General features: G+C 69.6%; 65 protein-coding genes (1 of these 65 running past the window's edge). 44 read left to right on the forward strand and 21 right to left on the reverse strand.

Annotation, left to right across the window (positions count from 1 at the left end; genetic code table 11):
- Positions 1–32 precede the first annotated feature (32 nt).
- The 6 genes from E3N83_RS00005 to E3N83_RS00025 are packed head-to-tail and all read left to right on the forward strand — an operon-like array spanning position 33 to position 5,911.
- Positions 33–614, forward strand: a complete 582-nt coding sequence (locus E3N83_RS00005; RefSeq protein ID WP_151081399.1) for a nucleoside/nucleotide kinase family protein — start codon at positions 33–35, stop codon at positions 612–614.
- Entirely contained in the window at positions 611–1,573 is a 963-nt protein-coding gene (locus tag E3N83_RS00010; protein WP_191907879.1) for an NAD(P)-dependent oxidoreductase, read from the forward strand. The genes E3N83_RS00005 and E3N83_RS00010 overlap by 4 nt, the downstream gene beginning before the upstream one ends.
- Complete coding sequence (locus E3N83_RS00015; protein ID WP_191907880.1) at positions 1,554–2,483, forward strand: isocitrate lyase/phosphoenolpyruvate mutase family protein; 930 nt, start codon at positions 1,554–1,556, stop codon at positions 2,481–2,483. Before E3N83_RS00010 ends, E3N83_RS00015 begins: the two co-directional genes overlap by 20 nt.
- Complete coding sequence (locus tag E3N83_RS19355; protein WP_191907881.1) at positions 2,470–3,681, forward strand: carboxylate--amine ligase; 1,212 nt, start codon at positions 2,470–2,472, stop codon at positions 3,679–3,681. Before E3N83_RS00015 ends, E3N83_RS19355 begins: the two co-directional genes overlap by 14 nt.
- A complete protein-coding gene (locus E3N83_RS19360) occupies positions 3,678–4,778 on the forward strand; it encodes a DUF1565 domain-containing protein (RefSeq protein WP_191907882.1) in 1,101 nt (366 codons plus the stop codon). Before E3N83_RS19355 ends, E3N83_RS19360 begins: the two co-directional genes overlap by 4 nt.
- 59 nt (positions 4,779–4,837) lie before the next feature.
- Positions 4,838–5,911 carry a hypothetical protein gene (locus E3N83_RS00025; protein WP_151081402.1) on the forward strand — a complete coding sequence of 358 codons (1,074 nt, stop codon included), beginning with the start codon at positions 4,838–4,840 and terminating at the stop codon, positions 5,909–5,911.
- Positions 5,912–5,915: 4 nt separating this feature from the next.
- Here E3N83_RS00025 and E3N83_RS00030 read toward each other — a convergent pair whose 3' ends face one another.
- Positions 5,916–6,995 carry a hypothetical protein gene (locus E3N83_RS00030; protein ID WP_151081403.1) on the reverse strand — a complete coding sequence of 360 codons (1,080 nt, stop codon included), beginning with the start codon at positions 6,993–6,995 and terminating at the stop codon, positions 5,916–5,918.
- Positions 6,996–7,123: 128 nt separating this feature from the next.
- Here E3N83_RS00030 and E3N83_RS00035 point away from each other — a divergent pair, with 128 nt between their 5' ends.
- A complete protein-coding gene (locus E3N83_RS00035) occupies positions 7,124–8,419 on the forward strand; it encodes an O-antigen ligase family protein (protein WP_151081404.1) in 1,296 nt (431 codons plus the stop codon).
- Here E3N83_RS00035 and E3N83_RS00040 read toward each other — a convergent pair.
- Both E3N83_RS00040 and E3N83_RS00045 read right to left on the reverse strand, forming a co-directional pair.
- Positions 8,412–9,266, reverse strand: coding sequence for a sulfotransferase domain-containing protein (locus E3N83_RS00040; protein ID WP_151081405.1), 855 nt, complete (start codon positions 9,264–9,266; stop codon positions 8,412–8,414). The genes E3N83_RS00035 and E3N83_RS00040 overlap by 8 nt on opposite strands.
- Positions 9,256–10,296: a hypothetical protein gene (locus E3N83_RS00045; protein WP_191907883.1), complete on the reverse strand. Its 1,041-nt coding sequence runs from the start codon at positions 10,294–10,296 to the stop codon at positions 9,256–9,258. The genes E3N83_RS00040 and E3N83_RS00045 overlap by 11 nt, the downstream gene beginning before the upstream one ends.
- Before the next feature lie 437 nt (positions 10,297–10,733).
- Here E3N83_RS00045 and E3N83_RS00050 point away from each other — a divergent pair, with 437 nt between their 5' ends.
- Entirely contained in the window at positions 10,734–11,438 is a 705-nt protein-coding gene (locus E3N83_RS00050; RefSeq protein ID WP_151081407.1) for a sulfotransferase, read from the forward strand.
- A gap of 78 nt (positions 11,439–11,516) precedes the next feature.
- Positions 11,517–13,061 (forward strand): oligosaccharide flippase family protein, encoded by a 1,545-nt coding sequence (locus E3N83_RS00055; RefSeq protein ID WP_191907884.1) that lies wholly within the window; start codon positions 11,517–11,519, stop codon positions 13,059–13,061.
- A gap of 9 nt (positions 13,062–13,070) precedes the next feature.
- Here the strand turns inward: E3N83_RS00055 and E3N83_RS00060 are convergent, their stop codons facing one another.
- The 5 genes from E3N83_RS00060 to E3N83_RS00080 all read right to left on the reverse strand — a co-directional run bounded on the left by E3N83_RS00060 (position 13,071) and on the right by E3N83_RS00080 (position 17,904).
- The gene (locus E3N83_RS00060) at positions 13,071–14,189 is read right to left on the reverse strand and encodes an outer membrane protein assembly factor BamB family protein (RefSeq protein WP_191907885.1); all 1,119 of its coding nucleotides are present in this window, start codon (positions 14,187–14,189) and stop codon (positions 13,071–13,073) included.
- A 130-nt stretch (positions 14,190–14,319) separates the two neighbouring features.
- The gene (locus E3N83_RS00065; RefSeq protein ID WP_151081410.1) at positions 14,320–15,456 is read right to left on the reverse strand and encodes a PQQ-binding-like beta-propeller repeat protein; all 1,137 of its coding nucleotides are present in this window, start codon (positions 15,454–15,456) and stop codon (positions 14,320–14,322) included.
- A gap of 134 nt (positions 15,457–15,590) precedes the next feature.
- A complete protein-coding gene (locus E3N83_RS00070; protein WP_191907886.1) occupies positions 15,591–16,190 on the reverse strand; it encodes a polysaccharide deacetylase family protein in 600 nt (199 codons plus the stop codon).
- A gap of 226 nt (positions 16,191–16,416) precedes the next feature.
- The gene (gene ku, locus E3N83_RS00075) at positions 16,417–17,298 is read right to left on the reverse strand and encodes a non-homologous end joining protein Ku (RefSeq protein WP_151081412.1); all 882 of its coding nucleotides are present in this window, start codon (positions 17,296–17,298) and stop codon (positions 16,417–16,419) included.
- Positions 17,299–17,391: 93 nt separating this feature from the next.
- Positions 17,392–17,904 carry a hypothetical protein gene (locus E3N83_RS00080; protein ID WP_151081413.1) on the reverse strand — a complete coding sequence of 171 codons (513 nt, stop codon included), beginning with the start codon at positions 17,902–17,904 and terminating at the stop codon, positions 17,392–17,394.
- 103 nt (positions 17,905–18,007) lie between these two features.
- On the opposite strand from E3N83_RS00080, the gene E3N83_RS00085 reads away from it, so the two are divergent.
- Positions 18,008–18,697 carry a DUF4389 domain-containing protein gene (locus E3N83_RS00085; protein WP_151081414.1) on the forward strand — a complete coding sequence of 230 codons (690 nt, stop codon included), beginning with the start codon at positions 18,008–18,010 and terminating at the stop codon, positions 18,695–18,697.
- 26 nt (positions 18,698–18,723) lie between these two features.
- On the opposite strand, the gene E3N83_RS00090 is transcribed toward E3N83_RS00085, so the two are convergent.
- On the reverse strand, positions 18,724–19,098 hold the full coding sequence (locus tag E3N83_RS00090) for a nuclear transport factor 2 family protein (RefSeq protein WP_151081415.1): 375 nt from the start codon (positions 19,096–19,098) through the stop codon (positions 18,724–18,726).
- A gap of 85 nt (positions 19,099–19,183) precedes the next feature.
- Here E3N83_RS00090 and ligD (E3N83_RS00095) point away from each other — a divergent pair, with 85 nt between their 5' ends.
- The 5 genes from ligD (E3N83_RS00095) (at position 19,184) to E3N83_RS00115 (ending at position 23,574) form a co-directional block, all read left to right on the forward strand.
- Positions 19,184–20,101: a non-homologous end-joining DNA ligase gene (gene ligD, locus E3N83_RS00095; RefSeq protein ID WP_151081416.1), complete on the forward strand. Its 918-nt coding sequence runs from the start codon at positions 19,184–19,186 to the stop codon at positions 20,099–20,101.
- The gene (locus tag E3N83_RS00100; RefSeq protein ID WP_151081417.1) at positions 20,098–20,793 is read left to right on the forward strand and encodes a L,D-transpeptidase family protein; all 696 of its coding nucleotides are present in this window, start codon (positions 20,098–20,100) and stop codon (positions 20,791–20,793) included. Before ligD (E3N83_RS00095) ends, E3N83_RS00100 begins: the two co-directional genes overlap by 4 nt.
- On the forward strand, positions 20,790–21,698 hold the full coding sequence (gene ligD, locus E3N83_RS00105) for a non-homologous end-joining DNA ligase (protein ID WP_151081418.1): 909 nt from the start codon (positions 20,790–20,792) through the stop codon (positions 21,696–21,698). The genes E3N83_RS00100 and ligD (E3N83_RS00105) overlap by 4 nt, the downstream gene beginning before the upstream one ends.
- Positions 21,699–21,794: 96 nt before the next feature.
- Positions 21,795–22,481 (forward strand): ubiquitin carboxyl-terminal hydrolase, encoded by a 687-nt coding sequence (locus E3N83_RS00110; RefSeq protein ID WP_151081419.1) that lies wholly within the window; start codon positions 21,795–21,797, stop codon positions 22,479–22,481.
- A 406-nt stretch (positions 22,482–22,887) separates the two neighbouring features.
- Positions 22,888–23,574: a response regulator transcription factor gene (locus E3N83_RS00115; RefSeq protein WP_151081420.1), complete on the forward strand. Its 687-nt coding sequence runs from the start codon at positions 22,888–22,890 to the stop codon at positions 23,572–23,574.
- Between the two features lie 117 nt (positions 23,575–23,691).
- Here the strand turns inward: E3N83_RS00115 and E3N83_RS00120 are convergent, their stop codons facing one another.
- The 4 genes from E3N83_RS00120 to E3N83_RS00135 form a co-directional block, all read right to left on the reverse strand.
- Positions 23,692–24,771 carry a DEAD/DEAH box helicase family protein gene (locus E3N83_RS00120; RefSeq protein WP_151081421.1) on the reverse strand — a complete coding sequence of 360 codons (1,080 nt, stop codon included), beginning with the start codon at positions 24,769–24,771 and terminating at the stop codon, positions 23,692–23,694.
- Positions 24,772–24,813: 42 nt separating this feature from the next.
- Positions 24,814–25,410 (reverse strand): TetR/AcrR family transcriptional regulator, encoded by a 597-nt coding sequence (locus tag E3N83_RS00125; RefSeq protein ID WP_151081422.1) that lies wholly within the window; start codon positions 25,408–25,410, stop codon positions 24,814–24,816.
- Positions 25,407–25,835 carry an SRPBCC family protein gene (locus E3N83_RS00130; protein ID WP_151081423.1) on the reverse strand — a complete coding sequence of 143 codons (429 nt, stop codon included), beginning with the start codon at positions 25,833–25,835 and terminating at the stop codon, positions 25,407–25,409. The genes E3N83_RS00125 and E3N83_RS00130 overlap by 4 nt, the downstream gene beginning before the upstream one ends.
- A gap of 100 nt (positions 25,836–25,935) precedes the next feature.
- The gene (locus E3N83_RS00135; RefSeq protein WP_151081424.1) at positions 25,936–26,394 is read right to left on the reverse strand and encodes a hypothetical protein; all 459 of its coding nucleotides are present in this window, start codon (positions 26,392–26,394) and stop codon (positions 25,936–25,938) included.
- Positions 26,395–26,615: 221 nt separating this feature from the next.
- Here E3N83_RS00135 and E3N83_RS00140 point away from each other — a divergent pair, with 221 nt between their 5' ends.
- Positions 26,616–26,978, forward strand: coding sequence for a hypothetical protein (locus E3N83_RS00140; RefSeq protein WP_191907887.1), 363 nt, complete (start codon positions 26,616–26,618; stop codon positions 26,976–26,978).
- Here the strand turns inward: E3N83_RS00140 and E3N83_RS00145 are convergent.
- Complete coding sequence (locus E3N83_RS00145) at positions 26,937–28,046, reverse strand: tyrosine-type recombinase/integrase (protein WP_151081425.1); 1,110 nt, start codon at positions 28,044–28,046, stop codon at positions 26,937–26,939. The genes E3N83_RS00140 and E3N83_RS00145 overlap by 42 nt on opposite strands.
- Complete coding sequence (locus E3N83_RS20135; protein WP_272950274.1) at positions 28,046–28,762, reverse strand: excisionase family DNA-binding protein; 717 nt, start codon at positions 28,760–28,762, stop codon at positions 28,046–28,048. Before E3N83_RS20135 ends, E3N83_RS00145 begins: the two co-directional genes overlap by 1 nt.
- Before the next feature lie 91 nt (positions 28,763–28,853).
- Here E3N83_RS20135 and E3N83_RS00155 point away from each other — a divergent pair, with 91 nt between their 5' ends.
- The 7 genes from E3N83_RS00155 (at position 28,854) to E3N83_RS00185 (ending at position 33,978) form a co-directional block, all read left to right on the forward strand.
- Complete coding sequence (locus E3N83_RS00155; RefSeq protein ID WP_151081426.1) at positions 28,854–29,042, forward strand: helix-turn-helix transcriptional regulator; 189 nt, start codon at positions 28,854–28,856, stop codon at positions 29,040–29,042.
- 387 nt (positions 29,043–29,429) lie between these two features.
- Positions 29,430–30,035: a hypothetical protein gene (locus E3N83_RS00160; protein ID WP_151081427.1), complete on the forward strand. Its 606-nt coding sequence runs from the start codon at positions 29,430–29,432 to the stop codon at positions 30,033–30,035.
- A gap of 579 nt (positions 30,036–30,614) precedes the next feature.
- Complete coding sequence (locus tag E3N83_RS00165) at positions 30,615–31,448, forward strand: hypothetical protein (protein WP_151081428.1); 834 nt, start codon at positions 30,615–30,617, stop codon at positions 31,446–31,448.
- A gap of 436 nt (positions 31,449–31,884) precedes the next feature.
- Complete coding sequence (locus E3N83_RS20315; RefSeq protein ID WP_420371848.1) at positions 31,885–32,199, forward strand: DUF2510 domain-containing protein; 315 nt, start codon at positions 31,885–31,887, stop codon at positions 32,197–32,199.
- A gap of 93 nt (positions 32,200–32,292) precedes the next feature.
- Positions 32,293–32,934, forward strand: coding sequence for a potassium channel family protein (locus E3N83_RS00175; RefSeq protein ID WP_151081430.1), 642 nt, complete (start codon positions 32,293–32,295; stop codon positions 32,932–32,934).
- Between the two features lie 94 nt (positions 32,935–33,028).
- Positions 33,029–33,304 (forward strand): excalibur calcium-binding domain-containing protein, encoded by a 276-nt coding sequence (locus tag E3N83_RS00180; RefSeq protein ID WP_151081431.1) that lies wholly within the window; start codon positions 33,029–33,031, stop codon positions 33,302–33,304.
- On the forward strand, positions 33,301–33,978 hold the full coding sequence (locus tag E3N83_RS00185) for a GmrSD restriction endonuclease domain-containing protein (RefSeq protein ID WP_151081432.1): 678 nt from the start codon (positions 33,301–33,303) through the stop codon (positions 33,976–33,978). The genes E3N83_RS00180 and E3N83_RS00185 overlap by 4 nt, the downstream gene beginning before the upstream one ends.
- A 90-nt stretch (positions 33,979–34,068) precedes the next feature.
- Here the strand turns inward: E3N83_RS00185 and E3N83_RS00190 are convergent, their stop codons facing one another.
- Positions 34,069–34,416, reverse strand: coding sequence for a hypothetical protein (locus tag E3N83_RS00190; RefSeq protein ID WP_151081433.1), 348 nt, complete (start codon positions 34,414–34,416; stop codon positions 34,069–34,071).
- A gap of 139 nt (positions 34,417–34,555) precedes the next feature.
- Between E3N83_RS00190 and E3N83_RS00195 the strand changes: the two genes are divergently transcribed.
- The gene (locus E3N83_RS00195) at positions 34,556–35,299 is read left to right on the forward strand and encodes an SDR family NAD(P)-dependent oxidoreductase (protein ID WP_151081434.1); all 744 of its coding nucleotides are present in this window, start codon (positions 34,556–34,558) and stop codon (positions 35,297–35,299) included.
- Between the two features lie 88 nt (positions 35,300–35,387).
- Entirely contained in the window at positions 35,388–35,729 is a 342-nt protein-coding gene (locus E3N83_RS00200; RefSeq protein WP_151081435.1) for a hypothetical protein, read from the forward strand.
- A gap of 808 nt (positions 35,730–36,537) precedes the next feature.
- On the opposite strand, the gene E3N83_RS00205 is transcribed toward E3N83_RS00200, so the two are convergent.
- Together E3N83_RS00205 and E3N83_RS19365 are read right to left on the reverse strand one after the other, a co-directional pair.
- The gene (locus tag E3N83_RS00205) at positions 36,538–36,726 is read right to left on the reverse strand and encodes a helix-turn-helix domain-containing protein (RefSeq protein ID WP_151081436.1); all 189 of its coding nucleotides are present in this window, start codon (positions 36,724–36,726) and stop codon (positions 36,538–36,540) included.
- The gene (locus E3N83_RS19365) at positions 36,723–36,869 is read right to left on the reverse strand and encodes a hypothetical protein (protein ID WP_191907889.1); all 147 of its coding nucleotides are present in this window, start codon (positions 36,867–36,869) and stop codon (positions 36,723–36,725) included. The genes E3N83_RS00205 and E3N83_RS19365 overlap by 4 nt, the downstream gene beginning before the upstream one ends.
- Positions 36,870–37,013: 144 nt before the next feature.
- Here E3N83_RS19365 and E3N83_RS00210 point away from each other — a divergent pair, with 144 nt between their 5' ends.
- The 10 genes from E3N83_RS00210 to E3N83_RS00255 all read left to right on the forward strand — a co-directional run bounded on the left by E3N83_RS00210 (position 37,014) and on the right by E3N83_RS00255 (position 43,213).
- Complete coding sequence (locus tag E3N83_RS00210; RefSeq protein WP_272950309.1) at positions 37,014–37,988, forward strand: TadA family conjugal transfer-associated ATPase; 975 nt, start codon at positions 37,014–37,016, stop codon at positions 37,986–37,988.
- Positions 37,988–38,842, forward strand: coding sequence for a type II secretion system F family protein (locus E3N83_RS00215; protein WP_151081437.1), 855 nt, complete (start codon positions 37,988–37,990; stop codon positions 38,840–38,842). The genes E3N83_RS00210 and E3N83_RS00215 overlap by 1 nt, the downstream gene beginning before the upstream one ends.
- Positions 38,839–39,780: a type II secretion system F family protein gene (locus tag E3N83_RS00220; protein WP_151081438.1), complete on the forward strand. Its 942-nt coding sequence runs from the start codon at positions 38,839–38,841 to the stop codon at positions 39,778–39,780. The genes E3N83_RS00215 and E3N83_RS00220 overlap by 4 nt, the downstream gene beginning before the upstream one ends.
- A gap of 33 nt (positions 39,781–39,813) precedes the next feature.
- Positions 39,814–40,011, forward strand: coding sequence for a hypothetical protein (locus E3N83_RS00225; RefSeq protein ID WP_151081439.1), 198 nt, complete (start codon positions 39,814–39,816; stop codon positions 40,009–40,011).
- Between the two features lie 3 nt (positions 40,012–40,014).
- Positions 40,015–40,398, forward strand: a complete 384-nt coding sequence (locus tag E3N83_RS00230) for a TadE/TadG family type IV pilus assembly protein (RefSeq protein WP_151081440.1) — start codon at positions 40,015–40,017, stop codon at positions 40,396–40,398.
- Positions 40,395–40,847, forward strand: coding sequence for a hypothetical protein (locus E3N83_RS00235; protein WP_151081441.1), 453 nt, complete (start codon positions 40,395–40,397; stop codon positions 40,845–40,847). Before E3N83_RS00230 ends, E3N83_RS00235 begins: the two co-directional genes overlap by 4 nt.
- Positions 40,840–41,304: a pilus assembly protein TadG-related protein gene (locus E3N83_RS00240; RefSeq protein ID WP_238342991.1), complete on the forward strand. Its 465-nt coding sequence runs from the start codon at positions 40,840–40,842 to the stop codon at positions 41,302–41,304. Before E3N83_RS00235 ends, E3N83_RS00240 begins: the two co-directional genes overlap by 8 nt.
- Positions 41,305–41,546: 242 nt before the next feature.
- Positions 41,547–42,008 (forward strand): Ltp family lipoprotein, encoded by a 462-nt coding sequence (locus tag E3N83_RS00245; RefSeq protein ID WP_151081442.1) that lies wholly within the window; start codon positions 41,547–41,549, stop codon positions 42,006–42,008.
- Positions 42,009–42,162: 154 nt separating this feature from the next.
- A complete protein-coding gene (locus tag E3N83_RS00250; RefSeq protein ID WP_151081443.1) occupies positions 42,163–42,690 on the forward strand; it encodes a SigE family RNA polymerase sigma factor in 528 nt (175 codons plus the stop codon).
- A complete protein-coding gene (locus E3N83_RS00255; RefSeq protein WP_151081444.1) occupies positions 42,677–43,213 on the forward strand; it encodes a hypothetical protein in 537 nt (178 codons plus the stop codon). Before E3N83_RS00250 ends, E3N83_RS00255 begins: the two co-directional genes overlap by 14 nt.
- A 10-nt stretch (positions 43,214–43,223) precedes the next feature.
- Here E3N83_RS00255 and E3N83_RS00260 read toward each other — a convergent pair whose 3' ends face one another.
- The gene (locus tag E3N83_RS00260) at positions 43,224–43,412 is read right to left on the reverse strand and encodes a hypothetical protein (protein ID WP_151081445.1); all 189 of its coding nucleotides are present in this window, start codon (positions 43,410–43,412) and stop codon (positions 43,224–43,226) included.
- Positions 43,413–43,586: 174 nt separating this feature from the next.
- On the opposite strand from E3N83_RS00260, the gene E3N83_RS00265 reads away from it, so the two are divergent.
- The 3 genes from E3N83_RS00265 to prfB all read left to right on the forward strand — a co-directional run bounded on the left by E3N83_RS00265 (position 43,587) and on the right by prfB (position 46,615).
- Positions 43,587–44,363, forward strand: a complete 777-nt coding sequence (locus E3N83_RS00265; protein ID WP_151081446.1) for an NPCBM/NEW2 domain-containing protein — start codon at positions 43,587–43,589, stop codon at positions 44,361–44,363.
- Between the two features lie 73 nt (positions 44,364–44,436).
- A complete protein-coding gene (locus E3N83_RS00270; protein ID WP_238342992.1) occupies positions 44,437–45,429 on the forward strand; it encodes an alkaline phosphatase family protein in 993 nt (330 codons plus the stop codon).
- Between the two features lie 67 nt (positions 45,430–45,496).
- Positions 45,497–46,615 (forward strand): peptide chain release factor 2, encoded by a 1,119-nt coding sequence (prfB, locus tag E3N83_RS00275; RefSeq protein ID WP_151081447.1) that lies wholly within the window; start codon positions 45,497–45,499, stop codon positions 46,613–46,615.
- Here prfB and E3N83_RS00280 read toward each other — a convergent pair.
- The gene (locus E3N83_RS00280) at positions 46,612–47,958 is read right to left on the reverse strand and encodes a hypothetical protein (RefSeq protein ID WP_151081448.1); all 1,347 of its coding nucleotides are present in this window, start codon (positions 47,956–47,958) and stop codon (positions 46,612–46,614) included. The genes prfB and E3N83_RS00280 overlap by 4 nt on opposite strands.
- Entirely contained in the window at positions 47,951–48,454 is a 504-nt protein-coding gene (locus E3N83_RS00285) for a SigE family RNA polymerase sigma factor (RefSeq protein WP_151081449.1), read from the reverse strand. Before E3N83_RS00285 ends, E3N83_RS00280 begins: the two co-directional genes overlap by 8 nt.
- 154 nt (positions 48,455–48,608) lie before the next feature.
- Between E3N83_RS00285 and ftsE the strand changes: the two genes are divergently transcribed.
- The 6 genes from ftsE to E3N83_RS00315 form a co-directional block, all read left to right on the forward strand.
- Positions 48,609–49,298, forward strand: a complete 690-nt coding sequence (gene ftsE, locus E3N83_RS00290; protein WP_151081450.1) for a cell division ATP-binding protein FtsE — start codon at positions 48,609–48,611, stop codon at positions 49,296–49,298.
- 37 nt (positions 49,299–49,335) lie between these two features.
- Positions 49,336–50,244: a permease-like cell division protein FtsX gene (gene ftsX, locus E3N83_RS00295; protein WP_151081451.1), complete on the forward strand. Its 909-nt coding sequence runs from the start codon at positions 49,336–49,338 to the stop codon at positions 50,242–50,244.
- Positions 50,245–50,374: 130 nt separating this feature from the next.
- Positions 50,375–51,589, forward strand: coding sequence for a peptidoglycan DD-metalloendopeptidase family protein (locus E3N83_RS00300; RefSeq protein WP_151081452.1), 1,215 nt, complete (start codon positions 50,375–50,377; stop codon positions 51,587–51,589).
- A gap of 88 nt (positions 51,590–51,677) precedes the next feature.
- A complete protein-coding gene (gene smpB / locus E3N83_RS00305) occupies positions 51,678–52,157 on the forward strand; it encodes an SsrA-binding protein SmpB (RefSeq protein ID WP_151081453.1) in 480 nt (159 codons plus the stop codon).
- Positions 52,157–52,618, forward strand: coding sequence for a GNAT family N-acetyltransferase (locus E3N83_RS00310; RefSeq protein ID WP_151081454.1), 462 nt, complete (start codon positions 52,157–52,159; stop codon positions 52,616–52,618). Before smpB ends, E3N83_RS00310 begins: the two co-directional genes overlap by 1 nt.
- Positions 52,615–53,384 carry the 5' portion of an amidohydrolase family protein gene (locus E3N83_RS00315; RefSeq protein WP_238342993.1) on the forward strand. The gene runs 115 nt beyond the window's last position, so only the first 770 of its 885 coding nucleotides appear in the window; the start codon lies at positions 52,615–52,617; the stop codon falls past the right edge of the window. The genes E3N83_RS00310 and E3N83_RS00315 overlap by 4 nt, the downstream gene beginning before the upstream one ends.

The following is a 53,384-nucleotide window of genomic DNA, read 5'->3' on the forward strand; positions in this document are numbered from 1 at the left end:
CGTCGCTTCCGGCACCGGTGACGGTGATCTACATGGGAGTCAACCTCGAGGCGAGCACGCTGCTGCTACCCACGACACGGCTGCTCCTGGCCGCGAAGCGGGCGCGGGGCGGCCGGCCGGACCTGGTGGCCAGCAGCCTGCGTGACGTCGGCGACGCGCCGTCTGCGCCTCCGGGGCGTGGGGCTGCGTTGCGGAACACGGCGCGGCTGAGCGTCTGGATGACCGAGGAGTGGCTGCGTCAGCTGGTGGCGCTCGCCGCCGGCCTCAGGGGACGGATCGTGGTCTTCGACCGGCACTTCTACCTCGACTACTACCACGCCGACGTCGATGCCGGACGGCGCCGCGGAGTAGCCGAGCGGTTGCACGGCTGGATGCTCGCGCGGGTCTACCCCAAGCCAGAGCTGGTGATCATGCTGGACGCACCCGCCGAGGTGCTCCATGCGCGCAAGCCCGAGGCCACGGTGGCGTGGCTCGAAAGACGCCGTCAGCAGTATCTGGAGCTGGCCCCGCTCGTTCCTCAGTTCGTGGTCGTGGATGTCGACCGGCCGCTGGATGCCGCCGTGTCCGAGGTCGCGGCCGCAATCGAATCATCATGGAAGGCGAAGAACTCGTGAAGATCCTGTTGGCCAGCCCGATCGACCCCGGGACCGTGGAGGTCCTCTCGGAGTCGCATGACGTGGTCAAGCCGGCCTCGACGACACGCGAGGCGCTCAAGGAGGCGATCGCCGACCGGGACGTCGTGGTCCTCCGCAGCGGGGTGATGCTCTCGGCGGACGTGCTCGCCGCTGCGCCCGGTCTCGAGCTGCTGGTCCGCGCTGGGGCGGGTCTCGACAACATCGACCTCGACCAGGCGCGCGCCCAGGGGCTGCGGGTGGTCAAGATCCCCGGCATGTCGGCGCCTCCGGTCGCCGAGTTCACCTTCGCGCTCCTCCTCTCGCTGGCTCGCAAGGTGACGGTGGCCGACCGTGCGCTGCGCGACGGCCACTGGCCGAAGCCGTCCTTGGGGGGTCCGCTGCTGCACGGCAAGACGCTCGGCATCGTCGGAGCCGGCAACATCGGCGCGCTGGTCGGCCAGATGGGTGCGTCGTGGGGGATGCGCGCCATCGGCTGCGTGGCCAACCCCAACGACACCATCGCGCAGCAGCTGCTGGGGCGCGGTGTGCGGCTCACCGACTTCGACGAGGTGCTCACCACGGCAGACTTCCTCTGCTTGCACACCCCGCTCGACGAGTCGACCCGGCATCTGATCGGCTCCGAAGCGCTGAGCCGGATGAAGCCCGGATCGCTCCTGATCAACGTCGCGCGCGGCGGGGTGGTCGACGAGGCAGCACTCTTCGAGGCGCTGAACCGCGCCGACACCGTCGCGGGGGCAGCCCTCGACGTGCACGAGATCGAAGGCGAGGGGACCCGGTCCCGCTTCGCCGACATGGACAACGTCGTCCTCACACCGCACATCGGGGCCATGGCGGTGGATTCTCAGCGCCTGATCGGTGAACGCATCGTCGAACTGGTGCGGGCCCATGACAACGCAAAACTTGACGAGGAGATCCGAGATGGCGAACACGTACTCTGACCGACCCAGCCTGAGCCGCGCTGACGCCAAGCGTCTGCGACTTCGCAACGGCCTGGCCGATGACAAGCCGGTAGTGGCGGTCGGCGCCCACGACGCGATGAGCGCCCGGCTGATCGGGAACTACGACTTCGACGCCGTGTGGGTGAGCGGGTTCGGCGTCTCGGCCATGGCCTACGGCCTTCCGGACCTCAACCTGGTGACCATGAGCGAGACCCTTGCGGTGACCCGTGCGATCGAGGGTGTCACCGAGCTGCCGGTGGTCGTCGACTGCGACAACGGCTTCGGCGGGTTCAGCAACGTCGTGCGCACCGCCGTCGAGTTCGACCGCGCCGGTGTGGCGGCCGTCTGCATCGAGGACAACCTCTTCCCCAAGCGCAACAGCCTCTACCAGGGCAAGTCCAAGCGAGAGCTGATCCCGGTCAAGGAGCAGTCTCGTCGGCTCAAGGCCGCGGTGGAGGGCAGGGACTCCGAGCTGTTCGTGGTCATCGCGCGCGTCGAGGCCCTGATCGCAGGACACGGTGTCGACGCCGCCATGGAGCGCGCCACCGCGTACGCAGAGGCCGGCGCGGACGCGATCCTGATCCACAGTAAGGACAAGACGCTCACCGAGATCACCGACTTCCTCGACGCCTGGCATGCCACCGGCATCGACAAGCCGCTGGTCGCCGTGCCGACCTTGTTCCCCGACTACACCGCCGACGAGCTGCACGCGAAGGGCTTCTCGATGGTGATCCTGGCCAACCAGCCGATGCGGGCCGCGGTCAAGGCGATGGAGGACACCCTGGAGATCCTCGACAAGGAGCGCAAGCCGGCTGCAGCCGACCCGACCATCGCGTCCGTCAACCACGTCTTCGACCTCGTGCTCACCACGGAGACGATCCAGGCGGAGGAGGCGGATGAAGAAGCCTGACTCCCGGCGCCGACCGTGGGGGGACGGCCCCGCAGCGGTGGTCGTCGGGCTCGACAACATCACCGGCCTCCAGACCGCGCGGATCCTCGCAGACCGGGGCGTTCGCGTGTACGGAGTGGCCTCGGACCGCCGTCACTTCGGTGCGCGTACCAACGCCTGCGTCGAGGTGGTCGAGTCGCGGCTGTCCGGACCAGCGCTGGTCGACACCCTGCGCCGGCTGGCGCGGCGGCTCGGGCCGGATCGTGCGGTGCTCGTGCCGTGCACCGACGGCGCGGTCTGGGCGCTCTCCTTGCACCGCGACGAGCTGCTCGACCTGTTCCGCCTGCCGCTCGGCGACCACGATGGCATCGACCTGCTCATGGACAAGGTGCGCTTCGCCGACCATGCCCACCTCCACGGCCTCGCGGCGCCGCGAACCGAGGTGCTGCGCAGCCGGGCCGACGCCGAGAAGGCCGCCGAGGTGCTCACCTGGCCGAGCCTGCTGAAGCCACCGGTCAAGGCGGAGGAATGGCTGGCCCACACCAGCGCCAAGGGAATCCCGGTGCGTAGCCCCGAGGAGCTGCTCGATGTCTACGACCGGGTCGCAGGATGGGCCCCGGTGCTGCTGGCCCAGGAGTGGGTCGAGGGGCCCGAGGACGCCCTCTTCTCCTGCAATGCCTACTTCGACGCCACCGGCGCTCCGCTGGTCACCTTCGTGGCGCGCAAGCTGCGCCAGTGGCCGCCGCACGTCGGCACCAGCGCCTCGGGCGAGGAGTGCCGCAACGACGAGGTGCTCAAGGAGACGCTGAGGGTCTTCGGCTCCGTGCCGTACCAGGGTCTGGCCTACCTCGAGATGAAGCGCGACTCACGCACCGGCACCATGATGATCATCGAGCCCAACGTCGGTCGGCCGACGGGGCGTTCCGCGATCGCCGAGGGCGGTGGCGTCGAGCTGGTCTACACCGCCTACTGCGACGCCGCGGGCCTGCCGCTGCCCACCCGGCGTACCCAGCAGTACCTCGACACCACCTGGCTGGACGTGCGTCGCGACGTCCAGGCCGCCGTGGTCGGAATCCGGCGCGGCGAGCTCACGGCGCGCGACTGGTTGTCGTCGTTGCGCGGACCTCGCACGCATGCCATCTGGTCGGCCCGCGACCCCCAACCCTTCGCCACCGACCTGGCCAACGTCGCCGGCACCGCACTCCGGAGGCGGAGATGACCCGTCGGTTCGTGCGCACCGCCGCCGCCGTGGCTCTCCTGGTGCCGACCCTGGTCGCGTGCTCCGATGGGCAGGATGTGGTGCACGCCGGAGCGCCGCGGACGGTCACCCCGCCTCCTCCACCACCCGTGCCGACCAAGCCGTCTCTGGTGCGTTACGTGAGCCCCACGGGCGACAACCACGCCACTGGCAGCATCGACCGACCGTGGCGCACCCTGACCCATGCCCTGCGCCGGATCTACGCGGGCCAGGTGCTCTTCGTGCGCGGGGGTACCTACCACGAGCAGATCGACCACGTCCGGCTGCACGACGGAACCTCGACCGCCCCGATCACCGTTCTCTCCTACCCGGGCGAGAACCCCGTCCTGGACGGCTCGGTGTCCTTGCGCCGTCCCGAGTACTGGCTGATCGACAACCTCGACGTCGCAGGCGACCAGCACGCCCGGTCCCAGCCGTCCTTCATGGTCAAGGTGATCGGAGGTCAGCACTGGACGTGGGAGAACAGCGAGTTCAGCGGCACCACGGGCAGGGCCAACGTGTTGATCACGGGCTTCGGCGTCGGCGAGCCGTTCGGGTTCAGGTTCGTCGGCAACTGCCTGCACGGGCTCCCCTCGCCTCCCGCCGGATCCACCAACCTCTTTCTCGGGTCGATGGTGTCGGGCGCCTCCGGGACGGTTGCGCGCAACGTCGTGTTCAACTCCGAGGACCAGCCCAACGTGCGGATCGGCTCGGGTGCCGGGGCGCCGGTCCGGGTGCAGGTCCGGCTGAACACGATCTACGGGGGCGCCTTGGGAATCGACGTACGCGGTCGGCCCCACCACGTCAAGATCAGCAAGAACATCGTCGGTGGCGGCAGCGCGCCGGCCATGATCCGGTTCCCGCGCGGGCGCACGCGTGGGGTCCGGTTGATCAGCAACATCGCAGTGAACACCGAACAGCTTCTCCGTCCGGAAGTGAGGAAGATGGTGCAGAAGCAGCAACGCGGATACGGCAACCTCGCGGTGTCCCAGGATCCGGGGTTCGTCGACACCTCCCGGTGCGACGGGTTCCGTCCGGGCCTCGACGCCGTGCTTCCCTACGGAGCGTTGGCGCCGTGACGGTCAAGGAGCTCGCGGTCGGCCCGCCCGATGACCGCTGGCCGTCTACTGTTGGCGCCGTGACAGGAGGTCGGGCGGAGCGCGGGTCCGACGTATGGGCCACCCTGATGTGGGGACTACGGCGCTATGCGGTGCTCGTGCTCGCGATGGTGCTGCTCCTCGGGGTGCTGGTTCCCTTCCTGCTCTCGCGCCGTACCGCTGAGTACACCGCGACCGCACAGGTGGGCCCGAGCAAGCCGTTGCTGCTGCCCAACACCACCCCACTGCCGCGCTTCGCCGAGTCGGTGTTCAACAACGGCGCGGTCGAGGAGACCGTGCGCGGGCTGCTGAACCAGGCCAACGGCAACGTGATCCCGTCGAAGGTGCAGCTGATCGCGGCCCAGGACAACGTGGTGCTGGACGTCGTGGCACACGCCCGGACAGCCAAGCAGGCGATCGACATCGCCAACGCGGCCGCGGCCACGCTGATGTTCGAGCTGAACAAGTACTCCGACTCCGTCACGACCTTCACGACGCAACACAACGCCATCCTGGCCAAGAAGGTGCCCAAGGTCGCCGGCGGCTCGATGTCGGTGGCGTTGGGGCTGCTGGCCGGGCTGCTCGGAGGGGTTGCGCTGGTCGGGCTGTTGTTGGTCTTCCGACGGCCGGTGGTCGACGCGTCGACCGTTCAGGAGGTCACCGGCTCGCCCGTCATCGGGCGGGTCAGCCTGCCACGACACGGACCTCCCGATGCGTCCACCGATCGCGGTGTCGGGCTGCTCTGCCGACGACTCCTGGGCACTCCGGCCACCGCCGTCAACGTGGCAGCGCCGCACAGCACCCAGGCCCAGATGCTCGCCACGTCGATGACCGAGGTCTTCGGGAAGATCCGCACCGGAAGGCGGCCACAGAAGCGGCCCAACGGAACCACGGCGTCGCCCGTTCCGAAGGTGCAGGCACTCGACGACGCGGAGCTCTGGGTCAGCGCTCCCGAGGAACAGTCCTACACGCTGCTGATGGCTCCGGAGGGGATCAGCACCCGCAAGCTGCGCCTGCTGGCCGAGGGCTACGACACCGGCGCCCCCACGGGCGTCGTCATGGTGACCCGGACCCGGACGCGCGGGCGCCTGAAGCCACTCGTCCTCAAGGGCTGAGATGTCAGGCACCGGCTCGGGCGAGGCCGAGCAGTCGCTCGGCCTCGCCGCGGACCAGGTGGTCGGCCAGCGCCGCCGACCGCCTGGTCAGCCTTCCCGACACGCCTTGGCGTGGGCCGTCGATCATCGCGGTCCACTTGTCCATCAGGATGAGCAGCTGGTAGGCGCGCAGCCCGGCCCGGTCGGCCTCCGGCGGGAGGTACGACGCGATGGCGGCCTCCTCGAGCGGGTCCAGGGTCGTGGAGGAGAACGCCAACCCGTGGGTGTGGACCTGCTCACCGATCAGGCGGAGCCCGACCAGGAAGCGGCACAGGTCGTCGTACACCGGGACCCGCCACCGCGGCAGGGGATCGATGACGGTCAGTCGATCGTCCCCCATCAGCATGTTGCGCGGTGCGAAGTCGCCGTGACCCGCGGCCAGTCGCAGCTCGCGGGGGAGGACCTCGGTGGCGAGCTTCACGCCCTCCGTGACGAGCACGTCCCACTTCGGCGAGTCGAGGTAGGCCCCGTAGGCACGCAGCCGCTCGACCACGTCGTCACGGGTGCCCTGCTGGATCGGGCGGTCCGAGACCGGGGCTCGCTCCTGGAAGTGGCGCAGCCAGGTCCCCGCGAGCCCGCAACCGGTGACCGCGACGCCCGGCCCGCTCCGGCCGGGTCGCAGCCGGCTGAGCTCGAGCACCGAGCTGCGCAACGTCGGAGCGTTCACGAACGACATGACCAGGGTCGCGGCCTCAGGCATCAGGAGCAGGGGACGGACGACGCCCACCCCGGCGACGTCGCCGCAGGTTTCCTGGATCGTCGTCAGCCCGGCCCATTCGAGGAGGGTGAGCTCCTCCGCGGTCGCCTTCTCACGCCGCAGCCGCGGGCGACTTCCGGCACCGGGACCTCCGGGGGAGTCGCGACGGGCCTTGGCCAGCGCCACCGGCCCCTCGGCCCCGTCGAGATGGACGGTGAGCAGGACACAGGAGGGTCGATCCGCGAAGACGCGGACCTCGAGCCCGGAGTGTGGCTGCTCGGGGAACCAGGTGTCGATGTGCGGGGCGATGCGCTGCTCGAGAGTCTGTACGAGACGCTCGTTCTCCAACCGTGCCCCCGCCGCCTGCTCGGTCCGGGGGCATCCGCCGCCCGGGGAAGGAGCGTCAGGCTAGCACGCGTCCTGGGCGCCGACGCCGTGCTGACAGCGGCGGTTCCACGGCGTCGGGAGGTGGCTGCATGTCCCTCCTGATGCTCGTCATCCTGGCTCCGATCGCGTTCCTCGTCGTCCTGACGTGCCTGCGAAAGCCGCTGTCCGTGGCGTTGCCCGCCTTCGCCGCATCCATCCCGTTCGGGAGCCTGCTCGCGGTCGGCCACTCGCGGTTCGGCTCGCTCTCCTCGATCCTCGGGCTCCTGGTGCTGATCGGGCTCGTGCTCCGCCTCGCGGTCAGTCAGCGGCAGCCCGCGCCCCTGTCGGGAACGGTGTTCCTCTGGCTGGGCTTCCTCGCGGTCGCCTCGAGCACGACCCTGTGGAGCCTCGATCCCGGCCTGACCGCGAACGGGATCCTGGAGATCGGCAGCCTGATCGCCATCTACGTCCTGGTCTCGATGAGCCCGATCGACCGTGACATCCTGCGCCGGGTCGAGCAGGGACTGATCGTCGGTGGCCTCGCCGCGGTGGCCTACGGCATGGTGCAGTTCACCCTCCTCGGAGGCTTCCCCAACGACACGCCGGGGCTCCCCCCGAGCCCCACGAGCCGCTTCGGCAACGACCTGCTCGGCCCCAACAACAACGCCGTCGCCTTCCTGCTGCCGCTGTGCATCTGTCTGCAGCGGTCGGTCACCGCGCCGCGGGCCAGCACGCGGCGCCTGCACGCCGGATTCGCCTTCCTGATGTTCCTCGGCATCGTGATGACCGGCTCGCGCGGAGGCATGTTGTCCGCGGTGCTCTGCCTGCTGGTGCTGATCGCGGTCGCGCCGTGGGGACGCCGGACCCTGGCCACCTACCTGGTCACCGCCATCGCTGCCGGGTTGATCGCGTTCTTCCTGCACCCCTTCGGTCTGGCCGAGCGGAACGTGTCGACCACGTCGACCTCCGGCCGGACCAGCATCTGGAAGGTCGGTCTCGCTGCCTGCCCCGAGTACTGCACGGTCGGGTCGGGCTGGGACACGTTCCCGATCGTCTACGCACTCACGCAGCCGACGGTGCCCGGAGCGGACGTGCTCGCCGGGAGCGGCGGCTCCTACCAGCCGCACAACGTGATCCTGCTGGTGGCCATCGAGCTCGGCGTCCCCGGCCTGCTGCTGTTCTTCGCCGTCCTCGGGCTGACGATCTTCGAGGCGGGTCGGTTGCCCCGTTCGGTCCGGGGGCCGCCGCTGGCAGCGCTGCTCGGCACGTATCAGGCGTCGCTCTTCCTGTCGAACCTCGGCTACAAGTTCTACTGGATGGCCTTCATCATGGTGGCACTCCACCGCAGTGCGAGCTACATGGAGAGGTCCCGCGAGCGGGCGGCCGAGCTGGAACCGGTCAGCTGACCTCGGCGGGGTCATACCCCCACGTCTGCGACACGGGCCGGCCGAGCAGGTGGTCGAGTCGCGCCACCTCGTCGGCGAAGCCCGCGCGCAGCTCGTCGCGGACCGACGGATCCAGGCGCGGCTTGTCGTCGCGGTACTGCTTGTAGAGCGCCGAACGGACCACCGTCGACCGCTTGATCCTCGAGCGCCACCGACGCAGGCCGAGGGAGGCGGCGCCCTTGGAGGCGCGCTTGGCCAGGCCCACGACGGCTGCGTTGCGGGGGCGTCCGGCGGGCATCCGCGCCTTGAGGTCACCCTCCGAGAGCATGAGCCGGTCCAGCCCGAGGAAGTCGTAGACCTCGTCGGCGTAGGCCTGCGCGCCGGTCTTGAGGTCGTCGAACAGACCGACGTGGATCTGGCTCATGGGGAAGTGCTCGAGGTAGCGCGAGAGGTGCGTGGCGTACCGGCCGCGGTCCAGCAGGCGCGGGTGCTGCACGACGGCGTCGGTGAAGGATCCGGTGTAGCCGTTGTTCTTGACCAGGTCGAGGTAGTCGGAGAAGGCCCGGTCGACCGGCTCGCGCAGGCACACCAGCAGACGCATCGAGGGGGAGTACGCCGCGATCCTCGGCGGGGCCTCGGGCGAGGAGAGGTAGGAGTGGGAGAACTCGCCGACGGCGCGCCCCTCGGCGTCCTGGAACTGCTGGCGGTACCAGTCCACGCCCCGCTCGTAGTGCGCGTCGAAGAAGTAGAGCCCCTTGTTGGACGCCAGCCACACGTCAGGGCAGACCGCCAGGGCGTTGAAGAGCCACGTCGAACCGGCCTTGCTGGTGCCGATGTAGAGGAAGTCGGGGACCGTGTCAGTGCGCACTCGGGTCGTACCCTTCCGGCAGGACGTCCCAGAACTGGGACGTGAACGGCAGCATGCACAGGTCGTCGGCGGTGACGGTCCAGAGCTGGCCCTGGCCCTCGGCTCGGGTGTCCTCGAGCTTGAGGGCGGTGGTTCCGCCGGAGTCCCCGAGGTAGACGCCGTACTTCTGGAGCGCCTCGGCGATCACCAGTGCCTGCGGGTGCAGGCCGAGCTGGTGGAGGTCAAGGGAGGGGTTGAGGCGAAGTCTGAGTCCCTCGGGCGGGGCTCCGACGCTCGGGTCGGTGACCGTGCCGTCGGACCCGGTCATCGGGAAGACGGCTCGGTTCGCCAGCGCCGGGCCGGAGGCGATCTTGAGGACGTTGCGCACGTCACCGGCCTTGACCATGTCGTAGCGGACGTACGACGTGGCGCCGTTGTTCCCGCGGTGGGTTCCGGCGTTGCGCGGGTTGTCGGACTTGCCCGTGGTGTCGATGAGTCCGTTGGAGTCCAGGTAGGTCACGGTGGCGCCCGAGGCGGACCAGGTGTCGGTGGCGGCGTCGTAGTGGGCGTCCGTCATCAGCACGACGTAGCCACGGGCCATGTCGTAGACCGACATGGTCCCGTCGGAGTTGTCGGCGCTTCGCGCACCCTCGGGGATCCGGAGGTGCTTGAGCTCGGGCGGGGAGCCGGCCGGCAGGCCCTGGACGGAGTACTGGGGGTCGCCTCGGTGGGCCCAGTAGGCGGGTTGGCCCCACTTGTTGCGCTGGGCGCCGGCGAGGCGCAGGCAGCCCTGCCCGCTCTCCGGAGCCGTGCGGAGGTAGTCGAGGATCTGCGCGCCCGCCGGGTTGCTGGGTGCGTTGACCGGCACCGGTGTGTTCCACCAGGACCGGTCATGGAACGGTCGGTAGGGGCGACCCCGGGAGTCCAGAGGTGCCCCGCGGGAGGTCGAGGGTGGCGAGACGGAGCCGGTCGGATGCCGGTCTCCACCACCGCCGAAGGGGCGAACCCAGACCAGCACCACGGCGATGACGAGCGCGAGTGCCGACAGCACCCAGACCAGAGTCCGGCGCCGACCCACGTGCGGAGCAGCGTGCCCGGCAGGCTCGCTGACGGCACGCGGCTGTATCGTCCCCCGGCCATCGCCCACACCGTCATGATAGGTGTCAGCTGGGCGACCGGCGAGGGCGTCAGCTGACCGGAACGGCCGGGCGCGCAGAGTTTCGAGGGGGCAGCGTGGCGACATCGGGAGATCAGGTCACCGTCTTGTCGGTCGTGGGAGCCGGCCGCAGCGGCACGACCGTGCTCGCGAGCATCCTGGGCGAGGTCCCGGGATGCGCAGGAGCGGGAGAGATCCGTTGGCTGTGGCAGCGGGGGGTGATCGACGAGAGGCCGTGCGGATGCGGCCAGAAGCCGACGGAGTGCGCGGTGTGGTCGCGTGTGATCGAACGGTGTCTCACGACCCCTGGTCCGGACGGCGTACCGCCGACCGTGGCAGACATCGTGGCGGCCCAGCAGGAGCTCGGCGAGACACGAAACCGGCTGCGCGTGCTGCGCAGCGCTGCCGGGGGTGAGGAGACGTGGGACGCGCTTCGCCTGGTCCGGCACGTGACCGGGGTCGCGGTGCTCACCTTCGCCGAGCTGACCGGCGCCGGCGTCGTCATCGACACCTCGAAGCGACCGGTGGATGCGGCGGTGATGGCCGGGATCCCCGGGGTCGACCACTTCGTGCTGCATGTCGTGCGGGATCCTCGTGCCGTGGCGCACTCCTGGCGTCGCGCCAAGAGCTTCTCGGTGGGCGACGAGACGCGCACCATGGGGACGCGACGACTGCCCTCGACCGTCCGTCGCTGGCTGGCCAGCGCTCTGGGGACCGAGGCCCTGCACCGCCGCCTTCCCTCGCAGCACTGGCTGCGGTTGCGGTACGAGGACTTCTGCGCGCATCCGGTCGAGTCGATGGACCGGTTGCTGACGATGATGGGCGTTGCCGGCCGACCGCCGTTCGAGGACACCAGCACCGTGCTCCTGGGGCCCAACCACATCGTGGCCGGGAACCCGAGCAGGTTCACGTTGGGGTCGGTGCGGATCCGGGTCGACGAGGAGTGGAAGACGGCCATGAGCCGGCGCGACCGCCTGCTCGTCGCGACGAGCACCTGGCCGCTGCTGCGCCGCTACGGCTACTCCTGGAGGACCTGAGCCGGACTTGGTCGGATGCGCCGCGCTCCCGCCCGGCGGTCGCCTATCGTGAACCCCGGCACAGGCGACGGGGGCAGAATGTCGGACAGCAAGGCAGAGAGCGGCGACAGCGACGCCGAACGGCTGAACAGGCGGAACGTCCGCGGCTCGTCGCTGTTGCTGGTGGGGCGTCTGCTCTCCTTGTTCTTCACCGTCCTCACCCAGGTCGTCATCGTCCGGGCGCTGAGCAAGTCCGACTTCGGCGCCTTCGCGTACGCGTTCACGCTCACGGCGGCTCTCCGGATCCTGCTCAGCCTCGGCCAGGGTCGGCTGCTGAGCCGGTTCCTGGCGAAGTACGAGGAGGAGAAGGACTACGCCCGGATGTGGGGCGCCATCCTGATGGCCTTCGGCGCGATCGCGGTCACCTCGGTGGTCCTCCTCGGAGCGATGGCCGCCGGCCTGGCACCGCTGATCGGTGGGAACTTCGACAACCCCGATCTCACCGGCGTCCTGCTCATCCTGATGTTCCTGGCTCCCCTCAACGCACTCGACCAGGTCTTCATCTCCGTCTTCGCGGTGTTCTCCAGGCCGACCGCGATCTTCATCCGCAAGTACGTGCTGACTCCGGCGCTGCAGCTCAGCGTCGTGATCTTCATCGCGATGACCAACGGATCGGTCGAGGAGCTGGCGCTCGGGTACGTGCTGAGCAGTGCCTTCGGGATCGGCATCTACGTCTGGTTGTTCTTCGGCGTGATGCGCGACCGCGGCGCTCCGCTGCCCCGCAAGGCGGACGGGATCGTCTTCCCGTTCCGAGAGGTGTTCTCGTTCTCGGTGCCGACCATGACCCAGGAGCTGGCCTACCTGGTCACCAACACCGGCAGCGTGATCATCCTCGGTCACTACCGCGGCGGCGTGGCCGTGGCGAACTTCCGCTCGGTGCTGCCCGCGGCCAGGCTCAACCAGATCGTCTACCAGACCTTCGTGACGATGTTCCTGCCGATGACCGCGCGGCTGCACACCCGCGGCGACCACGACGGCGTCCGTGAGACCTACTGGCACAGCTCGCACTTCCAGGCGGTCACGACGTTCCCGATCATGGTGATGACCACGGTGTTCGCCCATGTCACGACCGTCACGCTGTTCGGTCAGCGCTATGCCGATGCCTCCACCGTGCTGTTGGCGCTGTCCATCGGCTACTACGTGAGCATCGCGCTGGGCTTCAACATCTACGTGCTGCAGGTCTACGGGAAGCTGAAGTTCCTGGTGTACTCCAACATCGGCGTCAGCGCTCTCAGCATCGGTCTGGCGTTCGCCCTGAGCCCGAAGTACGGCGCGGCCGGCGCCGCGGTCGGCGCCGGCGCCACCATGGCGATCCAGAACGTCGTCAACGAGATCGTCCTGATCCGGGTGATCGGCTGGGGCGACCAGGCCAGGCGCTGGATCCGCCCCTATCTCGTGGTCGCGGCGGGCCTGGCCGTGCTGGTCGTCGTCAAGGTCGTGCTGGACCCGGGCTTCGTGGTCGCCCTGCTGGTGTCGGCCGTGGTGTCCCTGGGCGTGCTACGACAGACGCGGCGCGAGCTCCACCTGCTCTCACTCTTCCCGGAGCTGAAGCGGTTCAGCGCCCTCGGACCCCTCCTGGCCTGAGCCGGGCGGTCAGATCCCGGGATAGGCGGCGAGATAGGGCTTGTGGTTGTTCCTGGTGTTCTGCAGCTCTCCGGTGAAGTCGCCCCCGGCCCACAGCAGACCCGGGGTCGCCGCGAAGGTCCAGCATCCCGGGTAGGTCTTGAAGATCTTGGGTGTGAACGTCGGGTCGGGCTGCCCGGTGGACACGTTGACGGCCGCGACGACCGTGACCGCCACCTGGTTGCGGGAGTTCGCGACGTTGTAGATGGACGTCCCGAAGTGGCCGCCGAGGTACGCGTTCCCGTCGCCGGCCAGGAAGACCGACTGGACATCCCCGTCCGCGTGGACGTAGGGCCAGCGCTGCTGCCCGGTCGCCAGGTTGAAGGCTGCGAAGTTGCCGCCGAACCCGGAGGCGCCGACGTAGGCCCAGGTGCCGTCGGTCTGCACGTCCCAGTAGGTGTCGCAACCGTTGCAGAACCGGCGCGGAGCCCACGACGTGAGCGAGTTGTCCGCGAGGTTGATCGAGGCGAGCGAGGAGCGGGGCTGGCCGTCGATGTGCAGGAACGTGCCGACCAGCAGCAACGAGGTCGGTGTCAGGGCGAGCCCCTCGACGTCTCCGTCCGCGACATGGTTGAACGTCGCGTCCCGGACGCCGGTGGTCGCGTTCACCGCGCCGATGCCCTTGTTGGCGACACCGTTCAGCTTGGCGAAGGCACCACCCACGAAGAGCGTGTCGCCGTTCACCACCAGGTCGCGCACCATCCCCGAAGCCGTGCCCTTCCAGGGCGAGACGATGGTGTGGTCGACGGTCGAGATCACCACGAGGTGCTTGTGGCTGGCGCCGTCGACGGTGCTGAAACCGCCACCCGCGTACAGCTTGCTCCCGTCCGCCGACAGTGTGAGCGCCCGGACGTCGCCGTTCGCTGGGAGCTGCCAGAGCAGGTTGCCGGTGGCGGCGTCCAGTGCGGCGATGCCGCCGATTCCGTCGAGCTTCCCGCCGACGTACACCACGCCGCCCTGGCTGGCACTGCTGTGAACCGGCCCGGCCGGGTTCCACCCCAGCGACATCGGTTCGTTGGTGTAGCTCGCTTGGGCGGGCGCGGCGAAGCCGAGCGCGCCGATAACGGCCAATGATGATGTGGCTGCCACATAGGCAAGCCGACGATTCACGCGCATGGTGAGTCCCCCCAGAATCGACCAACGTCTTGCCGGAGCATAAGGCGAACGAGCGCGGATCCGGCGGGCTCGCGCTGCGTTTACCCAATAGTGCGTATGGGGGTCAGACGACCGGATAAGCAGCCAGGAACGGCTTCTTGTTGTTCACGCCGTTGACCTGCTCGCCTCCGAAGTCCCCTCCGACCCACAGCTTCCCGTCGGTGGAGGTGAACGTCCAGCAGCCCGGGTAGGTCTTGTAGATCTTCGGGGTCCAGGCGGTGTCGATCTGACCGTTGGCGATGAACACCGACGCCACCACGCTGGCGGTGATGACGTTCACCTTCGCGGCACCGCTCCAGATCTCCTGCCCGAAGTGCCCGCCGTAGTAGACCTTCCCGTCACCGGGGAGCCAGACCGACTGGAAGTCCCCGTCACCGCGGATGATGCGCCAGGGCTGCTGGCCGGTGGTCAGGTTGAAGGCACCGCCGGCGTTGCCTGAGGTCGCGACGTAGGCATTGGTCCCGTCGGTCTGGACGTCCCAGTACTGGGTGCAGTCCGAGCACAACCGGGAAGGCGCCCATCCGGTCAGCGTGTCGGTCGACAGGTCGATGGAGGCCAGCGAGGCGCGCGGCGTGCCGTTGACCTGGGTGAACGACCCGCTGATCACCAGTCGGCTGCCGGTCAGCGCCAGCGCCAGCACGTCGTTGTCCGCGGAGAAGGCGAAGCTGGCATCGCGCAGGCCGGTGGTCGCGTCCACGGCTCCCATCCCCCGCTGGGCCACCCCGTCGACCGTGGTGATCTTGCCGGCCAGGTACAGGGTGTTGCCGCTGACGACCAGGTCGCGGACCATGCCGGCAGCCCGTCCCTTCCAGCCGGCGACCACGGTGTGGCCGGGGAGGTCGAGTGCGGCCACGTGCGTGCTGGCCTGCCCGTCGACGGTGGTGAAGCTCCCGCCGGCGTACAGCCGGGTGCCGTCGTCGGAGAGCGCGAGCGCGCGGACGTCGCTGTTGGCGGGGACCTGCCAGAGCAGGTTGCCCGTGGCGGCATCCAGCGCGGCGATGCCGCCGATCCCGTCGAGCTTCCCTCCGAGGTACACCACCCCGTCGCGGGAGACACTGCTGTGCACCGGACCGGCCGGGTGCCAGGGCAGGGTGAGGGGAGTGGTCTGGTAAGCGGCGTGAGCGGGTGCTGCGAAGCCGAACACGATCGCGACCGAGGCCGCAGCGGTGGACAGGAATGCGAGCCGACGAGTCCGAGCCATGGGGTCCCCCGAAGATTGACTGATTCCGGGCAGGATAAGAGCCCTGAAACATCGAGACGTCGATTGCGGCGGGCTTTCCCCAATGTTGTGTACCGACGCCGTCGACCGGTGTCGATCAGACGCCGGCCGGCCGGTCAGCGACCCCGGCGCAGCAGGCGCGAGTGACGTACGTCGAGGTAGCGCCGGTGGGCCTTCACAGCCAGGGTGCGGGTGCTGTTGCCCCGGTAGAGGCCGACCCGCGGGATCGCGTAGGCGTCGACCTTCTCGGGGCCCTCCGGCAGCGCGAAGCCGTGGCTGTAGCCGGCCCGGAGGGCGGCGCGGCGCACCTGCGCGTCGTGCAGCCCGCGCGGGTAGGCGAGGTAGGGCACCGGGGCGTGGAGAAGGTCCTCGAGGAACTCCCGGCTCTCGCGCAGGTCGCGCTCGCAGGCGGTCTCGTCGAGGTCCGGCAGGTCGTGGTGTGCCCAGCTGTGCGACTGCAGGTCGACACCGAGGTCGCGCAGGTGGAGCACCTCGTCGACGCTCAGCGTCGTGAGCGGCCACGGCGGGGGCGTACGCACCCACCCGGCGTCGAGGCCGTCCTCGGTCAGGGTCTGCGCGACGAGGAACACCGTCGCCGGGAGGCCGTGGCGGCGCAGCTCGGGGAGGGCGTGCTCGAGGACCCCGCTGAAGCCGTCGTCGAAGGTCAGGGCCGCGACGCCGCGGGGCAGGCGCCCGCGACGGTCCAGCCGTGACACGGCCTCGCTCAGTGGCACGACGGCGCGGTGTCGTGCCAACCAGGCGGCGTGGTCAGCGAACTCGCCGGGCCTCATCGCCAAGGGCGACTCCCACGCCGGATCGACGGAGTGGTAGCACAAGATGGTCACGCCGGCTCCGTGGGTCAGGGACGGGTTCGGCTCGCCACCGTAACGTCACGAACGCGTCGATGTGGCCGGATTCGGTGGGCTGGGGCGGGGAGCGATCTCAGCTGGCCTTCTTGGCGGCCTTCTTGGCGGGCGCCTTCTTCGCTGTCTTCTTCGCGGCGGCCTTCTTGGCGGGCTTCTTCTCGTCCTTGTCGTCGGCGGTCGACTCGCCGCGCGCCGTCTTGGCGGCGTCGACCGAACGCTGGAGCGCGGCCAGCAGGTCGACCACCTCGCCGGAGGACTTGGTCGACGTCGGGGTCCGCTTGACCTCGCCGCCCTCGATCTTGGCCTTGACCATCGCCTCGACGGCCCCTGCGTAGTCGTCCTCGAACTCGCTGGCGTCGAAGTCGCCGGCCAGGGTCTCGACCAGCATGTTGGCCATCTTCACCTCGGCCGGCTTCACCTCGCCGGTCTCGACGCTGAAGTCGGGAACGCGGACCTCGTCGGGCCACATCATCGTCTGCATCACGATCACGTCGTCCTTGACCCGCAGCACTCCCACCGAGGTGCGCTGGCGCAGCGCCACCGTCACCACGGCCATCCGGTCGGCGTCGAGCAGGGCCTGCCGGAGCAGGGCGTAGGGCTTGGCGCCGGTCTTCTCCGGCTCGAGGTAGTAGGACTTCTCGAACAGCATCGGGTCGATCTGGTCGCTGGGCACGAACTTCTCCACCGCGATCTCGCGCGACGACTCCGAGGGCAGCGAGGCCATGTCGTCGTCGGTGAGGATCACCACCTCGCCGTCCTCGGTCTCGTACCCCTTGGCGATGTCGGCGTAGTCGACCTCCTCGCCGTCGATCGCGCAGACGCGCTGGTACTTGATCCGGCCACCGTCGGTGGCATGCACCTGCCGGAACGACACGTCGTGCGACTCGGTCGCGGCGTACAGCTTCACCGGCACGCTGACCAGCCCGAACGACACCGCGCCCTTCCAGATCGCACGCATCTCATACCTCCGTGAACTCGACGACTGCCGTCCAGTATCGACCAGGAGGGCGCCGAACGCACGCGCCGCAAGGGTGACCACCCGGCGCAGCACTCAGCGCAAGCGCTCGGCCAGCTTCTGCATCGTCGCGAGCCCGCGTGAGGTGACGCCGATGCCGAGCAGCGCCTCCAGCGTGGGCGTGGCGTACGACGTACGCGGCTCGTCGTTGGTCGACACCGCATGCAGGCGGTCGGCCTGGACCACGGTCACCCGACCGCCCTCGGGCCGCCAGGGGAGTGGCTCGGGAAAGTCGCGATGGTCGTCGTAGAACGAGATCTCGGCGTTGTCCGCGACCTCGCCCACGTGGTCGACCAGGTCGCGCACCCAGCTCGCGCGGCGTACCGGCGCGATGTCCGACCAGCCCGCGCTCACGCCGAGCGACGCCCGCGCCAAGTCGACCACGCGGGTCGGCTCCGCGGCCCGGAAGATCACCGTCCCGTTGCTCTGGAACGGCGTCACCTCGGTGGCGTGCGCGGCGGCGAACGCCTCCAGGAGCTGGTCGCGGGTCGGGCTGCCGCGCTGACCGTGGTTGAGGTTGCGGAAGAACGCGACGTGGCGTCGTGCCATGTCTCCTCCCTCCTGACGCTCGGACCCTAGCGAACGTGACGTCCGACTCTGGCCCCCCGACCTCCGTCGGACGAGGCTGGAGCTGTCGGAAAGGAAGGACATCATGAGCACTCATGCGTACCCCGTTCGCGTGGACGCCGCCCTCGACGGGCACCTGAGCAGGTGGCTGTGGCTGGTCAAGTGGATCCTGGCGATCCCGCACTTCGTCGTCCTGGTCTTCCTCTGGCTGGGCTTCGTCCTGATGAGCTTCTTCGCGTTCGTCGCGATCCTGTTCACCGGCAGCTACCCGCGCAGCATCTTCGACTTCAACGTCGGGGTCCTGCGCTGGACCTGGCGGGTGACCTACTACGCCTGCGGCGCACTGGGCACCGACCAGTACCCGCCGTTCAGCCTCGAGGACAAGCCCGACTACCCGGCCCACCTCGAGGTCGCCTACCCCGAGCACCTCTCCCGTGGACTGGTCCTGGTCAAGTGGTGGCTGCTCGCGATTCCGCACTACCTGGTGCTCGGCCTGTTCCTTGGCGGCGGCTGGGCGGCTGCCGACACCACGGGTGCCAGCTCCGCCGGAGGCGGCGGCCTGATCGGCGTGCTGGTGCTGATCGCCGCGATCGGCCTGCTCTTCACCGGGCGCTACCCGCGTGGCGTCTTCGACCTCGTGCTCGGCCTCAACCGCTGGGTGCTGCGGGTCTGGGCGTACGCCGGGCTGATGACCGACGAGTACCCGCCGTTCCGCCTCGACATGGGAGGCACGGACCCGGGCACGGCGGCACTGAGCGCCACCGTCGAGTCGTGAGCGACTGACCATCCCGGGCCGGGGCGTCAGTACCTCTCGGTGAGGTGCTCGCGCCCCGGGGGCGGTTCGTAGGGCTCGGGCCAGATGTCCTCGACGCGCGAGATCAGGCCGTCGTCGTCGAAGGAGAAGAAGCTGATGCCGACCATCTGCTCCTCGCCGACGGTGAAGTCGAGCATCGAGGCGGCCCCGGCGTCGTCCGCGACGACCCGTCTCAGGGTGAGGTGCCAGTCGCCGGGGTAGGCGTCGAAGAAGCTCAGGAACGCCTCGCGCCCCCGGATCCGCTCGCGGGTCTGCGCCATCTCGTAGACCATCCCCGGAGCCAGCACCTCGGCGAGGCCCACCCAGTCGCGAGCCTCCGTGGTCTCCCAGAACCGCTTGATCGTGGTCGCGTGGTCGCTCATGGGACCAGTCCAGCACCCGCCACCGACACCGCGACCCTCCGACGGTCGAGCGGAGCCGGGACCACCTCGCTGCGAAGATGGCTCCATGCGTCCGATGCTGGCCACCCGGGGCACCCACGTGCCGACCGGCGCCGACTGGCAGCACGAGGTGAAGTGGGACGGCATGCGGGTCCTGGTCGACGTACGACGTGGCGCGGCCCGGCTGGCCAGCCGCAACGAGAACGACGCGACCGTGGCCTTCCCGGAGCTCGCGGCGCTGCCGGCCGACGACGCCCTGCTCGACGGGGAGGTGGTGGCGTTCGCCGACGGCGCCCCCAGCTTCGCGGCCCTCGCGGAGCGGATGCACGTGAGCCGGGCCGACCGCGCTCAGCGCCTCGCCGAGCGGATCCCGGTCACGCTGCTGGTCTTCGACCTCCTCCGCCTCGACGGCCGCGACCTGATGGACGAGCCGCTCGCGGTCCGTCGCGAGGCGCTGGCGGGGCTGGACCTCAACGACGACCGTTGGCAGACCCCGCCGGCGTACGACGACGGGCCGATGCTGTTCGACGCCACCCTCCAGCAGGGTCTCGAGGGCATCGTCAGCAAGCGGGTCACCAGCCGCTACCGGCCCGGTCAGCGCAGCAAGGACTGGCTGAAGTTCGCCCATCGCCGGCGCGACTCCTACGTCGTGGGCGGCTGGCGTCGTGAGACCGACTCGCTCGACCGTCTCGGCGCGGTGCTGGTGGGGGAGCCCACGTCGGCCGGGCTGCTCTACCGCGGCCGGGTCGGGAGCGGCATCGCCGGCAGGAAGGCCGCGCTGCTCCGCGAGGTGCTGGGCGGGCTGGGCCGTGAGACGAAGCCGTTCGTCGACGACGTGCCCCGACCCGACTCGCTGGGTACGACGTGGGTGGAGCCGGTGCTCGTCGTCGAGATCGAGTCGCTCGGGCCGTCCGCGCAGGGTCGGCTCCGCCAGCCGTCGTACGTCGGCACCCGCCCCGACCTGACCCCGGAGGACCTGTCGTGAGGAAGACCGTCGTCACCGCGGCGCTGGTCGCTGCCGCCGTGACCGCGCCCGCCGCGCCGTCCGCCGCGGCCGACCGGGTGAGCCTGGGCGGTGTCCGGGTCGTGCTGGGGACGCACACGCGCCAAGTGGTCACGGTCGACCGCACCCGCGGCTACCACGCCCGGGTGGGCTACTGGGTCCTGCGCCACGACGCCTGGACCCGGGTGTACGACGTCCGCGACGGCCGGATCGGGTACGGCGGCCTGGTCGGTGCCACCACGCGGGTGCAGGGCACCGGCACCACCCCGCTCGGGACGGTCCGGCTGATCTCGGCGTTCGGCCGCCATCCGCGCCCTGCGGGCTGGGACCTGCCCTACCGCCGGATCCAGCGCGGCGACTACTGGGTCGAGGACAACCGGTCGCCGTTCTACAACCGCTACCGCACCAGGGCGCAGGGCGGCTTCCGCTGGTGGATCCCGGCCGGCGACACCAACTCCTCCGAACGGCTCACCGACTTCCCCCAGCAGTACGAGTACTCCGTGGTGACGTCGTACAACCACGACCAGGTCCGCCACCGCGGCGCCGGGATCTTCCTGCACGTCAACGGACCGGGCGCGACGGCCGGCTGCGTGAGCGCTCCGCGGAGGTTCCTGCGCCGCCTGATGTGGCGCCTCGACCCGGCCGAGCACCCCGTGATGGCGGTCGGACGATGACGCCGCAGGGGGAGGAGCTCCGGGTCGAGGTCGACGGCCGCACCCTGAAGATCTCCAACCTCGACAAGGTGCTCTACCCGCGCACCGGCACCACCAAGGGCGAGGTGCTCAACTACTACGCACAGATCGCTCCGGTGCTGCTGCCGCTGCTGAAGGACCGCCCGGTGACCCGGGTGCGCTGGCCGCACGGGGTCGAGCAGGCCCGCTTCTTCGAGAAGAACGCGCCGGCCGGCACCCCCGCCTGGGTGCGCACCGCGGACGTGCCGACCACCGGGTCCCGTGGCGACAGCCGGCACGGCGACCGGCTGGTCTTCCCGATCATCGACGACCTCGCGACCCTGACCTGGGCGGCCAACCTGGCCGCGCTGGAGCTCCACGTGCACCAGTGGACGGTGACCAAGCAGGGCAAGCCGCGCGGCGCGGACCGGCTGGTGATCGACCTCGACCCGGGGGAGGGCGCCGGGCTGCACGAGTGCTGCCGGGTCGCCCTGCTGGTCCGCGAGAGGCTGGCCGAGCGCAAGCTCGACGCGCGGCCGGTCACCAGCGGCAGCAAGGGGATGCACCTCTACGCCCACCTGCCGCGGCGCCGGGACTCCGACGACGTCAGCGCGATGGCCAAGGAGCTGGCCGAGGAGCTCCAGGCGGCCCATCCGAAGCTGGTCACCGCGACCATGACCAAGGCCAAGCGGACCGGCAAGATCTTCCTCGACTGGTCGCAGAACGCCGGCTCCAAGACCACCCTCTCGCCGTACTCCCTGCGCGGGCTCGAGCGCCCCACCGTGGCCACGCCGGTGAGCTGGGACGAGGTCGAGGTGGGCGCCGAGGACCCGCTCGGCCTCGAGCAGTTCCGGTACGACGAGGTGCTGGCCCGGGTGAGCGAGCTCGGCGACCTCTTCACGGCCTGACCGGATCGCTGCTCGACCCGACCCATCCGATGTGACGAGGGCGTCGAACTCCCACCGGTGTCGGCAATCGGGCTGCACCGGAAGGGAGCTCCACACATGAGGTTCATCGGTTCAGGCCGTACCCGGATCGTCGCGCTCTTCGCGGCCATCCTCCTGGCCACCGGGATCGGCGTCGCCGTTGCGGCGAACACGTCGTCCAAGACCGCCAGCAACGCCATGAGCGCGGGGCGTGGCATCGACGAGTTCGGTCTGACGAAGGCCTTCTTCAAGGGCCACAAGACCGAGTTCACGTACACCAAGGGCTTCTTCTGCGACCGCCACATCGCCTCGGCGGCGAGCAGCAAGTGCGAGGCCGGCACGAAGTGGAAGCACGCACCGTCCAAGCAGCACGACCCGCTGTACATCACCGTTCCGCTGGGCTTCACCGTGCCGGCCATGAACATGGAGTGCCCCAGCGGCCTCGTCTGCGTCGACCACCCCGGCACGATCGACCTGTCCCGGCTCGAGCCGGCCCTCAAGCCGCTCTACCCGACGTTGACCGACGCGCAGCTCACCGCCGCGCTGAAGAACTTCGCCACCCCGGGACACCAGCACTACATCACCGACCGCAACCACGGTAAGCCGGAGTGGTGGGACGTCCGGGTCGTCGGCGTGACCGACAAGTCGGTCTACCGCCAGCTCAACCAGCACAAGTCGGCCGCCTACCTGCTCAAGCAGGTCAAGGCCGGGAAGACGACGGGCGTCATTCCGACCAACCTGTTCCTCTTCTTCGGCGTCAAGTGACGTTCGAGCTGCACTGAACCACCCGTCACGGGACCCCGCCTCGCTCGACGAGGCGGGGTCTCGTGCGTCAGGTGGGACGCCTGAGGCCCGGGCGACCACCCGTGTGGGTGGACCCGGGGTCGCCGTACACCTTCGTTACCATCCCGTGCCCTGTCGGTGGCGCGGTCGTTGCCTTCGGCTACGTACGGTGGCCGTGCCCGATGCCCGGCGAGCTCCAACTTGCGTGGCGTCGGTGGCTGTCGACCTGACTGGGGGGTGGGGTCGGCCAAGCCTGTGGACCGCCCGCAGTCCCCGCTGCGGGCGGACCACGCCCCCACGACGAGGGAGGCCTCCTGCTCCGTTCCGACCATGCGACTCTGGCCGAACGGTCGACAGGTTCGGGCCGCCTGACGCTTATGCTCCGCCCATGACGCACCGTGTGCTCGTCGTGGAGGACGAGCAGGAGATCGCCTCTCCGCTGGTGCACACTCTCGAGCGGGAGGGCTACCTCGTCGACCAGGTGACCACCGGTCAGGAGGCGCTGGCGGCGGCCGGCGACCACGACATCGTGATCCTCGACCTCGGGCTCCCCGACATGGACGGTCTCGACGTGTGCCGCGCGCTGCGCGACAACGGGTACGACGGTGCCGTCCTGATCGTGACCGGCCGCTCGCTCGAGCTGGACCGCGTGGTCGGTCTCGACTCCGGCGCCGACGACTACCTGGCCAAGCCGTTCGGGCTCGCCGAGCTCCTGGCGCGGCTGCGCGCCATCCTGCGCCGGACCACCGTGCGCGCCGTTCCAGCGGCCGCTGCCGAACCGCCCGGGCACAGCCTGCGGGTCGACGTGGAGGCCCATCGGGTCTACGTCGGTGCGGCCGAGGTGCCGCTGACCGGCAAGGAGTTCGACGTGCTCAGCGTGCTCGTCGCCCACCGCGACAAGGTGGTCTCGCGGGCCCAGCTGATGGCCGACGTGTGGGCGGAGAACTGGTACGGCTCCACCAAGACCCTCGACGTCACCATCGGCCGACTGCGCCACAAGCTCGAGGACGCCGGCATGAGTGAGCGGGTCGTCACCGTGCGCGGCGTCGGCTTCCGGCTCGAGACCGCTCCCTAGCCTCGCCCAGCGGGTCGCGTCTCGGTGGTCGGGCGGGCCAGGTCTCGGTGGTCGAGCGGGCCAGGTCTCGGTGGTCGGGCGGGCCAGGTCTCGGTGGTCGAGCGGAGTCGAGACCACTCACCAGTCGCCGAGCACCTCGGCTCCGACCTCGGCGGCGCTGCGCCCCGTCGTGTCGTACGACGCGTCCCACGGCGCAGTGCCGGTGTCGCGCTGCTCGGCCCAGCCCCGCCGCGCCACGGCGGCCAGCTGCTCTTCGGAGGCGCCGACCAGGGTGTCGCCGGCCAGCTCGGGAGCCTCGCCGCGACCGCGCGCCGCCACCCGCTCGCCGTACGACGCCTCGGATGTGGTCAGGCCCACGACTCGCAGCGGGGTCGGGGCGAGCATCCGCTCGAGCTGCACGCGCTCGGCTGCGGAGCGGAGCGGCCCGGTCACGACCAGTCGCTGCGCCCCGCCCGCCCGGAAGCAGCGCCAGGCGGTCGCGGCGTTGGCGATCCGCACGTCGGCGTCGATGCCGCGGCTGAAGCCGAGCTGCTCGAGGTCGAGGTAGGCCGCGGTGGTCTCGTCGCGGAGGGCCAGGAAGATCCCGAAGCCGACGGTGGACTTGCCGACCGCAGTGGGGCCGGTGACCCACAGTGCCCGCGTCACTTGGTCGGGGAGGGTCGGCGGGTCGTCGGGCTCGCCGGTCCCGTCGGCAGGGGCGGCCTCGGAGAGCGCCGACCGGACGGCGGCCGCCACCTCGGGCACGGCCGCAGAGCCGGTGTCGACGACCCGGTCCAGCAGCCCTGCGGCAGCGAGGTCGTGCGCCTCCTCGAGCGCGTCGGCCACCCACTCGGCGTCGACCCCACGTGCCTCCAGCCGCCGGGTCAGCTCGGCGTCGTCGACCGTCAGCCGGCACATCACGAGGTCGTACGGCGCCATCCGGTCGGCGTACCAGCCGATCAGGTCGGGGTCGAGGACGCCCGAGACGACGAGGCGCTCGCAGCCGGCGGCGGCGTAGCTGCCGGCGATCCCGGCCAGGACTCGCCCCTTGAGGCGGTCGCGCCACGGGTCGTCGTCGAGCGCGGGGTAGCACATGCCCAGTTGGTCGATGTCGACGTAGGCGCAGGCCGCGCCGTCGTCGCCGAGGCCCTGGAACAGCCGCCACGAGGTGACCGACTTCCCGACCCCGGATGCTCCGTAGACCCACCACACCTGCACCCGGCGGATGCTGTCACGCGGGGTGAGCTCGCCGCACCGGCTTCAGGGCGTGCCGACGAGGGCGTCGACCGCCGTACGCGCGTACGAGCGCATCGCCGCGTCGACGGCTCGACGGTCGCCGGTGAGCAGCAGGTCGTGCAGCAGGCCGCGGGCGACGGCGAGGTCGAGCCGCGCCTGGAGCCGGGCTGCGCGCTTCGGTACGCCGCGCACGCCCCACATCTCGACCAGCGCGTCGAGCCAGGTCGTGACCAGGCGCTCGCGCAGGTCCACGGCATGGGGGAGGCCGAGCATGGCGTGGCTGGACAGCTCGAAGAAGAGCGGCCCGTAGACCAGCGCCTCGTCGGTGACCAGGTGCCAGAAGCGCATGCCGGCCTCGAACGGGTCGGGGTCGTCCCGCGCCTCCTCGACCATCCTGGCCAGGGTGTCGCGCGCCCCCTGCTCCACGACGTCGACGACGGCCGCGAGCAGTCCCTCCCGTGAGCCGAAGTGGTAGATCAGCATCCGGTGGCTGGTGCCGATCGCCTCGGCCAACGCCCGCAGGCTGGTGTCGCCGACCCCGTGCTCGGCGAAGTGCCCGATCGCGCGCCCCAGCAGGGCGTCGCGTCCTGTCGACCGAGGTCCCGAGAGTGAGTCGGTCACGCGTTGACGGACTCGGCCGCTGCCTTGAGGGCCGCGCTCTCCAGGTCGACGTACCGGCGGATCAGCCGGCCGTAGAGCAGCGTGATCAGCCACGCCATCGGCCCCGTGTGCTCAAAGGTCAGCGTGAGCCGCGCCCGTCCGTCGGGCTCCGCGGTCGCGGAGTGCCGCCCGACCAGGTGTACGCCGGGCTGCCGCGAGATCCAGACGAAGCTCTCGCCCGGCACCAGCTCGGTCACCTCCCAGACGCCGGCGGCCAGGTTGTCCTGCTTGACCTTCGCCCGACTCCCGACCGTCAGCGGGCCCTCGTCCAGGCGTTCGACGGACTGGTAGACCGCGATCCGCTCGGGCCAGCCCTCGACGTCGCTGAGCACCTCCCAGACCCGCTCCGGTGCGGCCTCGACGACGGTCGTCTTCGTGTACTCCATGTTCCCTCCTCGCATGTGTACCGAATGGTACAACAACCGAGGCAGCGCGATCAACGGCCGTGACGAGTCGGGTCGGGACGTGCGCGAGCGGTGCTACTGGTCAGAGCGTGTAGGTCAGGGTGATGTGGGTGACCTTGCTGCTGCCGCTCTTCTGAGTGGTGTGGATCGTCCCCGTGACGCCGGAGTACTTGCCGGTGCCACCGGTGATCGTGCCGTCGAGGGTGGTGCTGTTGCCGTGGCCGGTCAGGTGGGCGGTGATCATGCCGCCCTTGAGGGCCACCGCGGCGTCGATCTTGACCACGCCGGTCGAGACGTTGAAGCGTCCCCTGATCGCGTCGTAGCCGACGATCGCGCCGGTGGTGGGGTTGCGGTCGACGTCGGTGCCGGCGAAAGTCGTCTTGCCGAGGCTGTGGGTGCCGCTCTGGTGGGCGGTGAGCTTCAGCGTGTGCGTCGTGGCCCGGGCGTTGGCAGCCGCGCCGAGCTGCGGGGCGACGGCGATGCCGGTGAGCGCGAGGCCGGCGGCGGTCAGGGCGACGGTGCTGCGAGAGACGGTGATCATGGGCTCTTCCCCTGTCCTGATGGGTCTGGATGCGACCACCTGAACACGAGGAACGGCGCCCGCGAATCATCCTCGGTGATGAATAACGGCTCGCCCCATGAGTGCTCCCGCGCCACACCCGTCGCTGCTCCTCCACAGTTTGGTGACAGGCCCTTCCGATCGGGGCCAGGGCCGTCGTACGTTGCGGAGGCACGGATCTCTTACTCGGGAGAGGGATCGCGATGTCCGTCCACGCCGTCGACGCCCACGCAGAGCTGGTCGAGTCGCTCGACCTGCGCCTGCGTGAGGCCGTGCGCCACGAGGGTGTCGATCCCCAGCGCGAGGCCGTCGTCGTACGCCGGCTGGCCGAGCAGGTCGTGCGTGCGCACGACGACCGCAGCCTGACCGGTGCCGTCGCGCCGGTCTCCGACGTCGACTCGGTGGTCGGAGAGCTGGTCGCCCGGGTCTCGGGCTTCGGCCCTCTCCAGCCGTTCCTCGACGACCCCACCGTCGAGGAGATCTGGATCAACGACCCGAATTCTGCATCAGTGCAGGTCAGGGCCTCAGTTCACCTCCTCGGTCCGCGGGGAGTCCGCAACGTGTAGCCCGAGAGCGGCGGCAGCGAGCCGACCGGAGGCCACTCGGGTCCGATCCTCGGCCGTAGGCCACAGATGCGAGTAGGTGTTGAGGGTGACTGAGGGGGACTTGTGGCCCAGCGCCCGCTGAACGGTGACGACGTCGCATCCGTCGGCGATCAGACCGGAAGCGAAGTGGTGTCTCAGTGAATGGATCGTGACGCCCTGGACGCCTGCCGAGGCGGCCGTGCGGCGCCACCAGTGGTCCACGGTGCTCGGAGATAGTGGCCTACCTGTGACGCCCGGGAATAGCCATCCCTCGGCCGAGCTCCACCCAGCCTCGATGTGCTGAGCCAGCATCGACAGCAACTCGTCAGGCACGTAGACGGTCCGGCTCGATTCGTACTTCGGAGGCTTGACCTCGGGAGGTCCGCCGCGCCGCTTTTGGATCTGCCGCTCGACCTCCATGCGACGTCTCAGGAAGTCGACGTCCACCACCTGGATGGCCGAGGCCTCGCCGAGGCGAAGGCCAGCGAAGGCGCACAGGCCGATGTAGGCCCGCATCTCGGGGGTCGTGGCGGCGAGGAGCCTTCCGACCTGCTCCGTGGTGGCGACCTCCATCGCCTTGGCACGGTTGGCGCGGCGGGGGAGTACGACACCCAGCGATGGGTCAGAGACGAGCCGGCGGTCACGGACGGCGGCCTTGAGTGCCGCCTTGACCGTCATCACCCTCGTGTTGATTGTGTTCGGCGCAAGGCCTCGAGCCTGCATCTGCTTGACCCAGAGCTGCAGGTGGGACTCACGGAGCTGCGCCAGGGGCACGTCTCCGAAGGTCAGCGACCGGCGCACCAGGTCCGCCTGCACCTCGGTCATCGCAGCCCAGACCTGGCGGGAGGACCACTCGCGGAACCATGCATCGAACGTCGCGCGGCCGGCCTTGGGGTCGGCGTAGGCGCCGGTGACGATCTGCGCCGTGACCTCATCGAGCCATCTCTGGGCGTCTACCTTCCGCTCGAAGTGGCGGGCGTGTTCCTTGCTTGCATCGTCGCGGTAGCGCGCGCGCCACTTGCCGTTGTCGCGCCTCTGAATGCTTGCCATCAGGAGACGTCCTCCCCAGAGTCGCTGCGCCGCAGATATTCCTCGACATCTTGTTTGGCAACACGGAAGGCGCGGCCGACGCGCACGGAAGGTAACTCCCCACTGTGGATGAGGTGATAGACGTCCATCTTGGAGCCGCGCATCATGGCGGCCACGTCGGCCACACTCAGTCCCTCGCCCCTGTTGCTCGAAAGCTCATGGGCACCATCGGGTGCGGAATATGCCGCAACTACCCCCTCAACAACCGCACGATCCGCTTCGGCGGTGTAGGCCGCGGCGAGCACGTTCAGGCGCTCACCGATCTCGCGATCCAGCGACCGGAGGTGGTCTTCTGCGTGTTGGAGCTCTCGGCGAAGCTCATCGATCGCAGGCCCTGCGGCGTCCGCGATTTCCAGGTGCAAGTCGGTCGTCCGATCGAGGAATCGTGATGCGGCAGCGAGCACCTCGGTGTAAGCCGTCGCGCACTTTCGCAGGGTCCGGTCGATCGCAACGGTCGCCAACTGTGCGGTCAGTCGTTGCATGGGCACGCCGAACACCTCAGCGAGGTCCTCGGCTTCGGCCAGCCTCAGTGGGCGCTCCCCCTTCTCGACACTCCACACCGTCGCTTGGGACCACTTCCAGCCGCGCTCTCGCATGGCGTCCGCCACGGCCTGCTGAGTGGTGCTTCCTCTCAGGACGAGGACATTGCGGCCGATCTGCTCATCACGTTCAGTCACATTCACGACGGTACCAAGATTCCTAGTTGGAGTCACTTGCGTTCATGTTCTATCATGGTTCCTAGTACGTGTCACTAGGAATGAGGAATCCATGACAGACCACCTTCTGCGGATCGGTGAGGTCGCCGAGCAGACCGGCATCCCCGAGAACACCCTGCGTTACTGGCGCCATGTGGGCACGGGGCCCAAGTCAGCCAAGCTCGGACGGCGGATCGTCTATCGCGAGGTGGACGTCGTCGCATGGATCGACGCGCAGTTCAACAAGTCCCACGTCGGCTAGCGGTTGCGGGCATGGAACAGCACCGGCGATGGACGCTCTCGCCCTTCGAAGAGCTCATGGCGCTCCGACCAGGCGAGCGGCCCGTAGCGGACCGTTGTCGGCCTCAGATCCTCTGGCCCGGCGGTCGATGGCGAGACGTCAGCGATGACTTCCCGGTCCTCGTCGCCCTCGCGGCGTGGAACGAATCGTGAGGTGGCACGGCCGGGACTGCATCCCAACGTGCCGTGAGATCGCTACCCCGCCCCCCTACGATCGCGCACGACCTCCCGCGACTCCGTGCGCTCACTGTGGCGTAGAGGCCGGCGTGGCATGCCGTCTCGTCGGCCCGGGCAAGCGTCGGCCACTCACGGTCTACGGCCGCTTCCACCCTTCACGGCTCGAGGCGGCATGACGTACATCAGGCTTGAGCAAGCCCACACGGACGACGCCCGATGGCTCGAGGCCGGCTCGGACGCCTTCGCTGTCCATGTCGCTGCACTGGTCTACTGCGACCGCCAGCTCCTCGACGGGCGGATCTCCCGGGCGATGGCAGCCCGCGTGTCCCTGGCGGTGCCCCCTGACCGAAGTGCCGCCGCGGTGGCCGCACTCCTCGAGCACGGCTTCTGGACCGAGGTCGCGACCGGCTACCTGATCAACAATTACGACCAGCACGCCTTCCCGGCCGAGCAGATCACACGGACCAGGAAGCGCTGGACGCAGGACAAGGAGCGGCGCCGACAGCACGACGTCGGGGATCACTCGCTCTGCAAGGACCCGAGGTACTGCGCTGCGATCCGTTCCACCGTGGAATCCACGACGGAATCCACCGGTGGACGCTCACGCCTAAACCAAACCAAACCAGACCAAACCCAACCCGAAGGGTTGGGGATGGGGATGGGCGCCGCGACGGACTCCGCCGGAGCTCCGCCCGCGCGACTGGCGCACGAGTTCAACCCCCTCGCTGATTGCTGCCCACTACCCCCCGAACACCCGTGCCACCTCGGGGCCGGATGAGCACCGGAAGGACAAACCCATGACCCCACGCCTCGGCACCCGCCCGGACCTCGAGGCCAGGGCGCTCCCGATGCCCACGCTCCTCACAGGCAATCCGGGCCAGGCGTTGGCCGCAGCGCTCGGACTTCCCTACCTGCGAATCGTCAATGGCCGACCCACCATCCTGCGCCCACCCGAGGAGAGCTGATGCCGCGCAGGAACTACGACAAGCGCAACGGCCGCCCTCGCCCGCAACCACCAGGGAACACCTGGGACTGGCTGGTCGACCTCCTCGCCGCGGACCGCAGATACCGCGCAGCACCCCACAGACTCCCGGCGACCAGCGCCGGCGAACAAAGGACAGCGCATGACCGCCACTGATGACTTCACCGCCTGGCTCACCGGCTCACCCGCCGAAGCCGAGCCACCCGAACAGCCCGGACCCCGCGCACCCCGCCCCGACCCCTCCCAAGGCGCCGGAAGCCCACGCCAAGACTCCGGTCTCGACGTCACCCGTTGGATCTATCAGACGCCAGCCGATGGCCAAGGCAACTGGACCACCCTCAGATGAATGCCACACACCCCACTCAGGAGACCCGCATGACCAACGACCTAGACCTCATCCGCTTCAAGGGCTGGGCACGAACCGTCGAGCTCACCGCCGCCCGCTACGGCCAGCCCCTCGGCACCGAGTACGACCGGATGGTGCAGGTGGCGCGAGAGGCTAACCAGATCGTCCGCGAGACCAGCGGCCGCCTGCCCGTGGCGCTCCCCACCGACCCGAGCAAAGTCGCGGCACATATCAAGCGCGCGGCAGCCCAGGAAGCCGGCCGCGGCCAAACCCACGCCATCGCCACCGAGATCGCCGAACGAGCCGAGACCCAGGCGACACGCACGGCCATCGACGAGGCGCCTCGCCTCGCGGCTCTCATCAAGGACAGGTTCGACGAAGCCGTCGCCGAGCTGCTCGAGATCGCTCACACCGCCCCAACCCAGCTCAGCGCGCACAGCACCGCCGATGACTTCGCCGCCCACACGCGCCTCCTCGCACTCGTCGACACCCTCAACCTCGGGCTCGCCTCGCGATCCGCCCTAGCACCGGTCTTCGGAGAAGACCTCCGCGGCAGCGGCGTCCTCTGGCTAGTCCTCGACCCGGCCAAGTCCACGAGCTGCGCCGCCGTGCAGCAGGCCCTAGCGGACTACGCCGAGCAACTCCCCGAAACCGTCGACGACTGGCTCCGCGTCACCACTCTCGGCGCCTCCCTCGCGCAACCCGAACAGGCCGCCGACAGAGCTGCCCAGTTCGGGCAGGCGCTCTACTCAGCCGGCCTCGCCTCACCCGACGGTGGACTCACGGACCGCACCTACGGCGAAGCACTCAACTACGTCGGCAGTCCCGCCAACCGCGCCATGGCTCCCAGGCGTGCCCTGTGAGCCGGGTGGGGCAGTTGGCCGACGGGGGTGGGCACCGCTTCCGAGGCGTCCTAACGAGCCGCATCCAGCGAGCGTCTGCGGCCCGTCTTATGAAATTGGGGGTGGCGGGCGCATGACCGTCTTGCATTGCCAGGAAGGCGCCCACGAGTGGGTGCGCAACGGCCGTGGTCGTCCACCGAAGAACTGCCCAGAGCATCAGACGCCGGCTCAGCGCCAGTACGCAGAGCGTCACCGGGTCTTCTACGTGCCCCATCCTCGGGAGCGCCTGGCCGACGACGGCCCATTGATTCCTGCGCGGGGGGATACCGGCGCTAAGACTATGTGGGCACCTGAAACACCCCTGCGGGGCTCCTCCCCCCTGACGAACATCGTTGCTTGACTCTTTGACGTTCCGCGCACGAGAGACGTCGTTGAATGTGACGATGCACGGGTGAGCATGATTCCCGACGCGCCAACTCCGCCTGAGCGACGCAGACGCCCCGCGGAGCCTGGTTGGTACCCGAATGGCGATGTGATGCGCTGGTGGGATGGCTCCGAGTGGACCGCCCACACGCATAACCTCGTTCAGCAGCAACCCCAGCAGCCGGCGGGATTCCCTCACGTCGCTGTGACTGTCGCGCCGAAGCGCACGAACCATACGTTCCACCTGTTGATGACGCTGTTCACGTGCGGGCTCTGGGGATTCGTCTGGCTTGCCATGATCGTCATTAACAGTCTCTCGAAAGACAAAAGCGTGACCCACTACCGGTAGCGTAATGCGTCGACCGACGATCCCCGCCGGAGTCTCGGTTCGTCAGCCCGCGGGTCTGGTCCGATTTAAGGCCAGGGGTCCTAGCCTGCCCGTGTGACTCGTGTTGAGCGATGGGAGCGTCGCGTCGAGGTTCCGCTACTGCTGCTCGCGTTGGCCTTCCTCGTGGCCTACGCCTGGCCAGTACTCGACCCGCGCCTGGACAGCACACTGCGATCCGGCCTCAGCGGCATCTCTTGGGCCGTATGGGTGGTGTTCGTTGTCGACTACGTGATTCGTGTAGGCCTCGCAGCAGGTGATCGACGCTCCTACATCAAGCGGCACTGGTACGACCTTCCCCTCATTGCCCTGCCGATGCTCCGGCCCTTGCGGGTGTTGCGGGTTTTGGCCTTCGCGCGAATGGTCAACCGATCAGCTACCGGTGGTCTGGTGGAGCGCGCCTCCGTGTACGGGGCAGGAGCCGCCGTGATGTCGGTTGGCTTGGGGTCGGTGGCCATGCTGGACGCCGAGCAGAACGCGCCGGGAGCGAACATCACAAGCTTCGGCGACGCGCTGTGGTGGGCGTGCAGCACCGTCACGACGGTTGGATACGGGGATCGTTACCCGGTGACGACAGAGGGTCGAATAATTGCCGTGGCTCTGATGATCGTGGGCATCAGCCTTCTTGGCGCAATCACAGCGTCGGTTGCGACGTGGATGGTCTCGCAGGTCCAGCGAGACAGGGATAACGCCGGCTGATGCTGCTCCCCTCACCGAGCATTCGGTGGTGATTGACGTCCAAACTCCGGATCCTGGCCTACGGTAGGTAGTCCATCTACCTCGGGAGACACCCTTGAAGAAGATCATCGCCGCCGCTGCTGCAACCATCGCCCTCGCACCTCTGGCCATGGTCGCCAGCCCTGCTGAGGCGTCGGGCCGCTACTTCGCCAACTGCACGGCCCTTCGCCACGCATGGCACCACGGGGTTGCCAAGGGGCCCGTTGCGGCCGCCTACCAAGTTCGCCAGGGCAACCCGCGGCCGGCGTATGGGCCGAGCGCACGCGCTGTCTACGCGACCAACTACACGCGGCTGGACCGTGACCGGGACGGTACGGCCTGCGAAGGATGAGCCGAACCCGGCTCGCAATCGGCTCTTTGCTGACCGCGGCTGCAGTGGCGGCTGCGATCTCGCAACCACTCCCCGCCGTGGCTTCGACACACGTCATACATGTGCGAGAGCGTGCCGCAATCAGGAATCTCCCGGTCGCAGCGCACTCGCACGCCGGCAGCTACGACCGAACGGCGGACTTCGGCGACTGGATCGAGCAGGGCGGCGGCTGCGACACCCGAGCTGTGGTCCTCAAGACCGAATCACTCAAGCCGACCACTCAGAACAGCAACTGCACGATTGAGACCGGCAAGTGGTTCTCGTACTACGACGCCACCACGTACACGTCGGGCAGCGCTGTCCAGATCGACCACACGGTGCCGGTCGAGAACGTCTGGATCTCAGGTGCGTGGCGGTGGACCCAAGCCACACGCGTTCGCTACTACAACGACCTGGGCGACTCTCGCACCTTGGTCGCTGTGGACTCACACGACAACGAGTCCAAGGGCGATCAGGATCCCACCACCTGGATCCCAGCCCACGGCAAGTGTCGGTACGTGCGGTCCTGGGTAGCGGTCAAGACCCGGTGGCACCTTCGGGTGACGGCGCAGGAGAAGTCGCGCCTGTCTCAGCTTGCAGCTTCCTGTCCCAATCCCACATTGACGATCACTCGGGCAGTGGTTCTGTACCACTAAGCAAGCGTGACGATGCCCGCCGAGTCGTGGGTCCTCAGCGGGCAGATGCATCGCCCGGACAGCGGCAGATGTGTGCGATTGAAAATCGTCTCACTCGTCGAAGACGAGCACCTCGCGCCGAGCAAGCCATGCCGCCATCCGATGGATGAAGTCGGCTACAGCGGCGGCGGCGTCTTCGTGGACACGCTGATGAACGGGAGTGCCCCCGACGAGAATCCACGCTGTGTTGACACCGTCGACTGCCGCGCTGGGGGTCCAGCGCTGGTCGCCGCTCCACATATTCCATTTGTCCACCAGCGAGGGAGTTGCACGCAGGGAAGCAGAGAGCGCGCCCTCGAAGGCCTCGTCCTCGAACTCGGCGTCCGCTTCCCGCAAGAGGTCGACGAGCGCAGTCTCATCCCGACGCTCCACGATCCGAGCCGCGCCGCCTGGGGTCATGGCGGGAGGCTATCGGGCATCACAGCTCATCGGCTGTGAGTGACACGGACAGCGGCATGAGCGTGCGGTTCCAAGGCTCGGTCCTGGGTCGACGGCGGCTCCCTGGACCACATGTCCGGACGGCTCTACCGTCTGCGGTGTGGGCACGTTGGATGGCCGAGTTGCCGTGGTGACCGGAACCTCGTCTGGGCTGGGAACCCAATTCGCCAAGGCATTGGATGGCGCCGGGGCTCGCGTCGTCCTCGCCTCGAGGCGATACGAGGAGGACCTGGAGCTGGCCGCGACCCTAGATGACGCCTTGGCCGTGCGTTGCGACGTAAGGAGTGCCGAGGACCGCGCCGCACTCGTGGACGCCGCTCTGTCACGCCACGGGCACATCGACATCTTGGTCAACAACGCCGGCGTGGCGTTCTCCGGCCCGGCAGAGAAGGAGGACCTGGAGCGTGTCCGCAGCCTGATCGACACGAACCTCACCGCGGTGTTCGGCTTATCCCAGCTCATTGCACCGCGCATGTTCGACCAGGGCGGGGGTGTCATCGTGAACATCGCTTCGCCCTCCGCGACGACCAGCCTCGACCGCTACGGCCTCGCCGCCTACGCCGCCAGCAAGGGAGGTGTCGTCGCCCTTACTCGGGAACTCGCGGCGCAGTGGGGACGGCGTGGCGTTCGCGTCAATGCGATCGCGCCGCACTTCTTCCCAACTGCGACCAGCGGTTATCTGCAGGACCCGGACCTCGTCGCCTGGCTCGAGGCTCGGTCACCGCTTGGCCGCACCGCGCGGATCGACGAGATCGACGGACCGCTGCTGTTCCTCTGCAGTGACGCGTCCTCATTTGTCACCGGCCATACCCTCGTGGTGGACGGCGGTTGGACGGTGTACTGAGCAGCCACGCTGCGCCATGGCCCGCTCATCGGCATGAGCGGGCGATTTCTCGTGACCAGGACGTCGGACTTGGGACTAACGTTGGAGCGTGGTCGGTGAGGAGACGTTTGAGCAGGACGGACCGTGGATTCGCTCCTCGAATGGGTTCCAGGTTCGTGCCGTGGGGCGCAGCGGCATGGAGTACGTCAGCGGGTCTCTGACGCTGCATCTCGACACGGAGGCCTTGGTGTCCGACGCCTTCGTGCTGAACGCACGGGCGCTGCCGAACGAGGTCCGTGACCGTGTGGTCGACGACGTGACCCGCGCATGGCGGTGGTCAGGCTTTGAGATTCAGGTCGTTGAGCCGTTCGACTGGGACAGCGTCGCGATGCGTCTGCCCGCCGAGCGGCGGCGAAAGCGTGAGCGCTACCGGGCAGAGCATGAAGCGTAGCTACCGCTCATCGGCACGTCAGGACGTTGCAGGAGGGCATGACGACGCCCGCCGGCTTCGGGTCACCGGCGGGCATCGGTGGCGCTGGGACTCTGGGAGAAAGCACTGCGCCTGTGGGAACCGTATGCCTCTGGTTCCCGTGGCTGCGTCACCCAAACTGAGCAAGGCGCCCTCGTCGATGCCGGCGTGGTCGCGCCCCGCACGGCTGGCACCAGGCGGGGCGCTGGGACGCCCGGTTAGTCCCCCCGACACATCCCCGGGTTCTTAGCCCGGCACCCTAATACTGGTGTGGCCGTCATTCATGACACAGACCGGCCACGGGGCATGACGATGCCCGCCGAGTCTCGGGGACCTCGGCGGGCATCGACGCAACCCTGCAAACACGGGGTGCCCTGCAGGGTTGCGCGGGCGACAGTCCTTGGGGGAAACGCTCGCCCTGCAGGCAACGCTAGAAGTCGAGGCGGCACGCCGCGTCACCGATTCCGGTCATTCACCCCAAAGGGTGGACGCGGCGATGCCCGCCGGGCACGGGGAGTCCCAGCGGGCATCGGGTCGAGTGTAGGGCGGTTATGGGGTGTCCAGGGGCCCGACGGCCTCATCCCAGTACGGCCATTCGTGGCCGAAGTGGAACATCTCGAAGCCCTCCTCCTCGATGCGGCGCTCCGCCTCGGCCCGCCACACGAAGGGAAGCAGGCTTCACGCGCTCCCCTGACGTTGCGGGACCCTTCGCGCAGGTCGGCGCCAATGGAGCGGACGACTCCGGGCAGGTCGTGGAGGTATTGGCGCGCCCCGTAGGGCGTGGCGGGGTTCACGACGCCGCCTGGCCCATCCGCGAGCCGATGAGCCTCGCCAGGTCCCTGACCTCGCGCAACGGACGCCGGCCGTGCTCGATCTCCGCGATGTACCAGCGGCCCTCTCCGACGAGCGCGCCGAGCTCTCGCTGACTCATTCCCATGGCGTGGCGCACAGTCCGGATGACGTCGCCGCCGGTGCTCATGCTGTGGTTCCGTAGGCGAGTGCCTCCGTGACAGCCGAGTCGCTGCCACCCACGACGGAGGTCTCCCCGGTCGGCCGCTCGATGATGAGCCAGGCCCCCTCGGGCAGGTCCTCTGTCACGGTGACCTTCGGTGTTGTGTTCATGGTGGTTCCTTTCGGGGTGGGTTCAGTCCGCGGACAGTCCGCAAGACATTCGCAAGCGTTCAACGGTGTTCAACGTGTATGTGCAGGTCAGACGGGGTAACCAAACGCCACCGTCTACTACCAACGCGCCGTGGCTAGTTCTGGATCAACGATCCGAGCCGGGTCTTCGTGGCCCGCCGTGGCCGGCACGAGCTGACCAACCTGATGCTCAGCGGGGCGCAGGTGGGCGAGCTGGTCGAGCGGATGCTGAAGTCCAGCGGCCGGCGGATCGACATCAGCCGCCCGTTCGTCGACGCGATGCTGCCGCAGGGCCATCGCCTCCACGTCGTGCTCGAGGGCATCAGCCGCGGCTGGTCGGCGGTCAACATCCGCAAGTTCGTGCTCACCGCCACCCGGCTGCACGAGCTGGTCGAGCTCGGCACCCTGACCCCACCGGCCGCCGCGTTCCTCGACGCCTCGGTCCGGGCCGGGCTCAACATCCTGGTCGCCGGAGCGACCCAGGCGGGCAAGACCACCCTGCTCAACTGCCTGGCCGCGGCGATCCCGGGCGGCGATCGGGTGATCAGCGCGGAGGAGGTCTTCGAGCTCCGCTTCCCGCACCCGGACTGGGTGGCCATGCAGACCCGGCAGAGCGGGCTGGAGGGCACCGGTGAGATCCGGCTCCGCGACCTGGTCAAGGAGAGCCTGCGGATGCGGCCGAGCCGGATCATCGTCGGCGAGGTGCGCGCCGAGGAGTGCCTCGACCTGCTGCTGGCCCTCAACGCGGGCATCCCCGGGATGTGCACGCTGCACGCCAACTCCGCCCGGGAGGCGCTGGTCAAGATGTGCACGCTGCCCCTGCTGGCAGGCGAGAACATCTCGGCACGGTTCGTGGTGCCGACGGTCGCCGCGAGCGTCGACCTGGTGGTGCACCTGGGCATCGACCAGCACGGCGTACGACGGGTGAGCGAGATCGTGGGCGTGCCCGGCCGGGTCGAGAACGACGTGATCGAGACCGAGTCGCTCTTCGAGCGCGGTCACGGTGGCGAGCTGCGGCGGTCCGGGGGGATGCCGCCGCGGCTCGGTCACTACCAGCGGGTCGGCGTCGACATCCACGCAGTCCTCAACGGAGCCCTCTGATGGGGGTGCTCGTGGGGCTGGGCGTCGGCATCGGGCTGATGCTGGTGTGGTCGGCCTTCTTCGTGCCGCGACCTCGGGCTGCCCGACGGCCGGGCGCGGGGCGGGCGGCGACCCTCCTGGCCCGAGCCGGGCTGGGCCACGTCTCTGCGTCGGCGTTCACCAGCCTGTGCGCCGGTTGCGGGGTGGCTGCTGCGTTGGTGATGGAGGTGGTCTCGCAGACCCCACCGGTCGCGGTGCTGTTCGGCGCCGTGGGCGGCTTCCTCCCGTTGGCTGTCGTCTCCGCTCGGGCCCGCCGCCGACAGCGCGACTTCGCGGAGGTGTGGCCAGAGGCGGTCGACAACCTCGCCTCGGCGGTCCGTGCGGGTCTGTCCCTGCCCGATGCCCTCGCCCAGCTCGCCGTACGCGGTCCCGAGCCGTTGCGGCCGTCGTTCGACGCGTTCGCCCTCGACTACCAGGTCACCGGCCGCTTCGGCGAGTCCCTCGACCGGCTCAAGGACCGTCTCGCCGACCCGGTCGGCGACCGCGTCGTCGAGGGGCTGCGGATCGCTCGCGAGGTCGGTGGCGGCGAGCTCGGGCGGCTGCTGCGCAACCTGTCGGGCTATCTCCGCGACGAGGCCCGGACCCGGTCGGAGATGGAGGCGCGTCAGGCCTGGACGGTCAACGGCGCCCGGCTCGCGGTGGCCGCTCCCTGGCTGGTGCTGCTGATGATGAGCTTCCAGGGCAGTGTGATCCGCCGCTACGCGTCGCCGGGCGGCACGCTCGTCCTCGGCTTCGCGGCAGCCGCGTGTGTGGTGGCCTACCGGCTGATGATGCGCATCGGTCGGCTCCCCGCCGAGCGTCGGATCCTGTCGTGACGCCGGTGGAGGCCGGTGTCCTGCTCGGGGCGACCACCGGCACCGGGCTCGTGCTGGTCGTGGCCAGGCTCCGGGTGATCCACCGGCCGACCCTCGCAGTGCGGGTGCTGCCCTACCTGCGCGACGTCCCTCCGCTGGGGCGTGCCCGCCCGCGCGACGAGCCGTCGACTTCCCCGGTCGCCGCGGCAGCGGGGATCTTCGGCCCGCCGCTGCGGTCCACTGCCGACGTGGTCGAGCGGGTCCTCGGGGGTGCTGCGTCGGTTCGCCGTCGTCTCGAGCGCGCTGCTCTCGACACGACCGTCCACGACTTCCGGATCGAGCAGGTGCTCTGGGGGCTGGTCGGCTTCGCGCTGGTCGCGGCGTACTGCCTGCTCGACGCGCTCAGCGGTGGCGGCGGCACGATCTCCTCGCTGCTGCTGTGCCTGGTCGGCTTCGCCGTGGGGGTCCTGGCCCGCGACACCTGGCTGACCTCGCAGGTCACGGCCCGCGAGCGCAAGGTGATGGCGGAGTTCCCGGTGATCGCGGAGCTGCTGGCCCTCGCGGTCGCTGCGGGTGAGAGCCCGGTCGCGGCGCTGGACCGTGTCGTACGACGCAGCGGGGGCGAGCTGTCCCGCGACCTCGCCGTCGTGCTCGCCGCCGTGCGGACCGGGGAACCGGTCGCCTCGGCCTTCGACGGACTGGCCCGCTCGAGCGGGCTGCCGCTGGTGGCGAGGTTCGCCCAGGGTGTCGCTGTCGCAGTCGAGCGCGGCACTCCGCTGGCCGACGTGCTGCACGCGCAGGCCGCCGACGTCCGCGAGGCCGGGCGGCGCGAGCTGATCGAGGTCGCGGCCCGCAAGGAGATCTTCATGATGGTCCCGGTCGTCTTCCTGGTGCTGCCCGTGACCGTGCTCGTCGCCTTCTGGCCCGGCGTGATCGGCCTCCACCTGACCACTCCCTGACCCGTCCCAGGCCTCGGAAGAGAAGAGATGAAGATGAACGCAGCCTCACTCCTGATCACCCGCATCGTGCTCGCGATCAGCGCGCCGCGACCACGCGACGAACGAGGGGACGTGCCCGGCTGGGTGCTGGTGACCGTGATGACCGCCGGCCTGGTCGGCGCACTGTGGAAGCTGGCCGGTCCGCAGCTCAACTCGATGCTGACCGCGGCCCTCGACAGCGTGCACAACTAGCCCGTGTCGCGACGGTCGCACGAGCAAGGAGCCGCGGTCGTCGACTTCGTGCTGGTGCTCGTCGTCCTGGTCCCGGTCTTCCTGGGGATCCTCCAGGTGTCACTCGTGCTCTTCGTCCGCAACACCCTGACCGCGGCCGCGTCCGAGGGAGCCCGGTACGCCGCGACCCTCGACCGCGGGCCGGCGGAGGGCGCCGCCCGGACCCGGTCGCAGATCGACGGCGCCCTCGCCGGTCGCTACGCGCAGGGGGTGAGCGCCCGGGAGACCACCATCGACGGTGCGCCGGCCGTGGTCGTCACGGTGCACGTGGTCGTCCCGGCCCTCGGTCTGGGCGGACCCGCGATCACGCTCGACGTGTCGGGCCACGCGGTCGAGGAGCGACCATGACTCGTCCGGGAACGCGCGACGAGCGGGGGAGCGCCCTGGTCGAGCTGTCCTGGCTGGGGATCCTGCTGATCCTGCCGATGCTGTGGATAGTGATGTCGGTCTTCGCGGTGCAGCGCGGCGCCTTCGGGGTCTCAGGCGCGGCCCGGGCCGCTGCCCGCGCCTACGCCCTGGCCCCCGACGACGCGACCGGGCTGGCGCGTGCCCGCGAGGCGGCTCGGGTCGCGCTCGACGACCAGGGTCTGCACGACGTGACGCCCGCGGTAGCCGTCACGTGCACGCCGTACCCCGGCGACTGCCATCAGGGCACCTCCGTGATCACGGTCTCGGTGCACTCGCAGGTGGTGCTCCCGCTGATGCCGACCGCGCTGGGCGGCGGCCGGCCGAGCTTCGCCCTCGAGGCCACCCAGACGGTGCCGATCGGGCAGTTCCAGGAGGTCTCCGGTGGCTAGGCCGTCGGTGTGGCGACGTCGACCCCACGACGAGCGCGGCACCGCCACCCTGCTGATCGTCGGCTTTGCGCTGGTGCTGGCGATGATGGCCGGCGTGGTGACCGACGCGTCAGCGGCCTACCTCCAGCGCCAGGGCCTCGACAACCTCGCCGACGGCGCCGCCCTCACCGCCGCCGACGCCGCGGCCTCTGGCGCCGAGACGTACGGCGCCGGGCTGGGCGCCGACCTCCACCTCGACGTCGCCACCGCCCGCGCCGCGGCCGTCGAGTACCTGCACCGGGTCGGTGCCTACGAGGAGTACCCCGGCCTCACCGCCGACGTCTCCGTCGACCCGACCACCGACCGGGTCGTGGTCGCCGTCCACGCCCCGGTCGCCCTGCCGCTCCACGTCCCCGGCTCACCCACCCGCGCCGCCGTCGGCGCGATCAGCAGCGCGTCCGTGGGCGTGAACGACTGAAGCCGACCCGTGCCTGGAGCTGACCTGCTCCAGGCGTAGGGAGCTACCTCCGGTTCAATACTGGGAGAATTTCTCAGAAATCACGCAGGGCCAAACTTGAATATCGCGCGACTTTTGACTTCTGCGCGGATCGGCACGGCTACTTCGGCTTCCGGGTTTTTTTCCTGATTTGATTGATAACGTGACCTACTCGACGCGCGGGTCGTTGAACCCATTACGTCATCACCAGTCTCGGAGGAATCATGCACAAGATCTTCAGGGCCGCCGTTGCGGCTACCGCCGTCCTTGCCTTGGGCGCGTGCAACATGAGTACCAGCAGCGACACGGCGGGTGGCAAGTCGCACCACAAGGCGAACCACAGCGGCAAGAGCTCGTCGTCGTCGCCGCAGTTCACGGTCGCCCAGAAGAACGCCATCCAATCGGCGCAGAACTATCTGGCCATCGGAACGGGGTTCAGTCGGGCTGGGCTCATCGGACAATTGACTTCCAAGGCCGGTTCCGGGTTCAAGCTGGCGGATTCGGTGTTCGCGGTCAACCACATCAAGGTCGACTGGAACAAGCAGGCGGTGATTGCGGCCAAGAATTACCTGAACATCGGTACGGGTTTTTCGCGGACCGGCCTGATCCAGCAGCTGACCTCGAGGGCGGGCTCACAGTTCACGCTCGCACAGGCGACCTACGCCGCCAACCACGTTGGCTTGTGAGCTCAAGACTCCACTGGTCCAACAGGCGGACGAACGAGTTCTCTGCGTCGTGATCGGCCAGCAGCGCGTCCGTCGGCGTCGACGAGTGAGCGGCCGCTCCGTGCAACCTGCACGTCCTAGCCGGAGTTGATACTGGTGTGGGACGGAGAGGCCGATGATCACCGAGCGGCGCGAGCAGCGCGCCTTCGAAGCATTCGTCGCGGACGCCTCCGGCCGCCTGATGCGGACGGCGTACCTGCTCTGCGGTGACCGGGGCCATGCCGAGGATCTCGTGCAGACGGCGCTGTTCCGCACCGCGCGGCGGTGGCACCGGGCCCGGCAGCAGCCGGAGGCCTACGCCCGCAGGGTCGTGGTGAACCTCGCCAAGGACCGGTGGCGCTCGTTGGGTCGGCGCCCGGGCGAGGTCGGGGTCGACCTCGAGACCCTGGAGGCCCTGGACACGCGGGCCACCCACGACGAGGGCCTGCTCGAGCGAGTACGCCTGCTCGACGCGATCCGTCGACTGCCATCCGGGCAGCAGGCCGTGCTCACCCTGCGCTTCCTGGCGGACCTGTCCGTCGCCGAGACCGCGGCGACCCTCGACTGCTCGGAAGGAAACGTCAAGTCACAGACCGCACGCGCCCTGGACCGGATCCGGGACGTGCTCGACCACGAGAAGGAGAACGCCGATGCTGACCGATGAGGAGCTGACCACGCGGCTGGCCGCCGCCTTCCGGGAGACCGTTCCGGAGCTGACCTACACCGGCCGGGTTCCGCGGGTACGCCGTACCGGCACGCTGGCGACCACCTCCGTGCTGGCTGCGTCGACCGCGCTGGCGCTTGCGCCGCACGCCCTCCAGCACAATGCCGAGCTCACGCCGCGGGCCACCCCGAGCGCCCGCCCCGGCGACCACGCGACGCGGCCGACCGGACACACCGTCACCCGGACTCTCGAGGTCGCCGGGCTGCGTCTCACCTATGCGTCGGTGGACGGACGACCCGGGCCGCTCTACTTCGTCCTCGGCCCGACCACCGGGGTGCCGGCAGACGCGGAGCAGCTCCACCTGGGGCTCGCGGTGGACGTCTGGTTCGTCCCCGACGCCGGGCCCGGCGACCCGCAGGTGCTGCTCCAGCCGCACGACTCCGCAACGCTCTACGGCCTGCTGGCGCCCGGCTGGACCCGCCAGCAGCTGGTGGACATGCTCGAGCACGGCTCCCGGAGGTAGGGACCCCGCCTCAGACCTCGACGACGGTCTGGTCGACGGTGATGCCGTGGTCGTCCATGATCGTGGTGGTGGCCAGCATCTGCCGGTCGCCGCACAGGACGAACTCGGTGCTGACCACGGCGCCCTGCCCGACGAGGTCCCAGATGCGCTCGTAGGTCTCGTCCCCGTGGACGGGGACTCCCCTGCGGTGCTTGCCCATCGACTGCTCTCCCTTGGTGTACGGCGTACTAGGACCGAACTCAACAGGGGGGAGGACTCGATTCTAGAGGACTGCGGACGGTGTCGTGGGTAAAGATTTCGCCGAAGCGCAGTGAACCGACTCACCTCGTGCTGCATCGGACCTGGTGAAGGCCATCAGACACAGGGAGACATCATGCGCACCATCGCCATCGCCACCGCAGTACTCGCCGTCGCGACCGCCGGGCTCGCCGCCGTACCGGCTCCGGCCCAGGCCGGGGCCGCCTGGCGGGTCACCGCGACCACCACCAGCAGCCAGGTCAAGGTCGGGGACAAGGTGGTCTTCACCGGCAAGGTGAGTCCGGTCCGCGCCGCGGCCGGCCACAAGGTGACGCTCGAGGAGAAGTTCAAGCCCGGCAAGCCGTGGGTCGTCCAGCGCAAGGCCACGGTGCGCGACAACGGCACCTACCGGATCGCCGACCGGCCGGCCGCCAACACCGTCCACTCCTACCGCGTCGTGATGCCCGCGAGCGGGCAGCACGCCAAGGGCGTCAGCGGCAACATGCTGGTGAAGGTCTACCAGTGGACCCTGCTCGACACCCACACCTTCGTGAACCAGGACGGCATGCTCCAGACCAGCACCCTCCATCTGAACGGCACTGTCTACCCCCGCTCACTGGTCGCCGAGTTCACCGGCCTGAGCACCGTCGAGGTCAACGTGGACCACCGCTGCATCGCCTTCCGCGGCACCTTCGGTGTCGCCGACAGCTCGATGACCGGCGCCCAGTCCACGCTCACCGCAGAGGCCGACGGGGTCCAGATCTACGCGAGCACCCTGGCGTTGGGACAGGCGGACGTCCAGAGGATCGCGCTCGACTCGCCGTTGAAGCTCCGGTTCAGCGCGCAGTCCGTCGTGCCGGGGATCGACGGCTTCGGGGGCATCGGCAGCCCCGGAGTGCTCTGCGTGCAGTGAGCCGGGCCGCCGCCCTCCTCCTTCAGCATCGCGACCTAGGCTGACCGGGTCGACGAAGGAGGGGGCGGTCACGGTGCTTTCGACGCGAGCCGGCGTGGCCCTGGCCACCCTCGCGATCACGGTCGCGGGCTGCTCGTCGATGTCGTCGTCGACGGGCACCGCGGCGTCTCCGACCGGATCGGCCACCTCGCCGAGCCACAGCGTCACCTCACCGCACCCGTCGCAACGACCCCCGCGCACCCGGCACACCCGGGCGACCACCGCGACCGCACCGGCAATCTCACCGGCGCCCACCAAGGTGCTGGTCTTCATGGTGGAGAACCACTCGCTCGCCGAGATGCAGAGCCAGATGCCGTGGACCGCCGCGCTGGCGGCCCGCTACGGCTACGCCACGTCGTACCACGCGATGACGCATCCCTCGCTGCCCAACTACCTCGCCATCGCCGGCGGCTCGACCTTCGGCGTGCTGGACGATGGCAACCCGTCCAGCCACCCCCTGACCGGTCCCTCGGTGTTCGGGGAGGCGCTCGCGCACGGGCAGACGGCACGGGTCTACGCCGAGGACATGCCCGGCAACTGCGTGACCTCGCCGGCGGGGGAGTACGGCGTCAAGCACAACCCGTGGGCCTACTTCGTCGACGAGCGCGCCGCCTGCGACCGGTACGACGTACCCCTCACCGCCCTGGCCGCCGACGTGAGTGCCGGCACGCTGCCGAACGCCGGCCTGGTGATCGCGAACATGTGCAACATCGGTCACGACTGCCCGCTCGGCACCGCCGACACCTGGCTGCGCGACCACGTCGGACCGGTGCTCGCCGGCCCCGACTTCACCAGCGGCCGGCTGGTCGTGGTGATCACCGCCGACGAGGACGACAGCTCGGCAGGCAACACGGTGCTCACGGTGGTGGCCTCGCACGACCTGCCCGCGCACCAGGTGGTCACCACCCCGCTGACCCACCTGTCGCTGAGCCGGCTCTATGCCGAGGTGCTGGGCTTCGCGCCGCTGCGGGGCGCCGCGACCGCGCCGTCCCTCGCGCAGGCCTTCCACGTCCCGGTCGGCGGCTGACCGTTCGGCGCGGGATCGACCTCCACGGTTCTGCTGGATGTGACCCGGTGCCGTAACGTTGGCTCTTGTGGCCGCAACCGATTTCGACGTGGAGATCAAGCAGCTCCGGGCGACGATGAAGACCATCGGCCAGGTGCTCGACCTCGACGGCATGCGTGCCGAGATCGCCGACCTGGGCGAGCAGGTCGCCGCGCCCGACCTCTGGGACGACCAGGACAACGCGACCCGGGTCACCGGCCGGCTCTCCGCGCTCCAGGGGCAGCTCGACCGCTTCACCGAGCTCGACGGCCGCCTCGACGACGTCGAGATCATGGTGGAGCTCTCCCAGGAGGAGGGCGACGCGGCCGCGCTGGCCGACGCCGACGCCGAGCTGGCCAAGATCACCAAGGCCGTGGAGAACCTCGAGGTCCGCACTCTGCTCTCCGGTGAGTACGACGCCCGCGAGGCGATCATCAGCGTCCGCTCCGGCGCCGGTGGTGTCGACGCCGCGGACTTCGCCGAGATGCTGATGCGGATGTACACCCGCTGGGCCGAGCGCAACAACTACCCCGTCGAGGTCTTCGACACCTCCTACGCCGAGGAGGCCGGCCTCAAGTCGGCCACCTTCGCCATCCACGCGCCGTACGCCTACGGGACGCTCAGCGTCGAGGGCGGCACCCACCGGCTGGTCCGGATCAGCCCCTTCGACAACCAGGGCCGCCGGCAGACGTCGTTCGCCGCGGTCGAGGTGGTGCCGGTGCTCGAGCAGACCGACGAGATCGAGATCCCCGAAGAGGAGATCCGGGTCGACGTCTACCGCTCCAGCGGTCCGGGCGGCCAGAGCGTGAACACGACCGACTCCGCGGTCCGGCTGACCCACATCCCGACCGGGACCGTGGTCAGCTGCCAGAACGAGAAGTCGCAGCTGCAGAACAAGGCCAGCGCGATGGTGATCCTCAAGGCCAAGCTGCTCGCGCTGAAGAAGGCCGAGGAGCGCGCCGAGATCGACGCCCTGCGCGGTGACGCCAACGCCAGCTGGGGCGACCAGATGCGCAACTACGTGCTGAACCCCTACCAGATGGTCAAGGACCTGCGGACGAACTACGAGGTCGGCAACCCGCAGGCGGTCTTCGACGGCGACATCGACGGCTTCCTCGAGGCCGGCATCCGCTGGCGGATGGGCGCCGAGAAAGCCGCCGCCAACTAGCTGGTCGGCGCAGCCGCGCTGGACGAGCTCGACGAGGTCGAGCTGCCCTGCTGCTGCACCGGCGTCGACGACTCCACCGGGGGCGGCCCGCCGTTGTCGGCCACGAGTGCCTTCGACAGGAGGTCGCCCACCGCCTGCGAGACGCTGTCGGGCGGCGTGCTGCTCCCCGGGATCGTGATGTAGGCGACCGAGGAGCCGCGCTCCACGATCCAGGTCACCGAGGCGCCGCTGCCACTCCCGACCGCGACCGTGACCGGGATGGTCCCGGTGCCGGCCACCGTGGTGATGGTCGCCGGCGACGCCGCGCAGGCATGGAGGTCGCCGGTGAGCGCCTGGACCGACGAGTGGGCGTTCTCGGCGCTGTCGAAGCTGTAGGCCTCCTGGTCGCCGTTCGTGCCCAGGCTCGATCCCGAGCCGCTGCTCGAGCCGACCGTCCAGTCGCCCGCGCAGGGGAGGGGGTTGTCGGTGTACTTCGTACCCCTCTGCTCCCAGCCGTTCGGCCAGCTGCCGAGTGCCTGCGCGAAGTCGCTCTCCGAGACCGACCCGAAGCCCACCGACGAGGCGCTGGCCGAGCTGCTGGAGATGGCCCCGCCGGGCGTCCGGGTGAACGTGCTGTCGACCTGGAGCGCACCCAGCAGCAGGTCGCCGACCCGCCCGGCCACCTCGGGGGAGGGCGCGTCGGGAGTGCCGCCGACGACGGCCAGGCCGAGCGTGTCCTTCAGCTGGCCGGTCCAGAGCTCGATGTCACCGGCCCCGCCGGACCCGGGGAGCACGTAGAAGGTGACCGTGCTGCCGTCGGCGTAGGTCGTGGTGGTGGTGGAGCTGGGATGGCAGTTGGCGACGGAGGCCGCGATCTCCGCGGTCGCCGCGTCGATCTTGCCGACCGGGAAGTCCAGCCCGAGCACGTAGGCGACCTCGCTGGTGCCGGCACCGTAGATGACGCCGCCGGTCCGGCTCGCCTTGTCGAGCGCCTGGGTGTCGCCGCCGCTGTCGAGGCAGGTGATCGAGTCGAGGGTCTTGGCCTGGCTGGAGCTCGGCGAGCTCCAGTCGCCGACCCAGCCCGCGGTCGCCGTGGAGAACGCCGCCGCGCTGAGGGGCGTCGGGGGCGGGAGCGGCTGGTCGGAAGGACCGACCGCACCGCCGCTGCCGCCGAGGCCGTGGCCGAGCGCGACGCCACCCACGGCCAGCACGGCCACGGCGGCGATCGAGCCGTACGTCGTACGACGGCGGCGGCGGGCGGTGCCGACCGCCTGGCTCGCGCCGCGGGGGCTGGAGATGGTGGCGATGTCGCGCTCCAGCGAGGAGAACGCGTCGTCGAGGTCGAAGAGGTCGTGCTCAGGCATGGCTGGGTTCTCCGTTCGGTGCGCCACCCATGAGGGGGGCGAGGGCGACCCGGCCGCGGGAGAGGCGGGCCTTGACGGTGCCTTCGGGACAGTGCTCGGTGGCGGCGATCTCGGCGATCGAGAAGCCGGCGAGATGGTGGAGGACGAGAGCGCGGCGCTGGGCCTCGGGGAGCCGCTTCAGCGCGGTCACGAGGGCCACGGTGTTCTCGTCGGGCGCGGGAGCGGACTCCGGCGGTCGGGACCGGGCCAGGTGGTTGCGGGCCGTGCGCAGCCGGCGCCAGCGGCTGATCGCCTGCCGGGTCGCGACCTGGCGCACCCAGGCGCCGGGGTCGTCGTACGTCGACAGCTTCGACCAGCGCGGCCAGGCGCGGGTGTAGGCCTCTTGGGCGGCTTCCTCGGCAGCGCCGAGCTCGCCGGTGACGGCGTATGCGCAGGCGACCGTGCGTGCCCACGTGGCGTCGTAGAACGCCGTGTAGTCCTGCTCCGCGGTGCTCATGGCCTCCCCGTCCGGACCGGGCCGAACCCCTGTCGGTCGACCCATTGCAGCAGACACGTCCGGGCCGCGCGGGCGGTTGCATGGGTTTCTCACAGGTTCCCGACGCCGCCGCGGGGATACGACACCGTTGGGGGAAGCGACTACTCTCCCTTCAGTGATTCGCTTCGAAAAGGTCACCAAGGCCTACCCCGGCGGGAGCCACCCGGCTCTCGACAACGTCTCGATCGACATCGAGAAGGGCGAGTTCGTCTTCCTGGTGGGTGCGTCCGGGTCGGGCAAGTCGACCGCTCTGCGCCTGGTGCTGCGGGAGACCCGCTCGACGAAGGGCCGGATCTACGTCGCGGGCAAGGAGATCAACCGGCTCGCCGCCTGGAAGGTGCCGCGGCTGCGCCGCCAGATCGGCACCGTCTTTCAGGACTTCCGGCTGCTTCCCAACAAGACCGTCTCCGAGAACGTCGCCTTCGCGCTCCAGGTGATCGGCCGGTCCCGTGGCGACATCCGCAAGGTGGTCCCCGAGACCCTCGAGCTGGTCGGGCTCGACGGCAAGGGCGACCGGATGCCCGACGAGCTCTCCGGTGGTGAGCAGCAGCGGGTGGCGATCGCCCGCGCGTTCGTCAACCGGCCGATGATCCTGATCGCCGACGAGCCGACCGGAAACCTCGACCCGGCGACCTCGGTCGGGATCATGAAGCTGCTCGACCGGATCAACCGGACCGGCACGACCGTGGTGATGGCCACCCACGACGCCGGTGTCGTCGACCAAATGCGCAAGCGTGTCATCGAGCTGTCCGACGGGGCCGTGATCCGGGACCAGGCGCAGGGCGTCTACGGCTTCCAGCACTGATCGACTCCCCGCTCCAGAACTGAGAGAGCCTCCACAGATGCAGCTGCGTTACGTCTTCACCGAGCTCGGCCACGGCCTGCGCCGCAACCTCTCGATGCACATCGCGGTGATCCTCACCCTGTTCGTCTCGCTGACCCTGGTCGGCATGGGCGTGCTCCTCAACCAGGAGGCGCACCGCACCGCCGACCGTTGGGGCAGCCAGCTCCAGGTCACGGTCTACCTCTGCGCGCGCCAGGACTCCAACCCGGCCTGCACCACTCCGGTCACCGGCGCGCAGAAGGCGGCGATCGAGAAGGTCGTCTCCGCCAACACCCAGGTCGCGACGTACCACAGCGAGACCCAGCAGGACGCCTTCAACAAGCTGAAGGAGCAGTTCCCGGGCAAGTACGACGGCCCGAACTCGCCGATCACCGCCGCCGACATGCCGCAGTCGATCTGGATCACGCTCAAGGACCCGCACCAGTACACCAACATCGAGAGCGCCGTCGTCGGCCTGGACGGCGTCTCGAAGGTGCAGGACGTCCACAAGCTGCTGGCGCCGATCTTCGCGACCATCTCCACGCTGAAGTGGGGTGCCGTCGGCACCGCGGCGTTCCTGGTGCTCGCCGCCCTGCTGCTGGTCGCCAACACGATCCGCCTCGCGGCCTTCGCCCGACGGCGCGAGATCGGCATCATGCGCCTGGTCGGGGCGTCCACGCTCTACATCGCGCTGCCGTTCCTGCTGGAGGCGGTGGTGACCGCCGCGCTCGGGGTGGCGCTGGCCGGCGCGGCGCTCGCGGCCTTCATGAAGTACGGCGTGCACGACCACATGCGCACCGATCTCAACTTCATCCCGTGGGTCGGTCTGCACGAGTACGTCCAGTCGCTGATCGTGATCGCGGTGCTCGGCCCGCTCCTGACCGTGATTCCGACACTCGTGCTGACCCGCAAATACCTCAAAGTGTGAGTCCGGTCGGTTAGCGTCGCGGTGTTCACTTCCCCGAACACCCGAAGGCCAACCGGTGCGACTCTTCCCCGCAACCGCCCGTCGACGCCTGGCCGCACTCTGTGCGGCCGGAGCCATCGGTGTGAGCGCGATGTCAGTCCCACTGTCGACCCCGTGGGCTCCCTGGGCCTCGGCCGACGTCAAGCACCTGCGTCACCAGCAGTCGCAGGCGCAGCACTCGGTCAAGCACGCGCAGGCCAGCCTCGAGGAGTCGAGCCGTCGTACCCGCGTGGCCTACGACGCCCTGGCGCGCTCGCGGGCCGACCTGCGCACCGCGCGTGCCGACCTCCAGGCCGCCCGCACCCACGTGCGGGCTGCCCGGGCCCGGCTCCACCAGGTGCAGCGCCAGCTCGACCGGGCCCGGGCCCGGCTCCAGGACGCCCGGACGCATCTGGCCGAGGGGAAGCAGGCGATGACCGACCAGCACGCCCAGCTGGTCAGCACCGTCACCTCGCTCTACGAGCAGGGTGACCCCCAGCTGGTCGGCTTCCTGTCGTTGATGAACGCGACCTCGCCGGCCGACCTGAGCGCCAAGTCGGCCAACAACAGTCTCGTGCTCGGCTCCCAGGACCACGCGCTCGACAGCCTGACCGCGACCAAGGTGCTGCTCCAGGTGCGCGAGACCGAGATGACCAAGGCCACCGCACTGGTAGCGAAGAAGAAGGGCCAGGCGCACGACAACCTGGTGCTCGAGCGCGGCTACAAGCAGCAGGCGCTCGCGGCCCGGATCCGGGTCCAGCGGTCGGTCCGGCACCGTGCCCACGCCCTGGCCGAGGCTCGGCGTGCCCATGCCCACGACCGGGCGGTGCTGGCTCGCTCCCGGGCTCGGGAGGCGCGCGTGCACCGCGCCCTGATGGCCGAGATCGCCCGTGAGCGGGCCCGGGGCGGTGGCTACCGCGGCCCGACCGGCGGCATCCTGCTGCGCCCCGTGAACGGCCCGATCACCTCGCCGTACGGCTACCGGATCAACCCGGTGATGGGCTACTACGGCCTGCACGACGGTGTCGACTTCGGGGCTGCCTGCGGGACCCCGATCTGGGCGGCCGGCGATGCCACCGTGCTGTCGGAGTACTACTCGTCGGTCTGGGGCAACCGGCTGTTCCTCAACCTCGGCCTGGTCAACGGCAAGAACGTCACCGTCATCTACAACCACCTGTCGGCCTACCGCAGCACCGTCGGCGAGCACGTCGGGCGCGGGCAGGTGGTCGGGCTGATCGGTACGACGGGCTGGTCGACCGGCTGCCACACCCACATGACCGTGATGGTCAACGGCGTCGCGGTGAACCCGGCCCCCTGGCTCGGCTGACGCGAGGCTCGTCGAAACCCGCCCGCTGGTCGAGCCTGTCGAGACCGATTGATTAGGGCGCTGCACACTGCCCTGAAACAATGGCCGGATGCCGAAGGAGCAGGGCCGCACGATGATCGCGCAGAACCGCAAGGCGCGACACGACTACCACGTCGAGGACACGTGGGAGGCCGGCCTCGTGCTCCAGGGCACCGAGGTCAAGTCGCTGCGGCAGGGCCGGGCCACGCTGGTCGACGGCTTCGCCGAGGTCGACGGTCACGAGGTCTGGCTGCACGGCGTCCACATCCCGGAGTACACGCAGGGCACCTGGACCAACCACGCCGCCCGCCGCCGCCGCAAGCTGCTGCTCAACAAGTCGGAGATCGCCAAGATCGAGCGCAAGATCACCGACAAGGGCTACACGCTGGTGCCGCTATCGCTCTACTTCAAGGACGGCCGCGCCAAGGTCGAGATCGCGCTGGCACGCGGCAAGAAGTCCTACGACAAGCGCCACGCCCTGGCCGACCGTCAGGCGGAGCGCGAGAAGCAGCAGGCGATCGGGCGTCGGGCCAAGGGCCTGCCGGACTGATGTCGGTCTCGGTCGTACGCCGTACCGACCCGGAGGCGGTCGGCGCGATCCTGGCGTCCCTGCCGGAGTGGTTCGGGATCCCGGAGGCCAACGCGTCGTACGTCGCCGACGCCGGCCGTCTCCCGTCGTACCTCGCCGTGGACGCCGACGACCCTGACGACGTGGTCGGGGTGGCGCTTCTCGCCGAGCACTTCCCCGGGTCCCGCGAGCTGCACCTGCTCGCCGTACGACGGGATCGGCACCGGGAGGGGATCGGGCGCGCGCTCGTCGGGGCGGTGGCCTCCGACCTGCGCGAGGCGGGGGTGCGGCTGCTCGAGGTGCACACCGTCGGCCCCTCCCACGAGTCCGCCGGCTACGCCGCGACCCGTGCGTTCTACCTCGCCCAGGACTTCGTGGCGTTGACCGAGCTCCAGCGCATCGACTGGGACGGCCCGACGCTGATCCTGGTCCGACCACTGTGAGCTCCACCCACGGTGCCGACCCGGTCGCCTTCGCGACGGGCCTGGGGCTGCCGGGGCTGTTCGACGTGCACACGCACTTCCTGCCGCCCCGGGTGATGGCCAAGGTGCGCGAGCAGTTCGACACCGCGGGGCCGCTGATCGGGCGGCCGTGGCCCCTGGAGTACCGCGGCGACGACGACGAGCTGGTCGCGACGCTGCGCGGCTTCGGGGTCCGGCGCTTCTCGGCCCTCGCCTACGCGCACCGGCCCGGGATGGCGGAGTTCCTCAACGACTGGTCGGCCGGCTTCGCCGCCCGCGTGCCGGACTGCCTGAGCAGCGCGACGTTCTACCCCGAGCCGGGAGCCGCGGCGTACGTCGCCCGGCGGATCGGCGCCGGCGCTCAGGTCTTCAAGCTTCACGTCCAGGTCGGCGCGTTCGACGTCCGCGACCCGCTGCTCGCCGAGACGTGGGGCGTGCTCGAGGACGCCGGCACCCCCGTCGTCATCCACGCCGGCTCAGGACCGGTGGGTACGCCGTACACCGGGCCGGGACCGGTCGCCGAGCTGCTCGCGAGGTTCCCGCGGCTGGCGCTGGTGATCGCCCACCTCGGTGCCCCCGAGTACGCAGACTTCCTGGCGCTCGCGGAGACCTACGAGCGGGTCTGCCTGGACACCACGATGGTGTTCACGCCGTTCTTCGACGAGCTCGGAGCGGCGTACCCGCCCGACCTGCTGCCGCGGCTGCGTGACCTGCAGTCCAAGGTGCTGCTGGGCTCGGACTTCCCGAA

The sequence above is a fragment of the Nocardioides cynanchi genome (assembly GCF_008761635.1).
Classification (GTDB): domain Bacteria; phylum Actinomycetota; class Actinomycetes; order Propionibacteriales; family Nocardioidaceae; genus Nocardioides; species Nocardioides cynanchi.

Coding starts and splice junctions, on each gene's coding strand:
- E3N83_RS00205 (WP_151081436.1), bottom strand. CDS start 36,726: ATGAGCACCGGCGGCGACGTCATCCGGACTGTGCGCCACGCCATGGGA.
- E3N83_RS00225 (WP_151081439.1), top strand. CDS start 39,814: ATGAACGCAGCCTCACTCCTGATCACCCGCATCGTGCTCGCGATCAGC.
- E3N83_RS00145 (WP_151081425.1), bottom strand. CDS start 28,046: ATGGCAAGCATTCAGAGGCGCGACAACGGCAAGTGGCGCGCGCGCTAC.
- ligD (WP_151081418.1), top strand. CDS start 20,790: ATGACGCCGCAGGGGGAGGAGCTCCGGGTCGAGGTCGACGGCCGCACC.
- E3N83_RS00090 (WP_151081415.1), bottom strand. CDS start 19,098: ATGAGCGACCACGCGACCACGATCAAGCGGTTCTGGGAGACCACGGAG.
- E3N83_RS00255 (WP_151081444.1), top strand. CDS start 42,677: ATGCTGACCGATGAGGAGCTGACCACGCGGCTGGCCGCCGCCTTCCGG.
- E3N83_RS00140 (WP_191907887.1), top strand. CDS start 26,616: ATGTCCGTCCACGCCGTCGACGCCCACGCAGAGCTGGTCGAGTCGCTC.
- E3N83_RS00055 (WP_191907884.1), top strand. CDS start 11,517: ATGTCGGACAGCAAGGCAGAGAGCGGCGACAGCGACGCCGAACGGCTG.
- ligD (WP_151081416.1), top strand. CDS start 19,184: ATGCGTCCGATGCTGGCCACCCGGGGCACCCACGTGCCGACCGGCGCC.
- E3N83_RS00130 (WP_151081423.1), bottom strand. CDS start 25,835: ATGGAGTACACGAAGACGACCGTCGTCGAGGCCGCACCGGAGCGGGTC.
- E3N83_RS00015 (WP_191907880.1), top strand. CDS start 1,554: ATGGCGAACACGTACTCTGACCGACCCAGCCTGAGCCGCGCTGACGCC.
- smpB (WP_151081453.1), top strand. CDS start 51,678: ATGCCGAAGGAGCAGGGCCGCACGATGATCGCGCAGAACCGCAAGGCG.
- E3N83_RS00080 (WP_151081413.1), bottom strand. CDS start 17,904: ATGGCACGACGCCACGTCGCGTTCTTCCGCAACCTCAACCACGGTCAG.
- E3N83_RS00115 (WP_151081420.1), top strand. CDS start 22,888: ATGACGCACCGTGTGCTCGTCGTGGAGGACGAGCAGGAGATCGCCTCT.
- E3N83_RS00280 (WP_151081448.1), bottom strand. CDS start 47,958: ATGCCTGAGCACGACCTCTTCGACCTCGACGACGCGTTCTCCTCGCTG.
- E3N83_RS00260 (WP_151081445.1), bottom strand. CDS start 43,412: ATGGGCAAGCACCGCAGGGGAGTCCCCGTCCACGGGGACGAGACCTAC.
- E3N83_RS00065 (WP_151081410.1), bottom strand. CDS start 15,456: ATGGCTCGGACTCGTCGGCTCGCATTCCTGTCCACCGCTGCGGCCTCG.
- E3N83_RS00185 (WP_151081432.1), top strand. CDS start 33,301: ATGAGCCGAACCCGGCTCGCAATCGGCTCTTTGCTGACCGCGGCTGCA.
- E3N83_RS00085 (WP_151081414.1), top strand. CDS start 18,008: ATGAGCACTCATGCGTACCCCGTTCGCGTGGACGCCGCCCTCGACGGG.
- E3N83_RS00165 (WP_151081428.1), top strand. CDS start 30,615: ATGACCAACGACCTAGACCTCATCCGCTTCAAGGGCTGGGCACGAACC.
- E3N83_RS19360 (WP_191907882.1), top strand. CDS start 3,678: ATGACCCGTCGGTTCGTGCGCACCGCCGCCGCCGTGGCTCTCCTGGTG.
- E3N83_RS00190 (WP_151081433.1), bottom strand. CDS start 34,416: ATGACCCCAGGCGGCGCGGCTCGGATCGTGGAGCGTCGGGATGAGACT.
- E3N83_RS19365 (WP_191907889.1), bottom strand. CDS start 36,869: ATGAACACAACACCGAAGGTCACCGTGACAGAGGACCTGCCCGAGGGG.
- E3N83_RS00300 (WP_151081452.1), top strand. CDS start 50,375: ATGTCAGTCCCACTGTCGACCCCGTGGGCTCCCTGGGCCTCGGCCGAC.
- E3N83_RS00285 (WP_151081449.1), bottom strand. CDS start 48,454: ATGAGCACCGCGGAGCAGGACTACACGGCGTTCTACGACGCCACGTGG.
- E3N83_RS20315 (WP_420371848.1), top strand. CDS start 31,885: ATGATTCCCGACGCGCCAACTCCGCCTGAGCGACGCAGACGCCCCGCG.
- E3N83_RS19355 (WP_191907881.1), top strand. CDS start 2,470: ATGAAGAAGCCTGACTCCCGGCGCCGACCGTGGGGGGACGGCCCCGCA.
- E3N83_RS00035 (WP_151081404.1), top strand. CDS start 7,124: ATGTCCCTCCTGATGCTCGTCATCCTGGCTCCGATCGCGTTCCTCGTC.
- E3N83_RS00160 (WP_151081427.1), top strand. CDS start 29,430: ATGACGTACATCAGGCTTGAGCAAGCCCACACGGACGACGCCCGATGG.
- E3N83_RS00310 (WP_151081454.1), top strand. CDS start 52,157: ATGTCGGTCTCGGTCGTACGCCGTACCGACCCGGAGGCGGTCGGCGCG.
- E3N83_RS00005 (WP_151081399.1), top strand. CDS start 33: ATGGGAGTCAACCTCGAGGCGAGCACGCTGCTGCTACCCACGACACGG.
- E3N83_RS00110 (WP_151081419.1), top strand. CDS start 21,795: ATGAGGTTCATCGGTTCAGGCCGTACCCGGATCGTCGCGCTCTTCGCG.
- E3N83_RS00265 (WP_151081446.1), top strand. CDS start 43,587: ATGCGCACCATCGCCATCGCCACCGCAGTACTCGCCGTCGCGACCGCC.
- ftsX (WP_151081451.1), top strand. CDS start 49,336: ATGCAGCTGCGTTACGTCTTCACCGAGCTCGGCCACGGCCTGCGCCGC.
- E3N83_RS00235 (WP_151081441.1), top strand. CDS start 40,395: ATGACTCGTCCGGGAACGCGCGACGAGCGGGGGAGCGCCCTGGTCGAG.
- E3N83_RS00215 (WP_151081437.1), top strand. CDS start 37,988: ATGGGGGTGCTCGTGGGGCTGGGCGTCGGCATCGGGCTGATGCTGGTG.
- E3N83_RS00245 (WP_151081442.1), top strand. CDS start 41,547: ATGCACAAGATCTTCAGGGCCGCCGTTGCGGCTACCGCCGTCCTTGCC.
- E3N83_RS00155 (WP_151081426.1), top strand. CDS start 28,854: ATGACAGACCACCTTCTGCGGATCGGTGAGGTCGCCGAGCAGACCGGC.
- E3N83_RS00250 (WP_151081443.1), top strand. CDS start 42,163: ATGATCACCGAGCGGCGCGAGCAGCGCGCCTTCGAAGCATTCGTCGCG.
- ku (WP_151081412.1), bottom strand. CDS start 17,298: ATGCGTGCGATCTGGAAGGGCGCGGTGTCGTTCGGGCTGGTCAGCGTG.
- E3N83_RS00135 (WP_151081424.1), bottom strand. CDS start 26,394: ATGATCACCGTCTCTCGCAGCACCGTCGCCCTGACCGCCGCCGGCCTC.